This window comes from Micromonospora sp. SD19, assembly GCF_054462275.1.
This window is the reverse complement of record NZ_JBTLMN010000007.1, coordinates 171,757-228,083: the sequence shown is the minus strand read 5'-3', so window position 1 is coordinate 228,083 and position 56,327 is coordinate 171,757. Positions and strand designations below refer to the sequence as shown.

The window sequence follows — 56,327 nt, the reverse complement described above, 5'->3', positions numbered from 1 at the left end:
TGGTGACCAGCGTCAGGTACAGCGCCTCCAACGGGGAGACGTCCTCGGCCCGGGAGATCAGCGCCCCCAGCACCGCCATCAGCGCGAGCACCGCCATCACCGCGACGCCGATCTTGCGGGTGGCGAAGCCGCGAACCGCTCCCATCACCACAGCGACCGGACGACGCCGCCGGCGCGCGCGAACCAGCCGACGGGCGGCGACCTCGGTGCCCGGGGGCTGCCCGGTCGCCTCGGCGAGCACCAGGTCCGCGCCGGCCTGCTCGGCGGGCAGCAACTCCACGCCCTGCGCCTCGGTGAGGTGGGCCAACGCGCAGACCACGTCCTGCGGTCGGACGTCGGCTCGCCGCGCCACCCGCAGCGTCTTGTCCCGATGCTGGAAGGAGCTGGGGTCGACCTCGTTGAGCGCGGCGGCCACGAAGGCCGGCGCGGCCATCTCGGCGTCGGAGAGCACCTCGACCGGCGCCTTCAGCAGTTTGCGTACGCCGTCGGCGAGGGTGCCGTTGAACATCCGCAGCACCTGGCGGACCCGCTGGTCGACGGCCTGCGCGCAGAGCGCCGCGTGCAGGTTGCCGACGTCGTCCTGGTTCAGCAGGGCCAACCCGGCAGCCCCGGCCAGACCGGCGGCCTCGAAGGTGTCCACGTCCAGCCGGTCCGAGCGGACCACCCGGACCCCACGCAGCCCGGCCACGTCCGGCCCGTTGCTGCGGTAGCGCTCCGGCACCACGACGGTGACCCGGGCCCCACCGGCCGGCAGGTCGGATTCGAGCATCGCCCGAGCCACGTAGTAGGCGAGGGCGTCCTTCCCGCAGATCACGTAGTGCGGGCGCGGATCACCGACGGATCGCAGCCGCCAGTTCCACTCGACCGCCCGTCGCGCCCGGTCCCGCCACGGCTCCGCCATGCCCGGATCGTAATCAGCACGGCCATGCTGGGCGACCCTGTCCGGATCATCCCCGGGCCAGGCATGCCCACTCCGACGGCGGGTAGAGCAGCGCCATGCAGACGTTCCTCCCGTACCCGGGCTTTCTGGCCAGCGCCCGCACGCTGGACCAGAAGCGGCTGGGCAAGCAGCGGGTGGAGGCCATCCAGGTGCTGCGCGGGCTCACCCGACCCGGGTACGGCTGGCGCAACCACCCGGCCGTGAAGATGTGGGCCGGGTACGAGGAGGCGCTCGTCCGCTACGGGTTGGACATGTGTGCGGTCTGGACCGAGCCGGGGCGGGCCGACACCTGTGCCACCACGATGACCGTCGACCTCACGGCCGCCTGCGGGCCGGGTGTCATCCGGACCCAGGACGAGCTGGCCGAGGCCGGTGAGCTGCCACCCTGGCTGGGCCGCGACGACCTGCACCTGAGTCACCGTTCGTCGCTGCTGCGCAAGGACCCGGCGCACTACCGCCCACTGTTCGGCGACGACGTGCCAGACGATCTGGAGTACGTCTGGCCCGCCTCCGACCGCCCCCGCCGATGCCTGCCGACCGACTAGGGCTCTGAACAGGCCGTTGGGCCGCAGGTGGGGCAGACTGGGCCCATGGCGCTGTCGCAAGTGGTAGGTCGGCTGATCGGCGTACGGCAGCACCTGGTGGACCCGGGCGGCGGTGGCGCCGACCGGGTGCCGCGACCGACCACGGCGCTGGTGGTGGGTGGCGGCATCGCCGGCATGTCGGCGGCGGTGGTGCTCGCCGAACGGGGTGTGGCGGTCACCGTGCTGGAGGCGGCGCCCACGCTGGGCGGTCGACTGGGTGCCTGGCCGGAGGCGCTCCCCGACGGCAGCCAGCAGAACGAGCACGGCTTCCACGCGTTCTTCCGGCAGTACTACAACTGGCGGTCCATCCTCCGCCGGGTCGACGGTGACCTGGGCTTCCTCAAGGCCATTCCGGGCTACCCGATTCTCAGCGAGCAGTGGCCCACCGAGGAGTTCGGCAAGCTGCCCCCGGCACCTCCGGCGAACCTGCTCGCGTTGCTGTTGCGCAGCCCCAGCCTGCGTCTGGCCGACCTGCGGGTGATGGATCGGGACGCCGCGCTGCCGCTGCTCAGCTACGACCCGGTGCGCACCTACGCCGACCTGGACGACACCACCGCCGACGAGCTGCTGGCGTCGTTGCGACTGCCGGACCGGGCGCGGGCGATGCTGTTCGAGGTCTTCTCGCACTCGTTCTTCAACCACGAGGCGGAGATGTCGGCGGCCGAGATGGTCGCCCAGTTCCACTTCTACCTGCTCGGCAACCCGGAGGGGTTGGCCTTCGACTGCCCTGACGAGGACTACGCCACGGCGATCTGGCAGCCGCTGACCCGGTACGTGGAGAAGCACGGCGGTCGGATCCTCACCGACTGCGCCGCCACCGGGGTGCACCACGACGGCGAGGGCTGGCGGGTGACCACCACCGACGGCGGCAGCCACCCGGCCGGCCACGTGGTGCTCGCCGTCGACCCACCGGCGCTCGCCGCACTGGTCGCGGCCTCGCCGGACCTGGCCGAGCGGGCACCCGAGCTGGCGGCACGGATGCCCACCTTCGGCACCCCCGGCCCGCCGTACGCGGTGGCCCGGTACTGGTGTGACGGGGACGTCGCCGCCGAACGCGCGGTGTTCAGCGGGGTGTCCCGGCAGCCCACTCTGGACTCGGTGACGCTCTACCACCGGTTGGAGAACGAGTCGCGCCGCTGGGCGCGGCAGACCGGCGGGTCGGTCATCGAGCTGCACGCGTACGCCTGCGAACCCGGCGTGCCGGCCGAGGAGTTGGCCGAGCGGATGCGCCGCGAGCTGGTCGCGCTCTGGCCGGAGGCCGGCGACCTGCGGGTCCGCGAGCTGCGCGCGCGGGTGGAGGCGCAGGCGCCGGCTTTCACGCCGGGCAGCCACTCCTGGCGGCCGGGGGTACGCACCGACGCGACCGGCGTCTACCTGGCCGGGGACGGCATCGCCACGGACTTCCCGAGCGCGCTGATGGAACGCTCTGCCGCGACCGGGATCATCGCCGCGAACCACATCCTGCGGGCCGAGGGCGCCGCCGCGGAGCCGGTGCGCTCGATCCGGCCGCGTGGGCTGCTGGCCGGCAGGCTGAATCGACAAAACACCACATAAGCCCCGGCACGCTGCCGTACGCTCGAATGATCAACCGTCGATCGGCCGGGCGGGAGGGCAGCGGGAGATGTCACCACTGCACCGCGCCGGCGCGGACCACGGCTCGTCGATCGACGAGATCGGCCGCGACGACACGTACCCGCTGATCCGCGACGAGCGCGCCTGCATCGTCACCGCGCTGCGGCTCGGTTGGTGGATGGCGGACGCCTACCACCACGGGCAGCAGGCGCAGCCCCGCGCCTTCGCGGAGACCCGCCCCGCCGTACCGCCGGCCAAGCTCTCCAACCTCACCGAGATGTCCGCGCACCGACGGATGCGGATGTACCTCGACGGGGTGGACGTCGCGGTGGCCCAGATCGTCGAACTCACCCGGCACACCGGGCCGGTGCCCGACACCTCGGCCGCCCGGACCCTGCTACCCGACCCGGGCCAGCCGGACCCCGCCGACCCGGTGCCGCTGCTGCTCGCCCTCGACGACCTCAACGTGGAGGTGCTGCGCTGGGCGATGGCCGCCAACCACCGGGTCGGGCTGGCCTACCGGTTGGGCCGATCAGTGGCCGACACCGTCCGGGCCGGTGATGTCACGCAGCTGCTGCGGCAGTTCGGCGGCCGGCACGTCCAGATCAGCCGGTGGCTGGACGAGCTGGCCAGCGTGCTGCCGCCATACTCGGCCGCGGTGGTGCGCCGGTCGCTGGCCGACTGGGCGAGCGCCGTCGACCGCGCCGGCCACGGCGACCCGACCGAGCCGACGCCGGCCGCGCTGAGCCGGGCCCTACGCGGCCAGGGTGACCTCTGGCGGGACGTGCTGACCGGCGGCCTGCACCCGCGCGACCTGCTCGACGAGGAGGACTACGCGGTGATCGCCAGAAACCTGATCATCCGGGACCGGCGGCTGGTGGCGCAGGCCGCCCGGGGCATCTTCTGGCCGGTGCTCGTACCCCTGCTGTTGGTGCTCTTCGCGGTCGTCGGGGTGAGCGCCGCCGCGGCCGCTGGCTCACCGACCACCCGGGCCACCGTCGCCCTGGTGGGCCTCGGCGCCGGGCTGGCCGCGATCTGGCGCTCGGTCTCCGGGCCCGCCCTGGCCGTCGCCGGTGAGGTCAACCGGCCGCTGCTGGACAGCGAACTCACCACCAGGATGGCCCTGCGGCTGAACCGGCCGCTGACCACCGCCCGGGTCGCTGTGAAAGCGGCACCCCGCACCCGCCGCCAGCGGCGACCCGAAGACACCGGCCGATCGAAATACGTTGCCCGGGTCTCCCGCGTCGACCTACCGTGAGCGCGCACTGTCAACCACCGCCGCGGGAGCAGCACATGACGATGTCGCACGTCACCACCGTGCCGTCGACGCTGCCCGGTGACGGTTGCCGAGCGGAAGGTCCCCGGGCGGGCCGGCCCGACTGACGCGTACCCGTACGCGCGGAGCCGCCCCGTCCGACCACTGGACCGGGCGGCTTCTTGCTGTCCGCCACCAACCGGAAAGGAGTCCCGGTGGACGCCGTCCTCGTCATCAACGCCGACCTCGGCCCGCTGCACCGGGTCACCGTCCAACACGCCGTCCGAATGCTCTGCCGTCGGGTTGCCGAGATCCACGAGGCCGAGCCGGACCGGGTGATCGGGGTCTTCCCGATGCCCCGGGTGGTGCGGCTGGTCCGCTACGTGGTCACCCGGTGGAGGTTCAACTCCGGGCCGGCCTGGTCGCGCGCCGGTGTGCTGCGCCGCGACGACCGGTGCTGCGCGTACTGCGGTGGGCCGGCATCCACCATCGACCACGTCCTGCCCCGCTCACGCGGCGGCCGGAACACCTGGCGGAACACCACGGCCGCCTGCTACGCCTGCAACCAGCGCAAGGGGGACCGGACGCCAGCGGAGGCGGGCATGCCGCTGCGCCGGGAGCCCGTGAACCCGGGCTGGGGGGTGCTGGCCGGGCGGTGATGGACCGGCCGGCGGGAACGGGGGGCCGCGGCCCGGGTACGTCCTGGGCGCGGCACCCGCCGGCCCCCCATTCAGACGTCGCGTTCCTTGACCGTCGACCTCAGGTGACCACCGGGGCACTGCACCCGGATCTCGCTGCGGTGCTCGGTGGAGGTCAACCCGACAACGATCTGCTTCGCCGGCCCCGGGTCGTACGCCTCGGCCCGGAAGCCAGGCGCGAGCGTCACCGCGAGCACCTCGACCGTCTTCCCCACGCAGCGGACGGTGACCGTCCCGCCGCGTCCGGCGACGGGTACGCCAGCGCCGGGGGTGGGAGTCGGCGCGACCGTGGTCGGGGTCGGGGTCGGGACTCCAGTGGTGGCGGTCGGGCCGGGGGCCACTGTCCCGCCCGGACCGGTCGGGGGGCCGGTCCGGGCGGCGGTGGCGGTGCTCCTGGTCCGCGGTACGGCGGACGGCCCGACGTCGACCGGGTCGGTCGGCTCCTCGGTGCTGGGCATCCCCACCGTGGTGGTGCCCGGGCCGCTGCCGGCCGGCGCGGCGCCCTGTCCGGGCCGACGGTTGCTGGAGTCGCCGAGCGACCCGGCCAGCGCCACCGCGGCGATAACGGCCCCGCCGACGGTCAGGATGGCGCGGCCCCGACGCCACGGAGGACGCCGCACCGGCACCGCCGAGCCGCTGCTCGGCCTGGCGCTGCTCGGCTTGGCGCTGCCCGTCCCGGCGCTGGCCCTCTCGGCGTTGCTCGACGTCGCGGTCGCCGGATCGGCGCTGGTCGGATCGGCGCTGGTCGGACTGGCGCTGGTCGGACTGGCGCTGGTCGCCGTTGGTTCGACGGCGGCCACTGCGGGTGCGGCCGCGCTGGCGGCGGCGAGCAGGATGCGGGCCGCGTCGGCTGCCGACGGCCGGTCGGCGGGGTCGCGAGCCAGGCACCAGCGGTAGAGCCGGTGCACCTCGGGCGGCACGCCGTCGATCGGGGGCAGCGGGTCCGGCTCGACGTGGGTGTGCGCGCGGAGCATCCCGGTCTGCGCGTCGGCGGGCCAGGGCAGTCGGCCGGTGAGCACCCGGTGCAGCAGCAGGCCGAGGGCGTACACGTCGCTGGCCGGCAGCACCTCGCCGGCCAGCAACCGCTCCGGTGCCAGGTACGCCGGTGTGCCCAGCAGCCGCCCCTCGAAGTCGATCTCCGGCGCGCCGGCGGCTGCCGCGATGCCGAAGTCGAGCACCTTCGCCCCGGTCGGCGTGAGCATCACGTTGCTCGGCTTGATGTCGCGGTGCACCAACCCCTGCTCGTGCGCGGCGGCGAGCGCCGAGCCCACCTCGGCGCACACCCGCAACCCGGCGCGCGGCGGCAACGGACCGACCACCAACCGGTGTTCGAGGGTGTGACCGCCGAGCAACTCCATCACCACGAACGGGACCGCGACGCCCTCCAGCGTCGACTCGCCGTAGTCGTAGACGCTGGTGACATGCGGATGCGACAGCCGGGCCGCCGCCTTGGCCTCGCCCCGGATCCGCTGTCCGGCGTTGCTGTCCGAGGCGACCAGCACCTTCACCGCCACGTCCCGTTCGAGCACCTCGTCGTACGCCCGGTGCACCGCCGACATGCCGCCACTGCCGAGACGCTCCAGGAGCCGGTAGCGGCCCGCAAGCAACTGATCACGCTGCACGACGGACAGCCTGCCGTACCGGCCCGGCGTGGGGCCACCCGGGATCGAGGTATCGCGATGATTGGACGCGGGCTTCGGCTATCGCCCGCCGAGATCCGGGTGGGCCCGCAGGAACGCCTCCCCCTGGCGGGCAGCCCGAAGGACCAGCACGATCAGGACGGCCCAGATCACCACCAGCAGCCCACCGATCACCACGTGGAACGGCGCGAACCCCAGGAACGCCTGACCGGCACCTGTCATCGCCAACCCGGCGATGACCAGCACGAACCAACGTTGGGCGATGGCCTGACGGGCCGTCTCCACGAGGAGGGCCGGGTCCTCGCCGGGCTCGGGTGTGCCGCGCCGAACCTGCCGCCCCAACCGTCGGCGGCGCGACCAACTGAGCGTCGTCAGCGGTGACTGTCGACGGTTGGCGCGATACCGGCCGGTGCGTACGGCCCACACGATTGCCACGATCTCGACGCCCAGGCCGAGCAGACACAGGGCCGCGCCGAAGGTGCTCGCCCAGCGCGGCGGGTCGCCGTCGAAGATGCCGGTGTCCGCACCGCCCACCGCGCTGCCGATCACCAGCCCGCCGACCACCACGACCAGCAGCACGACGGCGAGAACCGGACCAGTTCGACGTCTTCCCCGTCCGGTGCGCTCCGGTGGCGTCGCCGGTGTGTCCATAGTGGCCCCCCGATCACCGTGTGGAGCGGGGACTACCCATCGACGCGGGAAGCTGAAACGCGGTCAGTCGCCGGTCGGTGGTCGCCAGGCGAAGCGGGGCGTACGGCGTTCGGCGACGGCCGCGACACCCTCCCTGGCCTCGCCCGTGGTCGTCACCTTCCGGTGCCACCAGGCGATCCGCGCGGGTTCGGCCCGATCGTCGATGATCTCCTTGGCGGCGGCGATGCTCACCGGTGAACGCTGGGCGATGGTGGCGGTCAGCTCGTCCACCCGCGCGGCGAGTCGGTCGGCCGGCAGCACCTCGTCGACCAGGCCGATCCGCAGCGCCCGCTCGGCGTCGATCAGCTCGGCGGTGAACAGCAGATGCTTGGCGGCGGACGGACCGATCAGCCGGGCCAGCCGGCGCGTCGTCGGCGCCGGATAGACCAGCCCGAGCCGGGCCGGCGGTACGCCGAACCGGGCGTCGTCAGCGGCGATCCGCAGGTCGCAGGCGACCGCCAGCTGTGCCCCACCCCCGACGCAGGCGCCCCGGACGGCCGCGACCGTCGGCTTGGCGAATCGGGCCAGCCGTTCCTCGGCGGCCACCGCGATGCTGGTGTCACCGGCGTCCAACAGTTCGGCCAGATCACCGAGGTCGGCACCGGCGCAGAAGGCGTCACCGGCACCGGTGAGCACCAACGCCCGTACGTCGGGGTCGGGCTCCAGCCGGTCGAGCAGTTCGGGGAGCTGACGCCACATGGCCGCGGTCATCGCGTTGCGCCGAGCCGGGTTGTGGATCACCACTGTCGCGACCGGTCCGGTCACCTCGACTGTCAACTCCGCATCCGACACGCCCACCTCCTCATCCGCGCCACAGTGCGCGACGACGCCGACCGACCCGCGACGCCGACCTGGCCGCGACGCCGCAGGCCCGGTCGCCCCGACGCCGCACGCCCGGTCGCCCGGTCGCCGCGACGCCCGACGCCGCACGCCGAAGCACCCCGACGCCGCACACCAACCCCGGCGACCATAATCGCGCCGACCCGCGACCGATCGGCCAGGCTGGCCCGCCGCACGCGTGGTGCTGGGCAATCTTGGACAGTTTCCGTTGGCGCGTAACGGAAACTGTCCAAGATTGCCGGAAACCGAGCGAGGCACGGGCCGAGGACCACCGTGCGGCTCGGATATCGACGGCGCCCGTTCGGGGGAGGCCCGTGACATGGGAACCGACGCTGCGGGCCGCGCGTCCGACGGGGATGAGAGCCACCTCGACAACCGGCGTCACAGTCGCGCTACTGGTCACCCTGCTGGCCGGGTGCACCAGCACCGACCGGGCCGGCACCGCCGGAAATCCTCCTCCGAACACCCCCGCCCCGACGGCCACCGTCCCGACCGCCGGCACCCCAACGCCCGGCTCCACCCCCACGGCCGCCAGTGCCGCAGCCGCCCAGGTGACGCTGCGGAGTTCGGGCGGCTTCGCGGGCCGCGGCGACGTCGTGACCGTCGAGCCGGACGGTCGGTGGACCGCTGTGGACCGGGCCGGCAGCCGGCGCACCGGTCGGCTCAGCCCCGCCGACCTGGGCAGCCTGACGGCTCTGGCCGCCGACCCCCGGCTCGCCGTCGAGGCGGGGCAACCGACCACCGCTACCAATTGCGCGGACGTGATGCACTACCGCCTCACCGTGGGCAGCACCGAAACCGGGTACGCCGACTGCCCTGCCGAGGGGCCCCCGCCGCCGGCTACGCAGGCCCTGGTCAAGCTGCTGCTGCGGGCCACCGGCACCTAGACCAGGTAGTCCGGGGGCAGGCCGGTGCCCCGCAACTCCGCCGGAAGGTGGGCGACGTCGTTGACGGCGATCAGGTTCGGCGGGCCGGAGGGGCTGTACCGGATGACGGTCAAACCCGCGTTGTGCGAGTTCAAGCCCAGCCACCGCTGCTCCGGCGCGTCGAGGGCGTGCCGCACCAGCCAGCCGATCAGAAAGGTGTGCGTCACGACCAGCTCGCGGACCGGCTCGTCACCGGCTGTCGCCCCGGTGGCCGGACCGGCGAACCGACGCACGGCCGCCGCCGTCACCTGCGGCCCGTCGACCCGCTGGGCCGCCGAGAACTGGGCCAGGAATGTCGCGTACGCGGGCGGCAGGTCGGTCGGGTCCGTGTCGTGTGGAAGGTGGTCACCGGCCAGCTCCGTCTCGTACACCGGAACATCGGGCAGTGACGTGGCGATCAGCGCGGCGGTCTGCGCGGCCCGGCGCAGCGGCCCGTGGTGGACGGCGGCGAACCGGCGGCCGCGCAGGCGTTCGCCGAGCAGGGTGGCCTGCTGCCGACCGCGCTCGGACAGGCCGGTGTCGGGCTCCTCGGCGGTTGAGCCGTTCAGCTCGGACAGGTCCTGCTCGGCGTGTCTGGTCAGGTACAGCAGTCGCGTCGCCATGGCTGACACCTCAACACACCGGGAGGCACGGTCGCGACCCCGTGCCTCCCGGCCCCGCACACGTCGGCTCAGTCGGTCCGACCGGATGCCGCTCGCGCGAAGGTGACCGACACCCACAGCCAACCGGCCGACACCGCCAAGCCGAACGCCACCATTACTGCCGGTGCCGGCCGGACGATCAGCGTCACCCAGGCCACCGCGAAGAACACCCCGGTCACCAGGCTGTACGCGGCCCGACCGCGCGCCCCGTGCCGTGCGGCCCGACGGGCCGCCAGCACCGTCGCCGCGATCAGCGACCCGAAGGCGACCGCCGCCACCAGGAAGTGCAGACCCCCGTGCCAACTGATCTCACCGGCACCCCGAGGCGTGCCGACCGGGAACCCGTCGGCCGGATCGGCGCTGAAGATCGCCGCCCCGACCAGGCCCAGGCCGTACAGCGCGAGCAGTCGGGGCAGCCAGACCGACCGGTCACCGTCGCCGGCACGGCGGCGCAGCGCCCCGGCGGCCAGCACGCAGAGCACTCCGCTGACCAGGAACGTGACGATCTGGATCCAGCCCAGCTCGCCGGTGCTCAGCACGCTGACCGGGTGCCGGCGAAAGTCGAAGCCGTCCCGGGTCGACGCCTGCGCGATCGCCGAGCCGGCGAAGATCGGGCCGGCGAGCACCCCGCCGATCAGCAGTGCGCGGTCCCGGCCGACAGCCGCCGGCCGGACCAGTGGAAGAGACGCGGCCTGACTCATCGTCCGCCCCCTACGCCCGCGGGAACATCTGGCCGATGCGGATCTTGTTTCCGAACGGGTCCCGGATGCCGAAGTCGATCCCGTACGGGCGCTCGGTCGGCTCGTCGGTGATCTCGACGCCCTTCGCCACCAGATCCTCGTACGTCTTGCGGGCGTCGTCGGTGGTCATGAAGAGGTACCCGCCGAGGGCACCTTTGGTGAGCAGCTCGCGGACCTGCTCGGCGGTGGCCGGGTCCAGCGCGGGCGGCCCCGGCTTCTCCAGCAGGATCTCCCGCTCCGGGTCGCCGGGCAGGTTGACGGTCAACCACCGCATGAAACCGAGGTCCTGGTCGGTGTTGACCTCCATGCCGAGCTTGTTGACGTAGAAGTCAAGCGCGGCGTCCTGGTCGAGGACGTAGATCTGGGAGCGGCTGATCGCGTTCATCGTCATGCCCATGACGCTAGAGGTTGGGCGTGACCTGCGGCTTATCCAAAACTGCTGGGTCGGGTCCAGGCTTTGGTGAAGCACGACGGCACGTTGGCCGACGCGACGCGCTGACGCCGGAAATCCGAGGGCGACTCGCCGACGATCTGCCGGAACGTCCGGCTGAACGTGCCCAGGCTGCCGAAGCCGACGGCGTAACAAATGTCCGTCACGTCCCGGTCGGTCTCCACCAACAACGCCATCGCCCGCTCCACCCGGCGGCGTTGCAGGTAGCGGTGCGGAGTCTCGCCGAAGGTGGCCCGGAAGGTACGGATGAAGTGCGCCTCGGAGACGAGCGCGATCCGGGCCAACGCCGGGATGTCCAGAGGCTCGGCGTACGCCCGGTCCATCGCGTCCCGGGCGCGCAGCATCGCCCGGTTCGACTCCTCCACCGCGCGACTCATGGACCCCCGCCTCGCTCGCCCGTTGCCGGGCCCAGGCTACCGCCGACCCGGTGAGCCGGCGTTCAAACCCGTCTCCGTTGTGACATCGGCCTATGGCCGGGACGGACCGGCCACGCCAGCATGGAGGGCATGACTCGTGCACTCATCGCCCTGACCAGTCACTCCGAGCTGGGCCGCACCGGCCGTTCGACCGGCTACTACGTCGGCGAGGCCGCCGAGCCGTGGGAAGTGTTCCGGGCCGCCGGCTACGACGTCGACCTGGTGTCCGTGGCCGGCGGCGAGCCGCCGGTAGACGGCCGGGACGAGAACGACAGCACCCAGAACGACTTCCTCGCCACCGCCGGCGTCGCGGACACCCCGAGGGCCGCCGACGTCGACCCGGCGGGGTACGACGTGATCCTCTTCGCCGGCGGTCACGGCACCATGTGGGACTTCCCCGACGACCCCGACCTGGCCCGCATCGCCCGCTCGGTCTACGAGCGCGGCGGCGTGGTGGCGGCCGTCTGCCACGGTCCGGCGGCGCTGGTGAACCTGACCCTCACCGACGGCTCCCGGCTGCTCGCCGGCAAGCGGGTGGCCGGCTTCACCAACAGCGAGGAGGCCTCCGTCGGCCTCACCGACGAGGTGCCTTTCCTTCTCGCCGACAAGCTCACCGAGGCTGGCGCGCAGCACGTACCGGCACCGGACTTCACTGAGCACGCGGTGGTCGACGGCCGCCTGGTGACCGGTCAGAACCCACAGTCCGCCCGCGCCGTGGCCGCGGCCGTGGTGAAGCTGCTCGCCTGAGCGCCGGTCGGATCCGGTAGTCGTCTGGCGGGCCGGTGGCACGCAGCTCGGGCGGCAGCGGGAAGGCCCGCGGCAAGCTCGACGGGAAACTGTCGTGAGTGCCGCTGCTGTCAACTGGTCGACTCGTGGCAGTGCCCATCGGGAAATGCCTGATGGAATTGGAGCCCCCGGCCGGGATCGAACCGGCGACATCTCGCTTACAAGGCGAGTGCTCTGGCCAGCTGAGCTACAGGGGCGCGTGCGTCGAGGTCAGCATAGCGACTGACGTCCGGATATCCCGATCGCGAGGCCTCCCGACGACGGGAATCGTCAACAACCCGACGCACACCGGTTCGCCGTGGCGTCGATTGATGTCTGACCGTGCCCGAGTGACCGGAATGCGTAGCCCGCCTGGTGGGCTCGGCGGCCCCCCGCCTTGGCAGCACGGGTAAACGCGTTTACGGTTCACTCACACGGACGACGACCGGGCGCCCCCGCGACCGGGCCGCCGTCCGTTGACCGGCACGGACACGTGCCGGTTGCTCCTTCACTCGGATCGTCCGGCACGTTCCTGCCGGTGAAAGGAAGCGCTTCACCATGGCTACGGTCACCTATTCCAAGGCGTCCCGGATCTACCCGGGCCAAGAGCGTCCCGCCGTCAACGAGCTGAACCTCGAGATCGGCGACGGGGAGTTCCTCGTCCTGGTCGGTCCCTCCGGTTGCGGTAAGTCCACCAGCCTGCGGATGCTCGCCGGCCTGGAGGACGTGGACGCCGGTTCGATCTACATCGACCAGCGTGACGTCACCCACCTCCCCCCGAAGGCCCGCGACATCGCGATGGTCTTCCAGAACTACGCCCTCTACCCGCACATGACGGTGTACGAGAACATGGCGTTCGCGCTGAAGCTGCGCAAGACCTCCAAGTCGGAGATCGACCGGCGGGTCAAGGAGGCGGCCGGGCTGCTCCAGTTGGAGGAGTACCTCAGCCGTAAGCCGAAGGCGCTCTCCGGTGGTCAGCGCCAGCGTGTCGCGATGGGCCGGGCGATCGTCCGCGAGCCGCAGGTCTTCCTCATGGACGAGCCGCTGTCGAACCTCGACGCCAAGCTCCGGGTGCAGACCCGTACCCAGATCGCGTCCCTGCAGGCCAAGCTGGGCGTCACCACCGTCTACGTCACGCACGACCAGGTCGAGGCCATGACCATGGGTCACCGGGTCGCGGTGCTGCTCGACGGTGTCCTGCAGCAGGTGGACACCCCGCGGGCGCTCTACGACACCCCGGCCAACGTGTTCGTCGCCGGCTTCATGGGCTCTCCCGCCATGAACATCAAGACCGTTCCGCTGAACGAGCGGGGCGCCGAGTTCGCCGAGCTGAACATCCCGCTGACCCGGGAGCAGGTTGAGGCGGCCCGCGCCGAGGGTGGCGACGGCAAGGTCACCGTGGGCTTCCGCCCGGAGGACTGCGAGCTGGTCAGCCCGACCGAGGGCGGCATGCCGGTCGTGGTCGAGCTGGTCGAGGACCTCGGTTCGGACGCCAACGTCTACGGCCACGCCGCGCTGGGTGGCAACTCGGAGCGCTTCGTCGTCCGCACCGACCGGCGCAACATGCCGAACATGGGTGACACCGTGTTCGTCAAGCCGGTCGCCGGTCGCAGCCACGTCTTCCACGCCGCCACCGGCAGCCGGATCTGACGTAACGCCGTACCGAAAGGGGCGGTCCGCTTCGGCGGGCCGCCCCTTTCGTCGTACCGGCGGTGGCGCCTCACCCCCGGGAGCCAGCGCGCAGGTGGCTCTTCGGGGTGACTCGGCACGGCTGGCCGTTCCCCTACCGTCACGGCAACCCCGAACCGGAGGACGTGCCGTGCCGACCGATCTCGCCCGACCCGCTGCCCACCAGCCGACCGCCCGTTCCCGGCCGTACCAGGTGGTTCGCCTGGCCGGCCGGAGCCTCGCCTACTGCGCGACGCTGATCCCGGTCGCCGTCCTCACGTTGGTGACCGCCCCGCTGGGCGGAGCCGACGCCGCCGTCACACGCTGGCGAGCCCTGCGTACCGGACTGCTCGGGATGCCACCGACGGCCGTGCCCGGCCGGCGGCCCGGCACCGTCGCGGTGCTCGGCCACGCGCTGCTCAGCCTGCTGGTGGGTGCCGTTGCCCTGCTGCCACTCGGCGTGCAGCTGCTGATGGTGCTGCGGGGTGTGCTGTACGGCCTGGTGGACCCGGGGCCGTACGACAACTCCTGGGGTGGTCCGACCCGGGCCGGCGCCTGGTTGGCGCACTTCCTGGTCGGCCTGCCGATGGCCGCCGCCGGGCTGGCCGCCCTGATCGGCATCGCCGCCGTGCACCAGCGGCTGACCCGACGCCTGGAGGGCGAGCGCGGCCCGCTCTGGTTGCTCCCGACAGTGCTGCTGATGGCGTTTGCCGGGGCGCTGCTCTTCGTCGCGTGGACCCGGCAGATCTGAGCACGAAGGCCCCTCCCGCGCGCGGCGGAAAGGGGCCTTCGTGGACGTGCGCTACAGCTCGACGGAGCGCCGACGGGCGACCTCGGCCAGGGCGACCGCCGCCGCCACGCTGGCGTTGAGCGACTCGACCTCGGAGATCATCGGGATGCTGACGGTCAGGTCGCAGGTCTCCCCGACCAGGCGGGACAGGCCGCGCCCCTCGGAACCGACAACCACCACCAGCGGGCCGACAGCGGCTTCCAGGTTGTAGAGGTCGGTGTCGCCGTCGGCGTCCAGGCCGACGACCATGAAGCCGGCGTCGCGGCACGCCTTCAGCGACCGGGTCAGGTTGGTCACCTGCGCCACGGGAACCCGCGCGGCCGCGCCGGCACTGGTCCGCCAGGCGGTCGCGGTGATCCCGGCGGCACGACGCTCCGGTACGAAGACACCCTGCGCGCCGAACGCGGCAGCCGACCGGATCACGGCGCCCAGGTTGCGCGGGTCGGTGACACCGTCCAGCGCGACCAGCAGCGGAGCCTGCTGCTCAAGGGCGGCGGCGACCATGTCCTCGAACGGCTGGTACGCGAAGGGCGGCACCTGCAGACCGACGCCCTGGTGCAGCACCCCGCCGGTCATCCGGTCCAGCTCGGCGCGGCTGATCTCCAGGTTGGCGATGCCCCGGTCGGCGGCGGTCCGGATGATCTCGTTGACCCGGTCGTCCATGTCGATGCCCTGGGCGGTGTAGAGCGCCGTCGCCGGCACGTTGGCGCGCAGCGCCTCCAGCACCGGGTTACGCCCGACCAGCAGCTCAGGGGTGTCCTTGGACGGGTTGGACTTGCGCCCCGGCGTCACCCGGGGGCCGGACCGCCCGGTGGGCTTGCCGCCCCGCCCGCCGGTGGCACCCCGACCGGCCGGCACCCCCCGGCCGCCGCCCCGGCCCCAGGTGGTGTCCTTGCTTCCGGGCTGCCCGATCTTGGGGGCTCGCCCCTCCTCGGCTGCCGCGCGGCGCTCCTTGTCCTGCTTCCAGGCGGTGCGCTGGGGCAGCTTCTCGGTGCCCGAGTAGCCCTTGTGCCACGGTCGCTCGTCAGCGGGCAGGGTGCGACCCCGGCCGGCCAACGAGTCCTTGTTCTTGCCACCAGAGCCCTTGGGGGCGGTCGCCTTCGACGTCAGTCGCCGGCCACGGCGCTGCGAGTTGCCGGCCATCAGTCCTGCTCTCCAATAGTCCAACGGGGGCCCTGGGGGGTGTCCTCGACCACCACGCCGGCCAGCTTGAGCTGGTCACGCACCGCGTCCGCGGCGGCCCAGTCCTTGCGGCCCCGCGCCTGCGCACGCTGCTCCAGGGCCAGCGCGATCAGGGAGTCCACCACCGCACGAAGATCGTCCGATGGGCCGCCGCCGGTCCAGGCCGGGTCGAGAGGGTCGATCCCGAGGATATCCAGCATTGCCCGCACCACGGCCAGCGTGGTGCGGACGGTCACATCGTCGCCGGCGCTCAGGGCGGTGTTGCCGTCCCGAATGTGCTGTTGCAGCACGGCCAGCGCGGCGGACGTGTTGAGGTCGTCGTTCATCGCCGCGACGAAGCCCGCCGGCAGCTCACCGAGCTGCCCGGCACCGACCCGCTCGGCGGCCCGCTGCACGAAACCCTCGATCCGTCGGTACGCGGTGGCCGCGTCCCGCAGCGAATCCTCCGAGTAGTCGATCACCGAGCGGTAGTGCGCGGCGGCGTAGTAGTAGCGCAGCTCCACCGGCCGCACCCCGAGCGAGTCCACGTACGCCAGGCCCAACGCGTTACCAGCGGACTTGCCCATCTTGGCCCCGCCGATGCTCAACAGCCCGTGGTGCACCCAGTACCGGGCGAACGGCAACCCGGCCGCCTTGGACTGGGCGATCTCGTTCTCGTGGTGCGGGAACGTCAGATCCAGGCCACCGCCGTGAATGTCGAACTCCGGGCCGAGATAGCGCCAGCACATCGCCGAGCACTCGATGTGCCAACCCGGACGGCCCAACCCCCACGGCGACGGCCAGTAGGCGTCCGCCGGCTCGTCCGGTTTGGCGCCCTTCCACAGCGCGAAGTCGCGCGGATCCCGCTTGCCCCGATCCGGGGCGTCCCCGGCGGACTGCATGGCGTCCGGAGACTGACCCGACAGCGACCCGTACGCCGGCCAGGACGCCACGTCGAAGTAGACGTCGCCCGAGCCGTCACTCGCCGGGTACGCATGCCCGTCGGCGATCAACTTCGTGATCAGCTCGTGCATCTCGGGGATGTGCCCGGTGGCGCGCGGCTCATAGGTGGGCGGCAGCACGTTCAACGACCGGTACGACTGGGCGAGCAGCAACTCGTTGGCGTACGCGATCGACCAGAACGGACGCCCCTGCTCGCCCGCCTTGACCAGAATCTTGTCGTCGATGTCGGTCAGATTGCGAATGAAGGTGACCTCGTAGCCGGCGGCCATCAACCAACGACGCAGCACGTCATAGTTGACCCCGGAACGAAGGTGACCGATGTGCGGCGGAGCCTGAAGGGTGAGACCACACAGGTAAACCCCCACCTTGCCGGCTTCCCGCGGGACGAAGTCCCGCACCGATCGGGTGGCAGTGTCATACAGGCGTAGCGTCACCGTACAAGGGTAGCTGTCCGCGCCTGTCCGAGTCGGCCGGTGCCGGGTCGTACGCTGCCAGGCGTGGATGCGACCGCACGCTCCGGTGGCTCCGGTGACCTGCCAGCCAACCCCACCGCCCCCGCCCCCGATTCGGCTGACGCCGACGCGAGGCGACCCGACGCGGCTGCGGGGCCGCCCCCGACCGGCGCAAGGCGGGCCGACGCGGGCCCGGGGCGGGCCGACGCGGGCGCGGGACCGGCTCCCACCGGCGCTGGGCGGGCCGATGCGGGCGCGGGGCGGGCCGATGCGGGCGCGGGGCGGGCCGATGCGGGCGCGGGGCGGGCCGACGCTGTTGCCCCGCCGTCCGGCGCGGGCCTGGGGCGGGCCGACGGGGTTGCCGGGCGGGGCGGGGAGACGTCGCAGACGCTGGACCGGGGGTTGCGGCTGCTGCACCTGGTCGCCGAGGCGCCTGGGGGTCTGACCGTCACCGAGGCCGCGAATCGGCTCGGCATCGGCCGGGCAGCCGTCTACCGGCTGGTCAGTGCGTTGACCGGGCACGGCATGCTGCGCCGCGACGATGAGGGTCGGCTGCGCCTGGGGGCCGGGTTGTTGCACCTGGCCCGGCGGGCCCAGCCGCTGCTCGCCGAGGGTGCGCTGCCCGCGCTGCGTCGCCTCGCCGAGCAGGCCGGCGCCACCGCCCACCTGACCGTCGTCGAAGGTGGAGAGGGTGTCGCCCTGGCCGTGGTGGAGCCGAGCTGGACGTCGTTCCACGTCGCGTACCGGGCCGGGGCGCGGCATCCACTGGACCGGGGAGCGGCGGGCCGGGCGATCCTGGCCGGGCGAGCCGGGGTGGCAGAGGCGGTCAGCAGCAGCGGAGAGTTGCAGGCCGGGGCGTACGGGGTGGCCGCACCGGTGCTCGACGTACCCGGGCTGGAGGCCAGCGTCGGCGTGGTCGCGCTCGCCCCGCTGGACGTCGACACGATCGGCCCCCAGGTGCTGGCCGCCGCCCGAGCCATCACCACCGCCCTCAGCTGACCCCGGCTCGCCGGCCAGGATCGCCCGGCCTCGGGCGTGATCGACTCGGGTTCACGGAAGTCGCGGTATCCCATGGCCAACGACCGCCCGACTTTCAGGAACGCGAGTGGATCGTCGCCCATCAGCGGCCCCGGGTGCCTCATCGGTCGGTGGGATCCGGTCGGTGACTCCTCAGTCGATGGACATGGCCGGTGACTCCTCGGTCGGCGGACATGGCCGGTGACTCCTCGGTCGGCGGATATGGCCGGTTCTCATAGCACGATCGGCAGGCGGAGTCGCCGTTGTCCACAGGTCCGGCGGCAGGTGCAGGCCGGGTTGTCCACAGGGGTTTCGAGGGCCGCTCGGTGGTCGGCAGTCTGCTCGGTATGCCACCACGTCCGCATCGCCCCGATGCCCTGACCTGGCAGGTCTTCCGCGGCTCCGACGCTGTCCGGGAAGGCCTGCTCACCGAACATCAGCTGCGCAACTCCGCCTGGGTGCGGTTGCGCCACGACATCTACGCCGACGCACGGCTGGACCGCGACCACGCCCTGGCGTGTCGCGCCGCCCTCCTCCGCCTACCGCAGGCAGTGGTGGTCGGCGGTCCGTCGGCCGCCTACCTGCACGGCGTCCACCACGCCGCGAGCTTCACCGACGACGTGCACGTCCTCGTGCCCCGATCGCTGCGGGTCGGTCCACAGCGTGGTCTAAGCGTGCACGTCAACACCATCACCCCGCTCGTGGCACCGCCCGACCCGAGACGACCGTCAGGCGTGGGGCCAACGCCCGACCCGGGACGACCGTCAGGCGCGGGGCCAACGCCCGACCCGGGGCGACCGTCAGGCGCGGGGCAACCGCCAGATGCGGGGCGTCCGTCGGGCGCTGGACGTCCACGTGATGCGACGCGACCGACGGGAGCAGGGCGACCACCTGTCGGCCGAATGTCGCCACGGCCAGCACCGCTGCTGTCCCGCCAGGCCGCAGTGTCCGCCCGCGCAGGGGGTGTCATGACGGCGAGCGCGGGCGATGGGTGGTCGGCGGCCAGCCCGCTCAGGTCCAGCGAGCGCGATCTGCCGATCCGCCGGTCCGACCCCGGGCGGGCCGCCTGGGAGACGGCTGTCTGGCTCGACCCCGTCCGGGCGGTCGCCATCGTCGACTCGTTGCTCGGGCAGGGTCTGACCGGGCGCGACACCTTGGACGCCATCGCTGCCCGCAATGCCGATCGGCCCGGTGGACGACGGGCACGCTGGGTCTTCGACCTGGCCGACGGTGGAGCCGAGTCTCCGCCGGAGTCGCACCTTCGCGTGCGGCTGGTGCTGGGCGGGCTACCGCGTCCGGCGGTTCAACATCCGATACGTCTGCCCGTCGGGGTTGTCCTGCACCCCGATCTGGCCTGGCCGCAGTATCGGGTGGCGGTCGAGTACGACGGGACGTGGCATTCCGACGCGGAGCAGTTGCACCGCGACCGCCGCCGACTCAATCAGCTGGTCGCCGCGGGTTGGCTGGTCCTGCACGTGACCAGTCGACGGCTGTACGGCGATTTTCCGGCGGTCCTCCGAGAGGTGCGCGACGCGCTGGTCAGCCGCGGATGGCGACCGGCATCATCCAGATGACCAGGATCATCTCGGGTTTCCGGAAACCGCGCCCTCCCTCAGGCTCCGACACCGCGCCTTCAAGAATCCCGAGTCGATCATGACCGAGGCCAGGTAGGCGCGCCCCGGCAGGCGAGCCCGGGACGACGCCCCACGCCGAGACGACAGACCAGCCCCGGGACGACGGCCCGAGCCCGAGACGACAGACCAGCCCCGAGACGACAGACCAGGCCCGGGACGACAGACCAGCCCCGGGACGACAGACCAGCCCCGAGACGACAGACCAGGCCCGGGACGACGGACCAGGCCCGGACACCACAGGGCCCGGTCGACAGGCGTCGGCCGGGCCCCGGGGCGTGGTGGCGGTTGGGCCACCTGGCAGTGCGATGTGCGCTACGGGCGCGCGTTCGGCTTGAGCGGGGTCTTCACCGCCGCGTAGGCATCGACGATCCCGTAGCCGTAGAAGCCGTTGAAGTTGACCCCGCCGGCGCAGTACGCGTCGTAGGTCTCGTCCCGGCCTTCGTTGCGGTACTGCTGCAGGCGCGGCTCCGGGCAGGCGTGCTCGGCGGCCGTGCGGTAGAGGTGCTGTTCGACCTGGTCCGGCGACATCCCGAAGCCGGTCCGACCCTGCGCCTTGCCGTGCCGGCTGACGATCAGCGCGGCGACGCCGGCGGCGTGCGGGGACGCCATCGAGGTGCCCTGGAGGTACGTGTAGTAGCCGCACTCACCGTTGGCCTTGCACTGCTTGAAGACCGAGTTTTCGAATCCGGCGACGATGTTGCCGTCGGCGTCGACCGACCCCTCCTCCTGAAGCACGTGCTTCGGGTACGTCGACAGAATCATGTTGGCGTCGGTACGGAAGGTGTCGGTGCCGAAGCCGTCCCGGAACCAACCGCCCGGCGCGGCGACGGAGATCTGCTCGGTGCCGTAGTTGGAGAAGTCCGACTTCTTGCCGGACGGGCCAACCGACGACACACCGATCACGTGCGGGCCTTCGGTGGGCAGGTCCCAGCAGCTCTCGTTGTCGATCGGCCGAGGGTACGGGTCAGCGCCGTAGTCGGGGCTCGTGACGTCGGTACGCGGTACGCCCAGGTCCTCGTTGTTGTTGCCGAGCGCGCCGACGAGGGTGACGCCCTTGTTGTGCGCGAAGATCAGCGCCCGCTTCATCGCCTTGATGATGGCCCGCTGCTCCGCCTGGTCCTCGGGCGAGTCGGCCGGGTTGGCGGTGCAGTTGTAGAGCCACGGGTCGACGTAGAACGACATGTTGACCACGTCGATCCCGGACCGGCCGGCGTGGATCAGCGCGTTGACCACCGGGTCGAGGAAGAAGTAGCCGGAGTCCTGGCCGCCCTTGAGCTCGACCAGCGAGACGTTCGGGGCGACGCCGGAGAGGCCGAAGCCGTTGGCGGCGGCGCCGATGGTGCCGGCCACGTGGGTGCCGTGCCCGCCGTCGTCGGTGCCGACCGGGTCGAGGCAGCTCGGCACCTCGCAGGGGCCGTCCACATCGGTCAGGTCGGGCGCGAAGTTGCGCGACAGCGACCAGTTGAAGTTCGGCGCGATGTCCGGGTTGCTGGCGTCGACGCCGGTGTCCAGTACGCCGACGGTCACCCGACGGTCGCCCGGCTCGATCTTGCGGGCCTTGTCGGCCCGGATCATCTCCAGGCCCCACAGCTTGTCGTCGAGCGGATCGAGCTTGGTGCCCTTCTTGGCACCAGCACCGGCGCGAGCACCGGCACCGGCCAGCAGGTGCTCCTGCTCGACGCGGTCCAGCTTCGGCTTGCGGCCGATGGCCTTCTGCTCGGCGGCACCGATCAGCGTCGGCGCGGCGGTCGCCCTGGCCGCGAAGTCGGCCCGGTCGCTGCTGACCTGGAACATGCCGACCTCGTCGGACCGCGACACCACAGTGCCGCCAGCCGCCTTGATAGCGGCGATGGCGGTGTCGGCGGCGACGCCATCCTCGGCGACGACGGTGAAGGTGCGGGAGTCGCTCGGCGCGGCGTTGGCCGGCACACCCAACCCCGTAGCCGTAAGTGCCAGTACTGCCGCTGTCGCGACCGTACGGGCGGTGAAGCGCTTGCTCACCACATCGGATCCTCTCGTTGAGGGACGTGGCAGCCATCACACAACACCGGGTCGGATTACGCCAGCTGAACGCCCGTTATGGTCGTGAATTTCTCCGCCTACGCACGCCCACCAAGAGCATCGACACCGGCCACGTCGACACGCGCAGCCGGGAGAGTGTCGGCGCTGTCCGACTCGACGGCCAGACCTGCGAGTGCGGCCGGCAGGTCAGCGATCGTCGACACCTCGGCGTCCGGCGGTCCACCGGGTGGGCGGGGCAGACCAAGCCGGTTCAGCCACACCGATCGCAGGCCGAACCGCCGGGGCCCCACCACGTCGTGCTCCCAGGAGTCACCGACGTACACGATCTGCCCGGCGGGCACACCGGCCGCCGCGACCACCGCTGCGTAGAACTCCGGGGCCGGCTTCTTGGGCAGGCCGTTCTCGTGCGCGTACAGCTCGAAGGCGAACTCGCCGGTGAGCCCACATCGTTCGGCGCGGCTGTTGCCGTTGGTGGCGAAGCCCAGTGTGTAGCGGCGGCGCAGCGTGGCCAGCGCCGGTGTCACGTCCGGGAACGGTCGGGTGAGGGCGAACCGGCGGGCGAAGAAGAGATCCGCGAACTCGTCCAGGTGGTCGGCCAGCGCGGCGCGGGTCAGCGACCGGGCCAGCGCGGCACGCCGGATCTCCATCACCGGGGCGGCCGTCAGTTCGCCGAAGACCGCACCCCAGTCGGACTCCAGCTCGGCGAGCGTCACGCCGGCCGCCGCCGGGGTGCGCCGCCGCATCTCGTCGAGGACGGCCACCAGCCCGCCGGTCACGGCGGGGCGCAAATCCAGCAGCGTCTCGTCAGCGTCGAACACCACAGTCGTCAGCACGACGCCACTCTCTCACCGACCGTCGAGCGCCAGCTCGGGTTCGCTCGTGACCGGTGCGGGTGCGGCAGTCGGGGGCGACCGCAGCTCGTCGAGGCGGACCAGGGCGACGCCGGCGACGATCAGCGCACCGCCGAACAGCTGCCACCCCGTGGGCAGCTCGTTCAGGAAGAGCCAGGCGATCAGCACCGCGAAGAGCACCTCGGTCAGCCCGACGAACGACGACAGTCGCGGGCCGAGGATCCGGGTGCCGGCGATGCCGGCGAGGTACGCGATGACGGCGGCGACCAGCGAGAGCCCGGCGATCGGCACCAACCAGCTGGTGGCTTGCCCGGCGAAGGTGACCTCGCCGAAGGTGGCGTGCAGCGGCAGCAGGCCGGTCAGCCCGATGAGGAGCAGCATGGCGGCGCCGACGGCCATTCCTCCGCTGGCCAGGGCGACCGAGGGCAGCCGGGGGTCGACCCGGCCGGCGAGCACGAAGTAGCCCGCCAGGCCGAATGCCGCGCCGAGGCCCCAGATCACGCCCACCGGGTGGAAGTCCGCGGTGCCGGCGAGGTCGAGCACGAATGCCAGCCCGGCCAGGGCGGCCATCGACCCGGCGATGGTGAGCCGGCGGGGTGGCTGCCCGTGTCGCAGCCACATCCAGACCACCACGAGGATGATGCCGAGGTATTCCAGCAGCAGCGCGACACCGACCGGGAGGTACCGCACGGCGTTGAAGAAGCACACCTGGGCCAGTGCCACCCCGAGGAGCCCGAACAACCCGATGGCCGCGGCGTTGCTCCGCAGCACGTGCCACCTGCCGCGCAGCGACAGCAGGGCGGGGATCGCCAGCACCAGGGCGGCCACGCCGACCCGGGCGATCACCGCGGACTCGGCTGACCAGCCGGCCTCGATGAGCGACCGCGCGAAGGTGCCGGAGGTGGCGAAGGTGACAGCGGAGAGCAGCGCCAACCCGACGCCGGCAGCAGGTCGTGAGTGCATGTCGCGCTCCTCGCAATCGGCGTGGTGTCATGAGCAAACTATCCTTGTGCTGATGACGCTAAGCGGAAGCCGTGACAGGAGTCAAGATGCTATTCGCTCATGACACCGAGTGTTCGTTGATCGCCGCCTCGGCGCTGGTCAACACCGCAGGTCGAGACGGTGAGTTGCTGCCGGACGTCGCGGCCCTGGACGCGTTCTTCGTCCGCTACTCCTACAGCGGCCGGCACGAACGCACCGACGCCGAGTTGCGGGCCGTCCGGGATCTGCGGCCCCAACTGCGCCGCATCTGGCACGCCGAGCCAGCCGAGATCGTCGCGGTGGTCAACGGCCTGCTGCTGGAACACAAGGCGCTACCGCAGCTCATCGAGCACGACGACGAGCCGTACCACCTGCACGCGGTGCCCCGCGACGCGCCGCTGGCCACCCGGATCGCGGTGGAGGCCGCCATGGCGATGGCCGACCTGGTCCGTAGCGGCGAGCTGAGCCGGCTGCGGATCTGCGAGTACCCGGACTGCGACAACGTGGTCGTCGACCTGTCCCGCAACCGGTCCCGGCGGTTCTGCGAGGCCGGCTGCGGCAACCGCGCCGCGGTGACCGCCTACCGAGCCCGACGGGCCGCCGGCCGTTCCTGACCGGCTGTCGCCCATTCCTCGGCCCGCACCTCGTACTCCACCTCGCCCTGCTCGGTGCCCGGAATCGGGTCGTCCCACTGGAGGTGGAAGGTCCGCACGTAGTGCAGCCCGGCCTTCACCATCACCCGCCGGGAGCGTTCGTTGACAGTCATCGTCTCGGCCCAGACCCGACGCACCCCGACAGTGTCGAAGGCGTGCCGCACCAGCGCCCGCGACCCTTCGGTGGCCAGCCCTCGCCCCCACGTCGCGCGGCGCAACCGGTAGCCCAACTCGGCCTCGGTGCCGTCCTCCGACGGGTCCAACGCGAACCAACCGAGAAACTCCCCGGACTCCCGATCGTGCGCCGCCCACCGACCCAGCCCAGGATGTCTGTCGTACTGGGCCAGCAACCTCGGCAACTGCTCGTCCCGCACGGTGGCCAGCGGAGTCGCGACGCCACCGGTGAGGAACCGCATCACCTCGGGGTCGCTGTCCAACTCGACCAGCAGGCCCACGTCATCCATGGTCAGCCGCCGCAACCGCAGCCGCTCGGTCCCCACCGGCGCGGCCACCTGATCGTCACCCATGGCCCGGATCATCCCGCCACCCCGTGGACACCGTCGAGCCGTTTACCCGGCCACCCCAGGTCCGCGCCCCTTCGCCCGCCGTCGCGGGCGAGCCGGTCGCGTCAGCGCGGGGGCGCGGCCACGAAGAGCCGCCAGGAGTACGCGTCGACAACGAGCACGGGTCCGCCCGAGTCCTTACTGTCCCGCACCCCGACCACGTCCCCCAGATTCGTAGCCACCTCGACGCACTGGTCGTTGGAACCACTCCGGCTGCTCTTACGCCACCGAGCCCGGCTCAACTCCACGACTCCGCCACTTCCCTCAGCAACTCGATCGACTCCTGCGGTGGCAACGCCTGCCCGAGGGTAGCTTCCCAGGTCCGTTGTAGACGCAACAGATCCGCAGGCCGGTCGAGTTCTTGGCCGCCGATCTGGCCGCCGAGATAGGCAAGATCGCTGTGGTCGGCCACGGTCGCGAGGATGAAGGGCCCGTTCAGACCGGGATACTCCTCGGCCGAGCGGGGCACCACATGGAGTTGAACCCGTGGATGTTCGGTCGACAAGCGCGCCAGGTGCAGAGCTTGCTCGCACATCACCTTCCGACCGCCGACCCGTCGCCTCAGCACCGACTCGTCAAGCACCGCGACCACATGCGGCGGGCGATCCCCGTAGAGGACCCGCTGGCTGTCCATCCGGTCCGCCAGCCGACGCTCGACCTCGTCGGCATCGAGCAGTCGGTCCGACTCGAAGATGGCGCGTGCATAGCCTTCGGTTTGCAGCAGCCCGGGGACGTGCAGCGGGTCGAACCATCGCAGGGCTCGCGCCTGCGCAAGGATCGCCTGCCAGCCCCGCAGCCAGGGCTGCGCCCGGTCCAGGCTCACCAGCTCGGTGGACATGCGGCCGAACAGGCCGCCGGTCTCCAGTGCCCGGTCGACGAGTTCCAGGTACTTGGCGGTGGGCACCTGCTGACCCAACTCGACGGCGCTGACCATCGACGCCGAGTAGTTGACCGCCTTCGCCAGCTCATCCTGACTCCAGCCGCGCCGCACCCGCGCCCGGCGCAGCTCCGCGACCAGGAACGCCGCCGCCGTCATCTGTCCATCGGCCATGCCCAGCCACTCTCCAACCCGCCGACGATCAACTCCAGCCGACCAACAGAGCCGGCGCGGCCCGGGAACAGGGCAGCTACGACAGGCGGGCCGAACCCTTCCGACCGTAGTCGTCCGATCACCAGACTGTGAAGCGCGGCACCGCTCCCCGTCCCCCGGGGCCCGGCGGCGCCGCACGGGACCGCCCGCTCCCCCGTGCCGGGCGGTCCCACCCCCACCCAAGCCGACCAACCGCCCAAGATCGTGCTCGATCCTGGATGTAGTGGGGTCCCAACGTGCGGAAAGCACTACATCCAGGATCAAGCACGATCTTCACGCGCCGCCGCCCTCGGGAGCGCCGGGGGCGCGGGCGCAGGCGGCCCGCGAGCCCGGCGCACCGAGCGAGCAGCGAGCCTGGGACGGAGCGCGGGCACGGGGCGGAGCGCGGGCACGGGGCGGAGCGCGGGCACGGGGCGGAGCGCGGGCACGGGGCGGAGCGCGGGCACGGGGCGGAGCGCGGGCACGGGGCGGAGCGCGGGCACGGGGCGGAGCGCGGGCACGGGGCGGAGCGCGGGCACGGGGCGCGGGGTGCGGAGGCCAGCGCGAGGGCGGGGGCGCCGGGTCGGGGGGTGATGCCACAAACGAGTCAGCTCGAAAGGACCGCAACACCATGCCCCGGACCAACCCGGACGACCGCGCGACCACGCCTCGACGACCGCACCTGCCGCTGCGTCCGCTCTGGCTCTGCCGCGTCTGCGCCGCGCCCTGGCCGTGCGCGGTCGCCCGGCTCACCCTCCGCCGGGAGTACGCGCACGACTGCGTCGGGTTGAGCGTCTACCTGTGCGCGGTCCTGCACGAGGCGGTCGCCGACCTGTACCGGCTCAACCCGCACGATGGGCCGGACCCCGCGGCGCTCTTCACCCGCTTCGTCGGCTGGGCGAGGCCACAAAACCTGCGCTGAGCGGGCCGGCTCAGGGGTGGGTGAGGGGTGGGTCAGGGGTGGGTCATCCGAAGCAGGTCCAACGTCTCGTCGAGCTGGGTGTCGGTGAGCTTGCCGGAGTCGACGTGCCCCCGGGAGATCACCACCTCGCGGATCGAGATCTGCTTCGCCAACGCCTCCTTGGCGATCGACGCGGCCTCGTCGTACCCCAGGTAGCGGTTGAGCGGGGTCACGATCGACGGTGAGCCCTCGGCGTACGCCAGGCAGACCTCGGCGTCCGCGACCAGGCCGGCCACCAACCGGTCGGCGAAGAGCCGGCTCACCGCGGAGAGCAGCCGGATCGACTCCAACAGGTTGCGGCCCATCACCGGGAGCATCACGTTCAGCTCGAAGTCGCCCTGCGAACCGGCGAACCCGACCGTCGCGTCGTTGCCGATCACCTGGGCGCAGACCTGCCGCATCGCCTCGGCGACCACCGGGTTGACCTTGCCCGGCATGATCGACGAACCGGGCTGGAGGTCGGGGATGCGCAGCTCACGCAGACCGGCGCGAGGGCCGGAACCCATCCAGCGGATGTCGTTGGCGATCTTGTAGAGGCCCACGGCGATGGTCCGCAGTTGCCCCGAGGTCTCCACCAGCGCGTCGCGCGCGCCCTGCGCCTCGAAGTGGTTACGCGCCTCGGACAGCGGCAACCCGGTCGACTCACGCAGTTTGTCGATCACGGCGGCGGCGAAGCCGAGCGGGGTGTTGATTCCGGTGCCCACGGCGGTGCCACCAAGCGGCAGCTCGGCGAGCCGGGGCAGGGCGCCCTCCAGCCGTTCCATCCCGTAGCGGACCTGCGCGGCGTACCCGCCGAACTCCTGGCCGAGGGTCACCGGCGTGGCGTCCATCAGGTGCGTACGCCCCGCCTTGACCACCGTCTCGAACTCCGCCGCCTTGGTTTCCAAGGTGGCCGCCAGATGCCCCAGCGACGGCAGCAGGTCCTCCACGATGAACTGGGTGGCCGCCAGGTGGATGGAGGACGGGAAGACGTCGTTGCTCGACTGGGAGGCGTTGACGTGGTCGTTCGGGTGCACCGGCGAGCCCAGCTCACGACTCGCCAGGGTGGCGATCACCTCGTTGGTGTTCATGTTCGACGACGTGCCCGAGCCGGTCTGGAACACGTCCACCGGGAACTGGTCGTCGTAACCACCGTCGGCCACGTGCGCCGCGGCGGCGGCGATGGCGGCGGCCACGTTGGCGTCGATCACACCCAGCTCGCCGTTGACCTCGGCCGCCGCGCCCTTGATCTGGGCGAGGGCCTTGATCTGGGCCGGCTCGATTCCCCGGCCGGAGATCGGGAAGTTTTGCACCGCCCGCTGGGTCTGCGCACGCCACAGTGCCTCGGCGGGCACCTCCACCTCGCCCATCGAGTCACGTTCGATGCGGTAACCGGTCGCCTCTGGAGTCGTCACGCGTACCATCCTGCCGCGCCCGTGGCCGACTCGCAGATGATCCGTCAGCCCAACTCGGTGAGCAGCCGTTCCACCTCGTGCCGGTCCGGCGACTCGACCTCCCGGAACAACACCAGCGCCTGCTCCAGATGCGCGCGGGCCGCCGTCGGATCCGTGGCCAGCACGCACCGGGCGATGCCCTCCAACGCCCGGGCCTTCTCGTAGCGGGCAGCGAGCCGGCTGGCGTCGGCGAGCACCCGGCGGTGCAGGTCGAGCGCGCTGACCGCGTCACCCTGCTCCAACATCGCCCGGGCCAGCAGGTTCCGGGAAGCACACTGACCGATTCGGTCGCCGGCGTCCACCATCGCCACCAGCGCCTCCCGGTGCAGGGCTGCGGCACGCTCCGGATCGCCGGCGACACGTTCCATCACACCGATCTCGTTGAGCACCTCCCCCTCACCGAATCGGTTGCTGGCCCGGCGCTTGAGGTACAACGCCGTCCGCAGCAGGCGACGGGCGGGGCCCAGGTCACCCATCCGGTGCCGGATCATGGCGAGGTGCCCCAACGCGTTGTAGGTCTGCCGGCGGTCCTTCGCCTGCCGGGCCGCCAGGAGGTGCAGCCGGGCCAGGCGTAGCGACTCGTCGTACCGGCCCCAGGCGATAAACGCGTAGGACACGTTGTTCAACAGATTGGTCAGCGCATGGACGTCGACCAAGCCGCGGATCATGTCGAGCGCCTCGTCGAACTTCGCCTTACCCAGCCGGTGGTCACCGTTCGCGGCGTAGGAGACGCCGAGGTTCCACAGCGTGCTGAGCGTGTCGTCACGGAGCCCGAGCCGGCGGCGCACTGTCAGTGCCACCTCCATCGCGCTGATCGCCTCCGGGAAGCGGGCCAACCGGAAGTACGCCGACGAGAGGTAGTTCAGCATGGTGGCGTAGGCCGCCTCGTCGCCCAGCCGCTCGGTCACCCGAAGCCCGATAGTGTGGGTCTCGATCAGCTCGTCGAGATGCCCGCCGTCGAAGTTGAGCCGCCAGCAGGCCCGGGCCAGCTGCCAGCACTGAACCGGGAAGTTCTCCTCCTCCGCCTTCCGGACCAGGGCGGTGAGCGCGACATGGTTCTCCTCGAACCACGCCCGCCCCTCGGCCACCGGGACAGCCAACAGGTCAGGCCGACCGGGCGTGCGCTCGGGAATGTTGCGACGACTGCCCGCCGCCTCGACCGTCCGGGCGATCGCCAAGGTGACCGACAGATGATGATCCAACAGCCGCTCCACGGCGGCGCGGCGTTCGGTCTGCCGCTCCGGGCCGACGAGCAGCAGCCGAGCGTACTCGCGGAGCAGATCGTGCAACCGGTACCGACCCGGCTGCACCTCCTCCACCAGATGCGCGTCGACCAACTCGTCCAACTGCTCCTGGGTGTCGGCCAGGGGCAGGTCGACGAGGGCGGCGGCAACCCGACTGTCGAAGCGCCCCGTCGGGTACAGGCCGAGCAGCGGAAACAGCCGCTGCGCCGACGGTGAGACCTGCGCGTACGACAGTGCGAACGCCTGCCCCACCGAGCGCTGCCCGGCGGTCAGCTCGGCCAACGGGCCCGCCCCGGCGACCAGCCGCTCGGCGAGGTCGGCGACCCGCCAGCGCGGCCGGTGCGCCAACCGCGCGCCAGCCAGCCGGATAGCGAGCGGCAGGTGGCCGCAGCGACGCGCCACCTCGGCCGCCGCCTCCGGCTCGGCGGCGATCCGCTCCATCCCGGCCACCCGACCGAGCAGCTCGATCGCCTCGTCGGCGTCAAGGACCGGCAACGACGACGGCCGGCCCTCGTCGACCCCGATGAGCCGGCGGCGACTGGTGATGAGGACCAGGCTCTGCGCGCCGTTGGGCAGCAACGGTGCCACCTGGTCGGCACTGGCCGCGTTGTCCAGGACCACCAACGCACGGCGGCCGGCCAGCTCGATCCGCCAGAGCGCCAATCGGTCGTCCAGGTTCTCCGGCACCCGCTCCACCGGCACACCGAGCTGCCGCAGGAGGGCCGCCACGGCCGTTGCCGTTGTCAACGGTCGGCGTTCGCTGTGCCCGTGCAGATCGATGAAGAGCTGGGCGTCGGGATAGCGGTCCGCGAGCGCGGTAGCGACGTGTACGGCAAGCGTGGTCTTGCCGCTGCCCGGCATCCCGTCGACCACCTGGATCCGGATGCCGTCCTCCTCGATCTCCTTGACCAGGCGGGCCACCGTCTCCTGCCGACCGATGAAGTCCCCGATCGCCCGGGGCAGGGAACGAACCGGGCCGACGGGTGGGGCCGGCCGACCGGCCAGGGCCAGGTCGCCGGCGAGCACCCGTTGGTGCAGCTCCTGCAGCTCGGCACCCGGTTCGATGCCCAACTCCTCGGCGTACGTCCGCCGGCCCTCGCGGTAGACGGCGAGTGCGTCGGCCTGCCGCCCGACCGAGGACAACGCCAGCATCAGCTGACCTCGCAGCCGCTCCCGCAACGGATTCCGGTCGACGCTCTCCGCCAACTCCTCGATCAGCTCAGCTGCCTGACCGAGGCGCAGTTCGACGTCGACGCACTCCTCCAACGTGGTGAGGCGTTGCTCGTCGAGCGTCTGGGCGCGACGGCGGACGCTCCGGCTCGCGATGCCACCGAGTGTCGGCCCCCGCCACAGGGCCAGCGCGGCGCGGAACTCCATACGCGCCTCAGCCAGCCGGCCGGCGACGACCTGGGCACGGGCCACCTCCACGCGCCGGTTGAAGACCTCGGCGTCCAGGTCGTTCGGTGCGGTACGCAGTCCGTACCCCGCCGGGTCGGTGACGATCAGCTCAGGCGCCAGCCCGAGTTCGGTGAACCGGCGGCGCAGCCGCGACACGCAGGTCTGCAACTGCGCGCGGGCGGTGGCCGGCGGGTGGTCCTCCCACACCGCGTCGACGAGTTCGTCGACCGGCACGAGCCGGCCGGCCCGCAACAGCAGCATGGCGAGGACGGTCCGGTCGCGTCCCGCGGTGACAGTGGCTTCGCCACCGCCCACCCGCAGAGGCCCCAGGATCCCGAACCGCATCTACTCTCCCGCGTCAGTGGTGCAACTTCCAGCAGAGTAGTCCGGTGGTGACAGATCGCCCCGGCCAGGCAAGAGTGATCTGAGAGCGGATCGACAGTGATGCGCAGCAAACTCACTTCGGGTTGTCGGTGACGGCATCCGACGGGGGCGGTGCGCCCGTCCCACCCCAGCGGGGCGGGCGTACCGATTGTCGGTAGAACACGGGCGACAGACGGGTGCCGGGCGGATTCGCCCGGCACCCGTTCGCGTTGCGGTCGGGTCAGCGGCGGCCGACGGTGAGCACCGGCTTGGTGACCTCGGCGAAGAAGTCGTTGCCCTTGTCGTCGACCACGATGAAGGCGGGGAAGTCCTCGACCTCGATCTTCCAGACCGCCTCCATGCCCAGCTCCGCGTACTCGAGCACCTCGACGTGCTTGATGCAGTCCTGGGCGAGGCGGGCCGCGGGGCCGCCGATCGAGCCGAGGTAGAAGCCGCCGTGCTGCTGGCAGGAACGGGTCACCTGACCCGACCGGTTGCCCTTGGCCAGCATCACCTGCGAGCCACCGGCCGCCTGGAACTTCTCCACGTAGGCGTCCATCCGCCCGGCGGTGGTCGGGCCGAACGAGCCGGACGCGTACCCCTCGGGGGTCTTCGCGGGGCCGGCGTAGTAGACCGCGTGGTCCCGCAGGTACTGCGGCATCGGCTCACCGGCGTCCAACCGCTCGGCGATCTTGGCGTGCGCGATGTCCCGGGCGACGACAAGCGGGCCGGACAGGGACAGCCGGGTCTTGACCGGGTACTTCGACAGCTCGGCGCGGATCTCGTCCATCGGCCGGTTCAGGTCGACCCGGACGACCATCTCACCGTCGAGGGAGTCGTCGGTGACGTCGGGCAGGAACCGCGCCGGGTCGGTTTCGAGGCGCTCCAGCCACACGCCCGACGGGGTGATCTTGGCGACGGCCTGGCGGTCCGCCGAGCAGGAGACCGCGATCGCCACCGGGCAGGACGCGCCGTGCCGGGGCAACCGGACCACCCGCACGTCGTGGCAGAAGTACCGCCCACCGAACTGCGCGCCGATGCCGAAGTTGCGGGTCAGCTCCAGCACCTGCGCCTCCAGCTCCAGGTCGCGGAAGCCGTGCGCGCTCATCGAACCCGAGGTCGGCAGCGCGTCGAGGTACTTGGCGCTGGCGTACTTCGCGGTCTTCAGCGCGTACTCGGCGGAGGTGCCACCAATGACGATGGCCAGGTGGTACGGCGGGCAGGCGGCGGTGCCGATCAGCCGCAGCTTCTCCTCCAGGAACTGCATCATCCGCACCGGGTTGAGCAGCGCCTTCGTCTCCTGGTAGAGGTACGACTTGTTGGCCGAGCCACCGCCCTTGGCCATGAACAGGAACTTGTACGCGTCGGGGTGCCCGTCCGGGTCCTCGGCGTACAGGTCCACCTGGGCGGGCAGGTTGCTGCCGGTGTTCCGCTCGTCCCACATGGTCAGCGGGGCGAGCTGCGAGTAGCGCAGGTTGAGCTTGGTGTACGCCTGGTAGACGCCCCGGGAGATGGCCTCGGCGTCGGCACCGTCGGTCAGCACGTGCCGGCCGCGTTTGCCCATCACGATGGCGGTGCCGGTGTCCTGGCACATGGGCAGGACACCGCCGGCGGCGATGTTGGCGTTGCGCAGCAGATCCAGCGCGACGAACCGGTCGTTCGGCGAGGCGGCCGGGTCGTCGATGATCGCCCGGAGCTGCGCCAGGTGCGCGGGGCGCAGGAAGTGCGCGATGTCGTGCATCGCCTCGGCGGTCAACGCGGTGAGCGCGGCCGGCTCCACAGTGAGGAACCGGCGGCCTCCCGGGCCGTGTACGACGTCCACGCCCTCGTCGGTGACCAGGCGATAGTCCGTCTGGTCCGGGCCGGTCGGCAGCAGAGGGGCGTACGAGAATGCGGCGGCACTGCTCATGAGCGGCAAGCCTAGGGCAGACCGGTCGATCACTCCCACCCGCCGGGCGGGTCCTGGGACGCCGCTCTCATCCAGCAGGCGCGCCGGGCCCGGCCGCCGTGCGCATCGTCGGGCGAACGGCCCGCTCAGCCGTCCTTACCGCCGCCCGGGTCGGGGCAGAGTTCCCCCTTCGGCCCGCAGTCGTCGTTGTCCGGCCCGCCGGGGTCGGTGCCGCCCGGCCGGGGATTCCCACCGTCGCCGGGCGGCCGGGTGGACGAGCCGCCGGCCGCGCCGACGAAGCGGACGTACCCGATCTCCCGCCCCTCGCCAATGATCATGCCCTGTGATCCGACGGCGAGAGCGTTCGCCGAGGTGCGCAGGGCGGCCAGCTCCCGGCCGGTGCGCGGGTCCAGGGCGGCCAGCCGGGACGGCTTCTCGTCGGCCACCACCACCGCGTACGGGGTGAGCGCCGCGCCGGCCTTGCCGCTGGCCTGCCGCGTCCAGAGCACCTTGTCGGTGCCCAGCTCACGGGCGATCACGGAGCGTTTGTCGGCGGCCCGGAACACCGCGGAGCGATCGTCCACAGCAATCAACTTGGTGCCCGACTCACCGACCCAGAGCAGCCGTCCGTCGTACCCGTCGATGACCGCCTCACGGCCGTCGGGAGCGACGCCGATCAGCACGTTCCGCGCGCCCTGCGGGTCCTCGCGTTGCACGCAGCCGGCCGAGTCGGCGGTGCGCAGGTTGACGCCGGCCCGCTGCCAGGCCTCCTGCCCGGTGGCCGAGTCCCGGGCGGAGATGGCGAAGTAACAGGTGCCGTCCTGGGAGCGGGCGGCGATCCGCAGCAGCCGACCGCCCACCACGGAGAGCCGCTCGTCCCGGGCCGGCTCGACGTTCTGCAACACCCGGCCGGTGGCGGTGTCGACCACGTGGACCCGACCGTCGACCGGGAAACCGAGCAGTGGCGGCGCGGCCTCGGCCCCGGCCACCCCGTCGTCGATCCGGTTGGCGGTGAGCCGGCGGGTGCCGCGCAGACCCGGGTTGTCGGCGAGCAGGCCGCTGTGCACCCCGGGCAGGAAAGCCGTCCACAGCGGCGCGGTGCCACGCGGGTCCCAGGCGCTCAGGGTGCAGTCGGTGGCGTCGGTGCAGCGGGCGTCGAGGAGCAGATTGCGGTACGTCCAGACGGCAACCGCGTCGTCATCACGTCGCCGGGTCACCCCGGTCGTCGGGTCGAGCAGCTCGTACCCCTTGACCAGGAGCTTGCCCACGGCCACGACCGGGTCACGGTCACCGCCGGCGACCGCCGCCCAGTCGGCCTTGCGCTCCCAGAGCTGGGCGCCGGTGGCCAGGCTGCGGGCCTCGACCCGGGTGCGCTGCTCGACAACGACGGCGTCGCCGGCGATGGTCACGCTGCGCGGAGTGCCGCCGACGCGTTGCTGCCAGACCACGTCGGGCTCGGAGATGGGTTCGCTGCGGTCCACCCAGTCCCACAGGCCGGGGAACGGGTTCCACACGCCGGTCGCGGCGAGGGCGACGACCACGGCGAGGCCGAGCAGCAGCCCACCGCGCACGCTCCCCTTCGCCACACCGCACACCGTAGCCACGATCACGGATCTTCCGTACGCCCGCGTCGCCGTGTCGCCGCGCTTTCTGGGCGGGGAGGTGTTACAGCGCCCTTCCGTCGGCCCGCACGGCGCTGCGCACCAGCGGAAGCGTGCGGTAGGGAATCTGCTCGGCCAGCGCGATGATCGTGGAGGCGCGGGTGATCCCGGCGGACGAGACGATCTGGTCGATGACCCGTTGCAGATCCGTGTTGGAGCGGGCCACGATTCGGCAGAGCAGGTCGCTGGAGCCGGTGATGGTGTGCGCCTCCAGCACCTCGGGGATGGCGGCGAGGTGGGCGGTGACCGGGTCGTGGCCGTGTCGCTGACTGATCTCCAGGGTGACGAAGCTGGTCACCGCGAACCCGATCGCGGCCGGTGCGATCTCGGGGCCGAAGCCCTGGATGACCCGCCGCTCGATGAGCTTGTCCAGCCGGGCCTGGACGGTGCCCCGGGCCACCCCGAGCCGCCGGGAGCACTCCAGCACCCCGATCCGGGGCTCCTCGGCGAGCAGTTCGATCAAGCGCACGTCGAGCGCGTCGAGCTGTACATTCTGCTCACCATTCATGGGCTCAGACCATACCGAATGTGCAACCTGACCAGCATTTCTGTCAACAGTTGCCCACCCCACACCGGGCCAGCGATCCTCGCCACAAGAACCGACCACGGCGGCCCACAAGGCCGGCCGGTACGCGAGGGAGCCCATCATGACCCAGGCGATCGACCGACCCCAGTCGACCGAGGACGTCGACATCGACCGGCTCGTGGGAGCTGTCGACCACGACATCAGCCACGACCCGTTCCCGGTCCGGGGCCTCGACCACGTGCACTTCCTGGTCGGCAACGCCAAGCAGGCCGCCCACTACTACTCCACCGCGTTCGGCATGACCTGCGTGGCGTACCGCGGTCCCGAGCAGGGCTACCGGGACCACGCCCAGTACGTGCTGACCAGCGGCTCGGCCCGGTTCGTGCTGACCGGTGCGGTACGCCCGGACGCCGACGGCTCCGAGCACGTGGCCCGGCACAGCGACGGGGTCAGCGACATCGCGCTGGAGGTGCCGGACGTGGACGCCGCGTACGCGCACGCCATCGCCCAGGGCGCCGCGAGCGTCGTCGAGCCGCACGAGGTGAGCGACGAGCACGGCACCGTGCGGATGGCCGCCATCGCCGCGTACGGCGACACCCGGCACACGCTTGTCGACCGGTCCCGCTACACCGGCCCGTTCCTGCCCGGCTTCGTGGCCCGCGGCCCGATCGTGGACCGGCAGCCGATGATCGACGCCGGCATCCAGCCGAAGCGCTTCTTCCAGGCCGTCGACCACGTGGTCGGCAACGTGGAGCTGGGCCGGATGGACGAGTGGGTCGAGTTCTACAAGCGGGTGATGGGCTTCTCCAACATGGCGGAGTTCATCGGCGACGACATCGCCACCGACTACTCGGCGCTGATGAGCAAGGTCGTGGCGAACGGCACCCGCAAGGTGAAGTTCCCGCTCAACGAGCCGGCGATCGCCCGCAAGAAGTCCCAGATCGACGAGTACCTGGAGTTCTACCAGGGCCCGGGCGCGCAGCACATCGCCGTCGCCACCAACGACATCCTGGCCAGCGTCGACGCGATGCGCGCCGCCGGTGTGGAGTTCCTGGACACCCCGGACTCGTACTACGACGACCCCGAGCTGCGCGAGCGGATCGGCAACGTGCGGGTGCCGATCGAGGAGCTGAAGGCCCGCAAGATCCTGGTCGACCGGGACGAGGACGGCTACCTGCTGCAGATCTTCACCAAGCCGGTGCAGGACCGTCCCACCGTCTTCTTCGAGCTGATCGAGCGGCACGGCTCGCTCGGCTTCGGCAAGGGCAACTTCAAGGCGCTGTTCCAGGCGATCGAGCGGGAGCAGGAAGCCCGCGGCAACCTGTAACACTTGCGAGCGTGACGCAACCTCCGTCGTGCCCGACGCCGCCGGTCGGTGGGCCCCGACCCACCACCGGCGGCGTCGCGCCGCTGCCCGGACCACACCCTTCGGGGTACGCCCCGCGACACGTCCATGACGAGTTCGCCGGGACGGTCGTCGTTAAGGTGTCCTCGTGAGTGAGCGAAGCGGAACGGCCGCGTGAGCGTTCAACCTGGTTGGTACGTCGACCCCGCCGACACCGAGACCCGGCGTTACTGGGACGGCGAGGGTTGGCTCGGCGCGCCCATCCCCGTCGACGCGACCCCGCCGGACGGCCCGCCGCCACCCGAGCCACCACCCGCGCCGGTCGCCCCGGCCGAGCCCGCGACGTCGGCAACCCGCGACGCGGCGACCGCCGCGCCGGGCTGGCCGCCGCAGCAGGGCCCACCCCCCGGGTACGGCCCGCAGCAGGGCCCACCCCCCGGGTACGGCCCGCAGCCGGGGCACGGCCCGGGTTGGGGACCCCAGGCCGGCCCACCCGGTTGGGGACCGCAGGCCGGGCCACCCGGATGGGGACCGCAGGCCGGCCCACCCGGATGGGGACCACAGGCCGGTCATCCTGGCTGGCCCGGACGGCCGCCCGAGCCACGACCGCACGGCCACCGGCTGGCCGGCTACGGCCGTCGGCTCGCCGCCCGGGTGATCGACTTCGGCCTCGTCTTCGCCCTGAACGTGGTCGTCAACGGCTGGTTCGTCTGGCGCTGGGCGCAGGAGTGGGCACCGTACTGGCAGGAGGTCTTCCGGCGCGCGGCGCGCGGCGACACCTCCGCCGAGGGCCTTCCGCTCCCCAGTGAGCAGTCCAACTCCCTCCTGGTGGCGATCCTGCTGATCGCCACCGCGCTCTGGCTGGCGTACGAGGTGCCCGCCATGGCCGCCGGTGGGCAGACCGTCGGCAAGCGGATGATGCGGATCCGGGCGGTGCCGATCGCCGCCGACCAGCCGCTGGGCTTCCGCCGGGCGTTGAGCCGGTGGAGCACGCTGGGCCTGCCGACGCTGCTCTGGTACTGCGCCGGGCTCGGCCTGGTGCTGCAGCTGGTCGACGCCCTCTCCCCCCTCTTCGACCACCCGCTGCGCATGGCGCTGCACGACAAGCGCGCGCAGACGGTGGTCGTCGAAGTCCCCAACCGGCCCGATTCCGCCCCCTCGAACGACCGCAACCAGCCCCCGGGAGACACCCCATGACCGACTCCGGACGTCACCAGCCGGCACTGCGGCTGACCCGCGCCGACCTGGACGCGCTGCCCAACTACGTGCCGGGGCGCAGTCCTGCCGACCTGGCCCGCGAGTTGGGCCTGCCGGAGGCCATCAAGCTGGCCAGCAACGAGGTGCCGTACGGCCCGCTGCCCGGCGTGGTGGAGGCGGTCACCGAGGCGATCACCACGTCGCACCGCTACCCGGACATGGGCGTTGTCGCGCTGCGGGACGCGTTGGCCGAGCGGTACGGCGTCGACGCCGACCGGATCGCCACCGGCTGCGGCTCGGTGGCGCTCGCCGAGCACCTGGTGCGGGCCACCTGCCTGCCGGGTGACGAGGTGCTCTACTCGTGGCGGTCCTTCGAGGCGTACCCGATCATCGTGGCGACCAGCGGCGCGACCAGCGTGCGGGTGCCCAACGACGCCGGGCACGGGCACGACCTGGCGGCGATGGCCGCGGCGGTGACCGACCGAACCAGGGTGATCTTCGTCTGCAACCCGAACAACCCCACGGGTACGGCGGTGCGCCGGGCCGAGTTGGACCGGTTCCTCAACGGGGTGCCGGACGACGTGCTGGTGGTGATCGACGAGGCGTACCGGGAGTTCGTCACCGACCCGGAGGTGCCGGACGGTCTCGACTACCTGGACCGCCCCAACGTGGCGGTGCTGCGCACCCTGTCGAAGGCGTGGGGGCTCGCCGGGCTGCGAATGGGCTGGCTGGTGGCCCAGCCGGTGGTGGCCGCCGCCATCCGCAAGGTGGCGACCCCGTTCTCCAGCAGCACCGCGGCCCAGGCCGGGGCGCTGGCCGCGCTGGCCCAGGCGACGGAGATGGAGCGCCGCTGCGCCCTGGTCGTCGCGGAGCGGGACCGGGTCACCGAGGCGCTGCGCAAGTTCGTGCCCGAGGCGCCGACGAGCCAGGCCAACTTCGTCTGGCTGCCGTTGGGCGAGCGGGCCGTGGCGTTCGGCAAGGCGTGCGAGTCGCGCGGGGTGATCGTGCGGCCGTTCGCCGGGGACGGCGTCCGGGTCACCATCGGCACCCCGGCGGAGAACGACGCGTTCCTGGCCGCTGCGGAGACGGCGCTGACCTGAGGACCGACCGGCCATCTGTGACCAATTAATGACTGATGGACGTTTTGTCCGGTTTGCTCCATTTTTTGCCCTATCTTCCGAAGTAGTCGACCCGCCGAGGATCGCGTCGACTCACTTCGAGAACGGGGTAAAACACGTGCGTACTGCCAAGATCTGTCTGGCCGGCGCGGCCGCCGCGGCGATGGTCGGCTTCCTCGCCGCTCCGGCCGCCGCCGCGCCCGACGACACCACCGCCACCACGTTCGAGGTGCTCGCCGGCACCCTCGACATCGTCGCGCCGACCACCGCCGACCTTGGTACTGGTGCCCCCGGTGGCACCATCACCGGGCAGCTCGGCACCGTGACCGTCGACGACTCCCGAGGCTCCGCCGACGCCTCCTGGGTCGCCTCGGTGACCTCGACGGTCTTCCAGACCGGCGGCGGCTCGCCGCCCGAGACGGTCCTGCCGGCCGAGATCGACTACTGGTCCGGTCCGGCGACGGCGACCACCGGTGACGGCACCTTCACCCCCGGGCAGACCACCGCCGGCGACGCCGCACCGCTGGACAGCGTCACCCTGCTCACCGCGTTCACCCACAGCGGCGGCACCGGCGGCAACACCGCCAGCTGGAACCCCACCCTGGTGGTCAACGTCCCGCTGGACAGCATCGCGGGCGTCTACACGGGCACGGTGACACATTCCGTGGCGTAGCCGCCGGGGGCGGTCGACCATCGCGGTCGCGCTCGCCCTGTTCTGCCTCGCCGGTCCGGGTCTGTCGACCCGGGCCGGCGCGGTCGAACCGGATGCGGGTTCGGACGACGGCACCATCGGGATCCGGTTGCTGGAAGCCCCGACCGAGCGCCGCGCCGACCCCCGGGCTCTGCGCTACATCGTCGACCACCTACCGCCGGGGACCACCATCAAGCGGCAACTGCTGATCGTCAACCGCACCGACCAGACCCGTCGGGTCGACGTGTACCCGGCGGCCGCGACAGTGGAGGGTGCGGCGTTCCGCTTCGGCGAGGGCCGCGCCGAGAACGAGCTGACCTCCTGGGTCACCCTCGACGAGCGCTCCGTCCAGCTGGGACCGCGGGGCGAGACCCGGGTCCGCGCGACCGTCACGGTGCCGCCGGCTGCCTCCCGGGGCGAGCGGTACGGGGTGATCTGGGCGTCCACCACCTCGACCCCCCGAGCCGGCGGCGAGATCAGTCAGGTCCACCGGGTCGGCGTCCGGATGTACCTCGACGTCGGGCCCGGCGGCGAACCCGCCTCCGACTTCTCGATCGGCGAGGTGCGCCCGGCCCGCAGCCCCGCCGGCGAACCATCGTTGACCGTCCAGGTCACCAACACCGGAGGCCGTGCCATCGACCTGACCGGCGCGGTCGCCCTGGCCGACGGCCCGGCGGGCAGCCGGGCCGGCCCGTTTCCGGTCGGGCAGGGCGTCACGCTGGCGCCGGGCGCGTCCGGGCAGGTCATCGCCCGGTTCCCGGCCGCGCTGCCGAACGGCCCCTGGAAGGCGGAGGTGAACCTGGAGAGCGGTCTGGTGAAGCGCGGCGTCACCGCGCAGATCACCTTCCCCGACCCCGGTCAGGTCGGAAAGCAGGGCAGCGTCGTCTCCCGGATCGTTTCCGGGTGGACGGTGGCGGCGGCCGTCGCGGGGCTGCTGCTGGTTGTCGGCCTCGCAGTGCTGGTCCGCCGCTCGCGCCGGTCCGATCGGCCAGCCAGCAGCGAGCCGAGGGAGCGCGTCCCGGCCGGTCGTTGACCCCGCACCACAGCCCGCCCTTCGCCGAAACCCGCCCCTCGCCGAGGCCGTCAGCCCGGCCGCCGCCGGCCAGGCCCGTCAGCCCGGCCGGTCAGCTCGGTCGGCGGCGGCGGGCGGCGAACCAACCGATGACGATCAGGGCCGCGCCCAGCACGGCGAGCGGCAGCGCCGACCCGCCCGATCCCGTGACCGGCAGCTCGCCGTGACTGGGCGAGGGTTGCGGTGGTGCCGTCGGCGTGGACGTGGGTGGCGGCTGCGGGGTCGGCGACGCCGGCAGGATCTCGAAGGTGACGCCGGTACCTCCGGACGGCTCGGGCCGCGCGACGCTGAACCCGGGTACCGAGGCGGGTTCCGCAGCCAGCACCGGCGACACCGCCAGCGTCAGGCTCGCGGCGGCGGCGAGCGCGCCGCCCACGAGGTAGTTGGCTGCTGTTCTGGCCATGCGCCGACCCCTTCCACCGGAAATCTGAACCGTGAAAAACATACCCTTTTCGGACAAAGAGGTAGAACGGTTCACGATTCCGTGGTCGAAGACGCCACCATCAGGTGGCGGCCAGGATCACCGCCTCGCCGGTGTAGTAGTAACGCCGGTCGTCGCCGTCGGGGTCGACCGGGTTACGGAGCCGCTCGACCGCGACGAACCCGTCCTCGGCCGTCACCGCACCGGGCGCCCAGCCGGTGCCGTCCGAGCCGACGTTGAGCACGAAGCGCGACAACTGCCTACCGGTCACCGGGTCCACAGTCACCAACTCGCTCGCCTCGGTCAGCAGGTGCACCCGGCCCGGCTGCGCGGCCAACACCCGGGCCACCCCCAGGCCCGCGGACCGCCACAGCTCGCTGCCCGTACGCGCCGATCGACCCACCACCACCCCGTCGAGTACGGCGACCGACTGCTCACCGACCAGCACCGCACCGGCCGGGTCCAGCGCGGGGGCGGCGACCGGCTGGCCGGCGTCCACCAGCCAACCCCGACCACCCTCGTCACCCGGCCCGGCGGTCCGCAGCCCCAGACAGTCCGACCAGCCGGTACGGCAACCGAGCGGCGTCACCACCAACGCGTCCGGGCCGTTCGGCGGTCGCCAACGCTCCCGTACCGCGCCCGTCGCCGCGTCCCGGAACTCGACAGTCGCCGCCCCGGCGCAGGTGTCCAGACCGATCAGCTGCCCGGCGGCGGTGGTGCCGACGTCGCTGCGGCAACTGCCGGGCAGCTCGACCCGCCACAGCTCCCGACCGCCGCTCAGCTCGACCCCGCGCGCCTGGGCGTCCCCGGTCACCACCAGCACGGTCCGCCCGTCGGGGAGGTCGGTGAGCTGGAGCCCTGGCGCATCCCAGACGGTCGCCGCCCCGGTACGCCGCACCAGCGCCGCGCTCTCGGCGGGCTCCGGGCCGTCGGCTCGCCAGAGCACCCCGCCGGTGCGGGCGTCGAGTGCGACGAGTTGCCCGTCGGACCAGCGGCTGACCACCGTGCTGCCGCTGGCCACCACCCCGCTCAGCTCTGCCGGCCACCGCCGGTACGACCAGTAGGGGCTGGTCCGGTATCGCCCGTCGACCGGTCGGTCGGCGTAGACCTGGCGGTGTGCGGCGTACACCCGCAGCCTCCCGTCGACGATCAACGGGGCGACCGGCAACCGACCGATCACTCCGGCAGCCGGTCGGGCCGGGGCCGGGTAGTCGCCCCGCGCCACGGTGCTCACCTCTGCCGGCGCGAGGACCCGGTGGACGATGACCGCGACCGCCGCCGTCGCGAGCAGCGCCGCGACCGCGATCACGAGCCGTCGCCGGCCTCTCGGGAACCTCATGCCGCACCTCCGCCCGGCACCCTACCCAGCGGAGGCGGCCGGACCCCGGTCAGGTCGTGGCGGGGCTGCTGGTTGGCGTTCAGGCGGCTTCGACAGTGCCGGTGGCACCGGCCGCGACGGCCAGATCGGCGAGATCACGCCAGAGTGCCGCCTCCACCGCCCGGGCGGCCAGGCCGCCGAGCAGTAGCGCCACCACCCGACCGTACGGAGCGGTCGGCACCGCCTCCTGGGTGACGGTGATCGCTGTGCAGCCCCGGCTGCGGCGACGGACCGGCCGCAGGCCCCAGGTGATGCGATAGTCGGCGCCGGCACCGGAGGAGCAGAGCACCAGTCGTTGCGGCGCGAGTGCCTCCACCACCAGGAACTCCTCGGTGAGCGTGCCGCCGCCCGGCTGGACGCGCTCCTCACGCCAGGAGGTGCCCGGACCGAACGGGCCGGGGGTGAGCACCTCGATCGGGCCGGCGGCGGTCAGCCGCGCGGCGCGGCCGGGCAGGTCGGTCAGCAGACGCCAGACGTCGACAGTGTCGGCCTCGATGATCCCGGTAATCGCCACCGTCGACATGCCACCCTCCCGTGTCCCCGACGGTACGCGGAGTGAGGGCCGGACGGGGCCCCCGGGACGGAATTTCCACCTCCCGGGGGCGATGCTGTCCGATTGGGCGGTCGCTTCGGCACCGGTCGTCGTCGACCGGTGCCGAAGCGCCGGTCAGCGCTCGAAGCGACCGGCCCGAATCGCGCCGATGAACGCTGTCCACCCCGGCGGGCTGACCGCGAGTGTGGGGCCGGCCTGATCCTTGGAGTCGCGGACCCCGACCAGACCATGGACATCGACCAGGTTGTCCGCCACTTCCACGCAGAGCCCCTGGTCGTTTGAGCGGCTACTGGTACGCCAGACCGCGCCCGCAAGATCGTGCATTGTCGTTACCTCCGTGTGCGTCGGGATGCCCACCGCTGGCGGCCGGGTGGAGCCCGGCTTGGATTGCGCGGTGTGGCAACGGAATCCGGACGATCAACGGGTCAACAAGGGCCGGTGATCGCACAGCCGGTGCGATCACGGGTCCCGTGCACGAGACGGATGGCGGGTGCCCGCTCAGCGGGCCGGACGAACCGTGCCGGATACCTCACCGAGGGCGATGGTGGTGCCGTCCGGGCCGGGGGCGGTGGCCGTGATGGTCACCGTGTCACCGTCGTCGAGGAAGGTGCGGCTCTCGCCGCCCACAGTGACCGGCTCGGCCCCACCCCAGGTCAGTTCCAGGAAGGACCCGACCTGTCCCCGCTCGGGCCCGGAGACGGTGCCGGAGGCGTACAGGTCACCGGTGCGCAGCGAAGCCCCGTTGACGGTGAGGTGCGCCAACTGCTGTGCGGGGGTCCAGTACATGGTGGCGAGCGGTGGCTCGCTGACCCGCTCGCCGTTCCACTCGACAGCCAGTCGGAGGTCCAGGCCCAGGTGCGGCACGTCCCGCAGGTAGTCGACGACCGGCGGGTCCTGGTCGGGAGCGGGCACGAAGGCGTCGCCGAGCGCGTCCAACGGCGTCACCCAGGCCGAGACCGAGGTGGCGAACGACTTGCCGAGGAACGGGCCGAGGGGTTGGTACTCCCAGGCCTGGATGTCCCGGGCGGACCAGTCGTTGACCAGCACCACCCCGAAGACGTGCTCGGCGAAGTCGTCCACGGAAACCCGATCGCCCAACGCGCTGGGTACGCCCACCACGAAGCCAACCTCGGCCTCGATGTCGAGGCGTACCGACGGGCCGGTGACCGGGCCGTCGGCGGAGGCCCGCTGCCCGGTCGGCCGGGTCACCGGCGTGCCGGAGACGACAACGGTGCCGGCCCGACCGTGGTAGCCGATCGGCAGGTGCTTCCAGTTCGGCAGCAGCGGCGGCTGGCCGGGGCGGAAGATCTGCCCGACGTTCGCGGCGTGGTGCTCGGAGGAGTAGAAATCGACGTAGTCGGCCACCTCGATGGGGAGCAGCAGCTCCACGTCGTCGAGGGGCACCAGCAGCGGCTCCACGGCGGCCCGGTGCGCCGGGTCGGTCAGCAGCTCGGTGATCCGCTGGCGTACCGCCGTCCACTGCGGACGTCCGAGCGCCATGAAGTCGTTGAGCACGGGCCGGCACAGCGCGCCGGCGGCCAGCACCAGCTCGGCGGCCTCCGCAGCGGCGAGGTCGAGGACCCAGGACCCGATCCGTACGCCGATCCGCGCCGGACCGCCGTTCTGTCGGAACACCCCGTACGGCAGGTTCGTCACCCCGTACGGCGAACCGTCGGCGCCGGTCACCCAGGTCATGCGTCGTAGCCCCCGTTCACCAGCCCCAGCCGGATCAGATCGGTCAGTGGTTCCAGGATGCTGCACGAGCCGAAGCCCACCCACAGCGGGCGGGGCGCGTCCAGCCGTGCCGTCGCGCGCTCCACCAGGGGCCGCGGGTCGACAACGGTCAACAGCTCGGCGACCGAGCGCACCCCGTCACCGTCGGCGGCGGCCAGTGTCGCGGCCAGCACGTTGGCGTAGCCGTGGTGGGTGAACCCGGTCTCCGGGTCCAGGTGCCGGATCGCCTGGTGCAGGCCGGCGGTGAGCTTGAACGGCAGGTCCCGGTCCCGGCAGGCGCAGATCACCGTGGCCAGCTCGGTCGGCGTCGGGAAGAGTTCGGCGGCCAGGCCACCGGTGCGGAACTTGGCCGCGACGGGCACCCCGTCGGCCCGCGCGGCGACGAGCGCGTCCAGCGCACCCATCAGACCGAAGGTCAGCGGCAGTTCGGCGTAGATGGCTTCCACACCGGCCAGCTCGCCGGTCAGCCGCAGCAGCTCGGCGATGCCGGGCAGGGGGTCCTCGCCGCGCTTGGCGACCGCCACCTCGACCTGACGCGCGGTGACGCCGTCCGGGGCGAGGAACGACAGCGCGAACGGCAGGTTCCCGATCCCGGTGTCACCGATGACGCCGACCACCAGGCCCTCGCCCGGGTCGACGAGCCCGCTCAGCTCGCCGGCCGCCACCGTCGAGGCGGGGACCAGCAGCGGTCCGACCAGGTCGGCGTACCAGGCGGCGCGGTGCTGGCGGTGGGCGGCCAGGGCGTCGGGCAGCGTGGCGCTGCCCGGAGGGAAGACGGCGGCGTCGTCCACCAGGCCGGTCAGGAGTGCGGGCACCTGCGTTGACACGGAACAAGAATGTACGGGACGCTACGAGGAACGGACAACAGCGTCCGATTATCGGACGCCTTCGGCCGGTGGACGGAACCCCTCGGGAGGCGAGATGCCGTATTACCGCAGCGTCGGCGAGGTGCCGCGCAAGCGCCACACCCAGTTCCGGCAGCCCGACGGCAGCCTCTACGCCGAGGAGCTGATGGGCCAGGAGGGCTTCTCCTCCGACTCGTCGCTGCTCTACCACCGGCACGCGCCCACCGCGATCCTGGCCGCCGACGAGTTCACCCCGCCCACGTTCACCCGGGCACCGAACCTGCCGCTCAAACCCCGCCACCTGCGCACCCACAAACTGGACACCGGCGGCTCCGACCCCATCCTCGGCCGGCAGTACCTGCTCGCCAACGACGACGTCCGGATCGGGTACGTCCTCGCCGACCGGCCCTCACCGCTGTTCCGCGACGCCACCGGCGACCACTGCCTCTACGTCGAGGCCGGCACGCTGCGGGTCGAGTCCCCGTTCGGGGTGCTGGACGCGGTCGCCGGCGACTACGTCGTCATCCCCACCTCGACCATCCACCGGCTGGTGCCCACCGGCGACCAGCCCGTCCGGCTGCTCGCCGTCGAGGCGTCCGGGCACATCGGCCCGCCCAAGCGCTACCTCTCCGTACGCGGCCAGTTCCTGGAGCACTCGCCGTACTGCGAGCGGGACGTCCGGGGCCCCGACGCCCCGCTGCTCGTCGACGGCGAAGAGGTCGAGGTGCTCGTCCGGCACCGGCGCGGTTGGACCCGCTACGTCTACGCCAACCACCCGTTCGACGTGGTCGGCTGGGACGGGCACCTCTACCCGTGGGCGTTCTCCATCCACGACTTCGAGCCGATCACCGGCCGCATCCACCAGCCCCCACCGGTGCACCAGACCTTCCAGGGGCCCAACTTCGTCATCTGCTCGTTCGTGCCCCGCAAGGTCGACTACCACCCACAGTCGATCCCGGTGCCGTACAACCACCACAACGTCGACTCCGACGAGATGCTCTTCTACACCGGGGGCAACTACGAGGCACGGCGCGGCTCCGGCATCGAGCAGGGCTCGATCTCGCTGCACCCGTCCGGTTTCACCCACGGCCCCCAGCCGGGTGCCGCCGAGCGTTCCATCGGCGCGGACTACTTCGACGAGTTGGCCGTCATGGTCGACACCTTCCGCCCGCTGGATCTCTGCGACGCCGCCAGCGCCTGTGAGGACGAGGGGTACGCCTGGACGTGGGCGCGTCGCGCCTAGCGGACGGCGGTTCGGGTGAAGACGGCGAACTCGGCAACCGCGGTGACGGCGATGGCCAGCACCAGGGGCCACGGTGAGCCGACCATGGCGTACACCAGCAGCAGCAGCGGCGCGGCGGCCACGGCGTAGATCGCCAGGGCCATCGTGCGGTCCGCGCGCAGCAGAGCGGGCAGGACGCTCCGGGTCAGCCCCGGCAGCCGGGCACCGAGCTGCCAGACGACGATGCCCCCGGTGAGCGCGGCGAGCACCGCCAGGATGCGGGAGAACCCGTCGCCCGCCGACGCCGCGAACGCGACGAGCACCGCCGCGACCAGCGACCAGCCCGCGCCGTAGAGCACCAGGCGGTGCAGCCCGTACGCGAGGGTCCGTGGCGAGTCGATCCGGCTCGGGCTGACCGTCACCGCCTCGGCGATGTGCGCCAACGCCTCCGACCAGCGGCGCTGCTCCAGCCGCATGACCCCCACGTCGTGGCCGGCCTCGGCGATCCGCGGGTCGAGCCGCAGCGCCTCCCGGTAGGCCCGCTCCGCCAGGTCGAACAGGTTCAACCGGGCGGCGACCAGGCTGAGCACCAGGTGCGCCTGCGGCTCCTGCGGGGCCAGCTCGACACCACGCCAGGCCGCGTTCAGCGCCGGCTGACCGTTGCGGGCGCCGGCCAGGATCGCCGCCGCGCTCCGCTGGGCGTACGCGTCGGTCGGGCCGAGGGCGAGGATCCGGTCGGCGGTGGCCGCCGCCTCCGCGTAGCGCTCCAGATCGGCCAGCGCCATCCCCCTGGCGACCAGTGGTGGCACCGCCTCCGCCGCGACGGCCACTGCCGTGTCGGCGGCGGTGAGCGCCTCGGCCGGGCGGTCGGCGGCCAGGTGCACCCGGGCCAGCATGGTGAGCGCGTCCACGTCATCCGGCTGGAGGGCCAACCCGTAGGCCAACTCCCCCGCCGCCTCGTCGTAGCGGCCCAGCTCGGCGAGGAGTTGGGCCCGCTGGACGTAGCCGTCGGCGGCGGACTGGTCGGGGGCGGGGTCGCTGGACATCGCGGCGAGCCTAGGCGGCCGGAGCGTCGTACACCAGGGCCACCGCGATCCCGGCCAGCCCTTCCTCACGACCGGCGAAGCCGAGCCCGTCGGTGGTCGCCGCCGAGACGGTGACCGGGGCGCCGACCGCGGCGGAGAGGACCTCCTGCGCCTCCGCGCGGCGCCGGCCGATCTTGGGACGGTTGCCGATGACCTGCACCGACACGTTGCCGATCTCCAGGCCGACGGCCCGCACCCGGCGGGCCGTCTCGGTCAGCAGCGCCACCCCGGACGCGCCGGCCCACTCCGGCTGGTCAACCCCGAAGGCGGAACCGAGATCACCGAGACCGGCGGCGGAGAGCAGCGCGTTGCAGGCGGCGTGCGCGACCACGTCGGCGTCCGAGTGCCCGGCGAGGCCGTCCTGGTCGGGCCAGAGCAGCCCGGCCACCCAGCACGGCCGGCCCGGCTCGAACGCGTGCACGTCGGTCCCGATGGCCACCCGAGGAACGATCATGATCAGAGGGTACGCGTCAACCGGTCGTGGCAAGCAGATGCTCCGCCAGGGCCAGGTCGAACGGTCGGGTGATTTTCACTGCGTACTCCGAGCCGGGCACGCAGCTCACCTCGACACCCTGCTTCTCGACCAGCCCGGCGTCGTCGGTGAGGGAGTCACCGGCAGCGGCGTGCGCGGCGCTGAGCACGGCCCGGCGGAAACCCTGCGGGGTCTGCACCGCCCGCAGGGCGGACCTGTCGACGGTGCCGAGCACCACCTCGCCGGCGCCGACCTCCTTGATGGTGTCGACGACCGGCAGGACCGGGATCACCGCGTCACGCCCGCTCCGGACCGCCGCCGCGACGGATTCGACAAGCTCGGGCGGGGTGAGCGCCCTGGCGGCATCGTGCACCAGGACGATCGTCGGGCCGGCCGGCACGGCGGCCAGCGCGGCGGCGACCGACGCCTGCCGTTCCGCCCCTCCGGGCACCACGATCACCGGCGCGACCGGGGCCAACAGCTCGCGGACGGCCTGCACCTCGGCGGTCGGCGCGGCCACCACGATGGTGTGCACGGAGGGCGCGGCAGCCAGTCGACGTACGGCGTGCACCAACAGCGGCTCACCGGCGAGCAGGCGCAGCGCCTTGGGTCGGCCGGGGCCGAGCCGTACGCCGGCACCCGCCGCGGGCACGAGGACCGCGACGTCACCGCGCGGATTGAGCTGCGCGGTCACGTCGCGGTCCTCGGTGGTTTCTTCACTACGAAGTGGGTACGACGATGCTGTGCGGACTAGGCCTCGGTGAGGACCTTGTCGAGCAGCGTCTCCGCCTCATCCTTGGTGCTCTTCTCAGCCAGCGCGACCTCGCCGACGAGAATGTCGCGGGCCTTGGCGAGCATCCGCTTCTCGCCCGCAGAGAGGCCCCGCTCCCGCTCCCGGCGCCACAGGTCACGCACGACCTCGGCGACCTTCAGCGGGTTGCCGGAAGCCAGCTTTTCCAGATTGGCCTTGTAACGCCGCGACCAGTTGGTCGGCTCCTCGGTGTGCGGAGCCCGCAGAACGTCGAAGACCTTCCCGAGGCCCTCTTCGCCGACCACCTCACGGACGCCCACGATCTCGGCGTTCTCGGCCGGCACCCGGACCGTCAGGTCACCCTGCGCGACCCTCAGGACGAGGTATTGCTTAGGCTCGCCCTTGATGACCCGAGTCTCGATTGCCTCGATGAGTGCGGCCCCGTGGTGGGGGTAAACAACGGTCTCGCCGACACTGAAAACCATAGGTTCGAAACCCCTTTCGCTGTGTCTAGGGTAACACGCTCAGGCACCGATGTCTCACCGATGTCCTGACCGTTGGCGCAGCTCAGGGGCCCTGTGAGAGGTCTTGCTTCAGCTTGACAGGCGGTCAAACCGATGGTTCGAACACGCTCCGTAACGCGCAAATGACTGCCCGGTACGGGTGAACAGAACGTCGAGATCAAGGGCTATGCGCTCCTCCCATGGTAGCCCGGCCAGCCGGACCGCGCCCAGATGTAGCGGGAGGAGCCCCCGGTGCGCGACCCTGGAGACCGAGCCGCACTCAGCTCTCGAGACGCTTCCAGGAGGTCCGATGGGCAAGCCGGACGCAGAAGGTAACGGGCCAGCCGACGGCCTGCCCGGCCTGCCTCCCGAATGGGGCCGGGTGGTGGTCCCGGACGACGCCTCCGCGCTGGCCGCCGAGGCGGCCCAGGTCCGCCGTGAGCTCCGTCGGGCCAGCGGCCTCCCCGGCGGTCACCGGGCTCTGGGGCTGCCGCTGCTGGTCCTGCTGGTGGCGGTCGTCACCACGCTGGCCGGCCTGCTGGTGGTCACCTGGCCCCGGGCCAACCGCGGCACCGAGCGCCCGAGCCCGACCCCCTACTCACCACCGGCCAGCCTGACCGGGCAGGCGCTGCCCGCACTGGACCTGGTCGACGCCCAGGACGCACCAGTGCCACTGCGCGGCCTGCTACCCGCCATGATCATCCTGTTGGACGGCTGCCCCTGCCCGGACCGGGTCAGCGAGGCCCTGGCAGCAGCACCCGCCGACGTCTCCGTGGTCACCGTCACCGCAGGGCGCAGCGCCCCGGCCGGGCCGACCACCCAGCGGCAGGCGCACGTCCTGGCCGACCCGGCCGGCGGGCTGCGCTCGTTCCTGGGTCAACCGGCCCGGCCCGGCACCGCCACCGCCCTGCTTGTCAACAGGGCCGGCACAGTGACCCGGGTCCTGCCCGACCTGGGCACCGTCGAGTCCTACCGGAGCGACCTGAGCGCCCTCACCGCCTGAGCGCCGGATCTAGCGGGGCAGCGCGACGAGCCGCACCTCGATGTCTATGGGCCGGTCGACGGCCGACAGCGACACCAGGAACGACCCGTTTTCGGACAGCACCTCGGCAGTGGCGATCGTGCCGTCGCAGTCGATGCGCGACTCGCCGGCGATCCTGGCCCCGGCGCTCGTCACGACCATCGTGCCGAGCCGGGTGCACCGGTACTGGAGCAGGTAGCGGTCGGCGCCGTTGCCGGCCTGCCGGGTCACTTCCTGACCAGGAGCCAGCTCCCGCTCCTCCCGCCAGATCGTCTCGTGGAACTGTGGCAGTTCACCAGCAGGGGAGAGCACTGCGGGGCCGCCCTCGGTCTCGGTGGGCGAGCCCGTTGCCGGGTCGAGCACCGCCCACGCGCCGTTCCGCCCCCGGGTAATCTCGCCGCTGTCCGGGTCCAGCCGCACCGTCACCCGCTCGTCGGGCTCCGCCCCCGCCATGGCCCGCTCCAACGGGGTGCTGACGCTCTGCTCGGCCCTCGGCGCCGCCGAGGGAGTGGCAGCCGCCCCGGCCGTCGACGACGGTTCGGCAGCGTGCCACCACCAGCCACCGACGACCAGGACGGCCGCCGCGGCGCCGAACAGCACCACCGAACGCAGCCGATCGCCCAAGGTCGCATCCACGGCACGAGCGTACCGGTCGGAGGTTCAGTCCTGTCGATCGAGAAGGGCGGCGTACAGGGTGAGGCCGGGGCCGAAGGCCAGCATGACGATGCGCCGGGCCGCCGGTGTCGCCCGGCCCAACCGGTCCAGGATCAGCAGCACCGTCGGCGACGAGCAGTTGCCGTGCTCGTCGAGCGTCGCCCGGGACGCCGCCAGCCCCAGCGGGGGCAGCGCCAGCTCCCGCTCGACCACGTTGAGGATCCGCGGCCCGCCCGGGTGCACCGCCCAACCGTCCACCTCGGAGCTGGTGACGCCGTGCCGGGCCAACAGCTCGTCGACGAGCCCACGGACGTGCCTGGACAGCACCTGCGGCACCTTCGGCGACAGCCCCATCCGGAACCCCGCGTCGGTGACGTCCCAGGTCATGTGATCGGCGGTCGAGGTGTCGGTGACGGCGGTGACCTCGCGCACCGCGTACCCCGGGCCGCCCGGCACGACCACGGCGGCGACCGCGGCGTCCGAGAAGAGCGCGTGGGAGACGATCTGCTGGGTGTCCACCCGGGCGCTGGACGGCTGGATGTGCAGGCTGGTCAGCTCCGCGCAGAGCAGCAGCGCCGGACGCCCCCGGGCGGTGACGAAGTCACTCGCCGCGCCGAGACCCGGCAGTGCCGCGTAACAACCCATGTGGCCGATGACCATCCGCTGGGTGTCCGCGGCCATGCCCAGGTCCCGGGCGAGCAGGATGTCCAGCCCCGGAGTGGCGTACCCGGTGCAGGAGCAGACGATGAACAGCCCGATGTCGCCGGCGCTCAACCCGGCGGCTGTCAACGCGCGGCCCACCGCCTCCTTGCCCAACGGCAGCGCCTCCACCTGGTAGCGGCGCATCCGGCGCTCGGTCGGCCAGTCCGAAACGTCCTCCAGCAGCGGGTTCACCGCAGCCTGCCGCCGGGTCACCCCGGAGTTGGCGAAAATTCGCTGCGCCAACGACCGGGTGGTGCCGGAGAAGTGCCGGGAGAAGAAGCCCTCCCACAACTCGTCCTGCGAAGCGGACGGCGGCTGCGCTGTCCCGAGCCCCGCGATCACTGGTACGGACACGATCCCCACCTCTCGTCAGATGCTGTCCTCCCCCTGGCCGTCCCACCAGCCACCCCGGCTGGTCGTTCTCCCGTACGAGCCCGGTGGCGCGGGCTCACCAACGTGGTGCCGATCCGTCACGATCCGGGTCGCCACCCAGTGCGGCGATGCCGAGCCAGTCGGCGCAGACATCCGACGTGGCCGGGTGCAGTGACCCGCAGCGGGCATCGCGGTAGAGCCGCTCCAGCGGATGACCACGGCGGGTCGCCGAGGTGCCCGCCGCCTCCAACACCGACGCCGCCACCTCGGCGGCTGTGGTGCCGGCCAGCAGCTTCGCCCGCCACACCCACCGGTTGGTCTCCTCGTCACCGGGCGCCTCGTCCACCCGGCGGGCCGCCTCCGCCACCACCAGCTGCGCGGCGGCCGTCGCCGCGTCCGCCCGACCCAGCCGGGCCCGCACCGCCGGCAGACCGGCCAGATTGCGGGCGTTGAGGTGCTCGGCCGCCGCGTCGATCGCCGCGCGGGCCACCCCCACGTAGACCGCCGCGTAGCTGGCCACCAGCCAGTGCGGCATCAGTTGGGCGACCACCAGCGCCAGCCCTTCCACCCCACCGAGCAGCCGGTCGGCGGGCACGCTGACGTCCAGGTGCAGGTCGTGGGAGGAGGTGGCGCGCATGCCGAGCGAATCCCAGGTCGGCTCCACTGTCAGCCCGTCACCGGCCGGCACCAGGAACTGGGACACCACCGACTGGTCGGCAGAGCTGCGTGCCGCCACCAGGTAGCCGTCCGCGTGCCCGGCACCGGAGCAGAAGGTCTTGCTGCCCTTGAGCTGCCAGCCCCCGTCGACCGGCGTGTACGAGGTGCTCAGCTGGGACAACCGCGCGCCCGCGCCCCGCTCGCTCATCGCGACCGCGTACCAGGAGCCCTGCGCCGCCGCGCTGAGCAGCCGGTCGCGGGCGGCCAGCGCCTCGTCCGGTACGCCCAGCGCCTCGGCCAACTCCTCGGTGACCGCACCGAGCGCACCGGTCACCGAGGCGTGCATGTTGAACACCAGGGCTGTCGCACCGTTGCCTCGGGCAAGCTCAGTGGCCACCGCGGCGTACTCGGCGAAGGTGGCGCCCAGCCCGCCGAGCGCCCGGGGCACCATCAGCCCGAACAGGCCGGCCTCGCGCAGGTCGGCGAAGTCGTCCACAGGGAAGGAACCGTCCCGGTCGTGCTCGGCCGCGCGCGCGGCGAACCGTGGTGCCAACCGGCGAGCTGCCTCAAGCGCGTGCACCGTCATCTCGTCCCCTCCTTGGCGTTCCATACCCCCGCCACGGCCTGACTATCCTTTGCGGACCCCCCGGCCCTGGTAGAGCACGGCGGTGGAGCGGGTCGGCACGATGCGCGGCGCCCGACCGGCGGGCACCGCACCAGGCGTTCCGGTCGCGCGGGCGCGGCGCAACAGCCAGGCGAGCACCCCGCCGACCTGCGGCCGGATGCCGCGCAACCGCAGGTCGACACCGTGCCGGGCGCACTCGGCGACCAGCGCCCGGGCGTCCACGAACAACCGAGGATCGTGAATGCCACGCGGCACCGTCGGCAGCCGTTCGGCGATCCGGACCGCGACGAGCCGGGCCAGCGCCGTGTCGTTCAGGGTGTCCAGCACCAGCACGCCACCCGGGCGCAACAGCCGGCACGCCTCGGCCACCGCCCGTGGCCAATCCGGCACGTGCTCCAGCAACTCGCCGGCGGAGACCACGTCGGCACAGCCGTCGGGCAGCGGAACGGCGGTGGCGTCACCCTGGATCACGCTGACCCCGTGCTCGGCCGCCTGGACGAGTGCCGAGCGGGTCAGATCCACCCCGACGTGGCGGTAGCCCCTGCCGGCCAGGTGCGGCGCGAGCAGGCCGGCACCGCAACCCAGATCGACGAGCACCGCGCCCGCACGGGTGGCCGGCGGCACCAGCGCCGCACGCGCCTCCGCCAACCAGTGCAGCATCGCGAACGCGCCGTCGGGCCGCCACCACTCACCGGCCAGATCGTCGTACTGACGCGGATCGTTTCGCGGCAGCACCCTCGGCCCGGTGGACGCCCCGGCCGCAGCCACGTCTCGCATGGAACCGAGCGTGGCACGACTGCTCGGTAACGACCAGACTTCCCTTATGTCGTCGAGGGTGTTAGGGCTGGTCAGAGCGAGCCATCCGGAACCGGCCGCGGCGGTGACCACGGTGGCCGGTCTGCTGGCGTGGGGAGTGGGCCACCGGCCGGCCGGAATCGTCTCGGTGGTGCTCGCCGTGCTGGCGAGCCAGCTCGCTGTCGGCTGGACCAACGACGCGCTGGACGCCGAGCGGGACGCCACTGTGGGGCGTACCGACAAGCCGGTCGCCAGTGGCGCGGTCGGTCGGCGCGTCACGGCCTGGGCCGCCGTGGTGGCCGCAGTGGCCTGCCCTCTGCTGGCGCTGACCACGAACCCGGCGGCGGCGTTCTGGCTGACCCTCGCCCTGGTCTCCGCCCTGCTCTACGACTGGCCGCTCAAGGCCACCGCGTTCTCGGTGCTGCCCTACGCCGTGTCGTTCGGCGCGCTGCCCGCCTTCGTGGTGCTGGCACTGCCCGGTCAGCCGGCCCCGCCCGTCTGGCTGGTGGCGGCGGCGGCCTGTCTGGGCGCCGGCGCGCACTTCGCCAACGTGCTGCCCGACCTGGCCGACGACGCCCGCACCGGCGTGCGCGGCCTGCCCCACCGGTTGGGCGCCGCCGGCAGCCGGGTGGCCGCGGCGGGTCTCCTGCTCGCGGCGACCGCGGCCCTGGTCCTCGGACCACCAGGGCCGCCGTCGGCGATCGGCTGGGCGGCGGTCGGCACGGCCGCCGTGGTGCCGCCACTGAGCTGGTACGCCGGACGCTCGGCGAGCCGGGCCGGTCAGCGGCCGGTGGCGGCCTTCCGGGCGGTCATGCTGGTGGCCCTCATCGACGTGGTTCTGCTGGTGGCGAGCGGTCGGGTGGTCTGAACGCCACCCGGCCAGGTGGCATTGCCGGGTCCGCGTGCGGGCCTCGATCAGCCCCAACTACCCTGGAGCGCGGTCTGCGCGGGTATGGCCACCGTGCCCGGCGTACGGCCCGGGTGGGGATTGTGACGAGGAGGACCGACGTGACGCGCTCGATCAGGGGATCCCGGCGGGCGGCCCTGTTGCTGTCCGGGATTGCGGCGGCCAGCCTGCTGGCTTCGGGATGCGGCGCCGGTCAGATCGCCGAGACCGCGTTGAAGGAGCCGTCGGTCCAGGGCGTCAACCTCACGACCGACAACGGTTCCTTCTCGGTGCGGGGCCTGCTGGTGGACTACCCGGGCACCGAGGGTTACCGGGCCGGGCAGGACGCCGGCCTCGGCGCAGTGATCTACAACGACTCCAAGGAGACGGTGACGGTCACCGTCACCACCGAGAGCGCCCGCGAGGTGGTGATCAGCGGCGGCTCGGCGAGCCCGTCGCCATCCGCCTCGGAATCCGCCTCGGAGAGCCCGTCGCCGTCCGGTTCGGCCAGCCCGTCGAACTCCACCTCGGGTTCGCCGAGCCCGTCGGCGACGCCGTCCGCCCCGGAGTCGGCGCGGGCGTCCGGTTCGGCCAGTCCGGCCGCTCCGGGCCAGCCGGCCCGGATCGAGCTGGCGCCGTTGAGCTACATCCAGTTCAACTCCGAGGCCACCTCGCAGCTCCGGCTGATCGGCCTGACCGAGGCGCTGCGCTCCGGTCAGAACGTCGTGGTGACCTTCGACTTCGGCAACGGCAACACGGTCACCGGCCAGGC

Annotated in this window: 56 protein-coding genes and 1 tRNA gene (2 of these 57 only partly in view); 21 read left to right on the top strand and 36 right to left on the bottom strand. The window is 72.3% G+C overall.

The annotated features are described in order from the left end of the window. A protein-coding gene (locus ACX27O_RS23075; protein ID WP_051708115.1) for a potassium channel family protein crosses the window boundary here: on the bottom strand, positions 1-901 show its start. Its footprint begins 1,085 nt before the window's first position; only the first 901 of its 1,986 coding nucleotides appear in the window; the start codon lies at positions 899-901; its stop codon lies beyond the left edge, outside the window. Between the two features lie 95 nt (positions 902-996). On the opposite strand from ACX27O_RS23075, the gene ACX27O_RS23070 reads away from it, so the two are divergent. From ACX27O_RS23070 to ACX27O_RS23055, 4 genes are all read left to right on the top strand, one after another. After that, entirely contained in the window at positions 997-1,485 is a 489-nt protein-coding gene (locus tag ACX27O_RS23070; protein WP_030327842.1) for an MSMEG_6728 family protein, read from the top strand. Between the two features lie 45 nt (positions 1,486-1,530). Then, a complete protein-coding gene (locus ACX27O_RS23065) occupies positions 1,531-3,078 on the top strand; it encodes an FAD-dependent oxidoreductase (RefSeq protein WP_210861045.1) in 1,548 nt (515 codons plus the stop codon). 67 nt (positions 3,079-3,145) lie between these two features. Beyond that, complete coding sequence (locus ACX27O_RS23060) at positions 3,146-4,354, top strand: hypothetical protein (protein WP_051708116.1); 1,209 nt, start codon at positions 3,146-3,148, stop codon at positions 4,352-4,354. Between the two features lie 212 nt (positions 4,355-4,566). Continuing rightward, complete coding sequence (locus ACX27O_RS23055; protein WP_210863624.1) at positions 4,567-5,010, top strand: HNH endonuclease; 444 nt, start codon at positions 4,567-4,569, stop codon at positions 5,008-5,010. Between the two features lie 71 nt (positions 5,011-5,081). On the opposite strand, the gene ACX27O_RS23050 is transcribed toward ACX27O_RS23055, so the two are convergent. The 3 genes from ACX27O_RS23050 to ACX27O_RS23040 all read right to left on the bottom strand — a co-directional run bounded on the left by ACX27O_RS23050 (position 5,082) and on the right by ACX27O_RS23040 (position 8,177). Then, complete coding sequence (locus ACX27O_RS23050; RefSeq protein WP_458940057.1) at positions 5,082-6,671, bottom strand: serine/threonine-protein kinase; 1,590 nt, start codon at positions 6,669-6,671, stop codon at positions 5,082-5,084. Between the two features lie 78 nt (positions 6,672-6,749). Further along, positions 6,750-7,340 (bottom strand): hypothetical protein, encoded by a 591-nt coding sequence (locus ACX27O_RS23045; RefSeq protein WP_156057237.1) that lies wholly within the window; start codon positions 7,338-7,340, stop codon positions 6,750-6,752. A 63-nt stretch (positions 7,341-7,403) separates the two neighbouring features. After that, a complete protein-coding gene (locus ACX27O_RS23040; RefSeq protein ID WP_358124696.1) occupies positions 7,404-8,177 on the bottom strand; it encodes an enoyl-CoA hydratase/isomerase family protein in 774 nt (257 codons plus the stop codon). 356 nt (positions 8,178-8,533) lie between these two features. Between ACX27O_RS23040 and ACX27O_RS23035 the strand changes: the two genes are divergently transcribed. Next, positions 8,534-9,106 carry a hypothetical protein gene (locus ACX27O_RS23035; protein ID WP_458940056.1) on the top strand — a complete coding sequence of 191 codons (573 nt, stop codon included), beginning with the start codon at positions 8,534-8,536 and terminating at the stop codon, positions 9,104-9,106. On the opposite strand, the gene ACX27O_RS23030 is transcribed toward ACX27O_RS23035, so the two are convergent. The 4 genes from ACX27O_RS23030 to ACX27O_RS23015 form a co-directional block, all read right to left on the bottom strand. Further along, complete coding sequence (locus ACX27O_RS23030; RefSeq protein ID WP_030327850.1) at positions 9,103-9,747, bottom strand: histidine phosphatase family protein; 645 nt, start codon at positions 9,745-9,747, stop codon at positions 9,103-9,105. The two genes, ACX27O_RS23035 and ACX27O_RS23030, sit on opposite strands and share 4 nt — an antisense overlap. 68 nt (positions 9,748-9,815) lie before the next feature. Next, positions 9,816-10,487, bottom strand: coding sequence for a DUF998 domain-containing protein (locus tag ACX27O_RS23025; protein ID WP_051708119.1), 672 nt, complete (start codon positions 10,485-10,487; stop codon positions 9,816-9,818). 10 nt (positions 10,488-10,497) lie between these two features. Beyond that, complete coding sequence (locus ACX27O_RS23020; RefSeq protein ID WP_179781227.1) at positions 10,498-10,917, bottom strand: VOC family protein; 420 nt, start codon at positions 10,915-10,917, stop codon at positions 10,498-10,500. Positions 10,918-10,952: 35 nt separating this feature from the next. Further along, positions 10,953-11,354 (bottom strand): helix-turn-helix domain-containing protein, encoded by a 402-nt coding sequence (locus ACX27O_RS23015; protein WP_458940055.1) that lies wholly within the window; start codon positions 11,352-11,354, stop codon positions 10,953-10,955. A gap of 129 nt (positions 11,355-11,483) precedes the next feature. Here ACX27O_RS23015 and ACX27O_RS23010 point away from each other — a divergent pair, with 129 nt between their 5' ends. Further along, positions 11,484-12,140 (top strand): type 1 glutamine amidotransferase domain-containing protein, encoded by a 657-nt coding sequence (locus tag ACX27O_RS23010; RefSeq protein ID WP_245233487.1) that lies wholly within the window; start codon positions 11,484-11,486, stop codon positions 12,138-12,140. Positions 12,141-12,299: 159 nt separating this feature from the next. Here ACX27O_RS23010 and ACX27O_RS23005 read toward each other — a convergent pair. Beyond that, positions 12,300-12,376 (bottom strand) — tRNA-Thr (locus ACX27O_RS23005). Positions 12,377-12,716: 340 nt separating this feature from the next. Between ACX27O_RS23005 and ACX27O_RS23000 the strand changes: the two genes are divergently transcribed. Both ACX27O_RS23000 and ACX27O_RS22995 read left to right on the top strand, forming a co-directional pair. Continuing rightward, entirely contained in the window at positions 12,717-13,808 is a 1,092-nt protein-coding gene (locus ACX27O_RS23000; RefSeq protein WP_030327855.1) for an ABC transporter ATP-binding protein, read from the top strand. 169 nt (positions 13,809-13,977) lie between these two features. Further along, on the top strand, positions 13,978-14,577 hold the full coding sequence (locus ACX27O_RS22995) for a hypothetical protein (protein WP_210858033.1): 600 nt from the start codon (positions 13,978-13,980) through the stop codon (positions 14,575-14,577). A gap of 51 nt (positions 14,578-14,628) precedes the next feature. Here the strand turns inward: ACX27O_RS22995 and rlmB are convergent, their stop codons facing one another. Together rlmB and cysS are read right to left on the bottom strand one after the other, a co-directional pair. After that, the gene (gene rlmB, locus ACX27O_RS22990) at positions 14,629-15,759 is read right to left on the bottom strand and encodes a 23S rRNA (guanosine(2251)-2'-O)-methyltransferase RlmB (RefSeq protein WP_210858032.1); all 1,131 of its coding nucleotides are present in this window, start codon (positions 15,757-15,759) and stop codon (positions 14,629-14,631) included. Beyond that, complete coding sequence (gene cysS / locus ACX27O_RS22985) at positions 15,759-17,174, bottom strand: cysteine--tRNA ligase (RefSeq protein WP_210858031.1); 1,416 nt, start codon at positions 17,172-17,174, stop codon at positions 15,759-15,761. Before cysS ends, rlmB begins: the two co-directional genes overlap by 1 nt. A 357-nt stretch (positions 17,175-17,531) precedes the next feature. Between cysS and ACX27O_RS22980 the strand changes: the two genes are divergently transcribed. Both ACX27O_RS22980 and ACX27O_RS22975 read left to right on the top strand, forming a co-directional pair. Continuing rightward, positions 17,532-18,191, top strand: a complete 660-nt coding sequence (locus ACX27O_RS22980; RefSeq protein WP_210858038.1) for an IclR family transcriptional regulator — start codon at positions 17,532-17,534, stop codon at positions 18,189-18,191. Between the two features lie 986 nt (positions 18,192-19,177). Continuing rightward, complete coding sequence (locus ACX27O_RS22975; RefSeq protein WP_245233489.1) at positions 19,178-19,783, top strand: endonuclease domain-containing protein; 606 nt, start codon at positions 19,178-19,180, stop codon at positions 19,781-19,783. A 372-nt stretch (positions 19,784-20,155) separates the two neighbouring features. Here the strand turns inward: ACX27O_RS22975 and ACX27O_RS22970 are convergent, their stop codons facing one another. From ACX27O_RS22970 to ACX27O_RS22960, 3 genes are all read right to left on the bottom strand, one after another. After that, positions 20,156-21,844, bottom strand: coding sequence for a S8 family serine peptidase (locus ACX27O_RS22970; RefSeq protein WP_458940054.1), 1,689 nt, complete (start codon positions 21,842-21,844; stop codon positions 20,156-20,158). 98 nt (positions 21,845-21,942) lie between these two features. Then, positions 21,943-22,698 (bottom strand): HAD family hydrolase, encoded by a 756-nt coding sequence (locus tag ACX27O_RS22965; RefSeq protein ID WP_210859524.1) that lies wholly within the window; start codon positions 22,696-22,698, stop codon positions 21,943-21,945. A gap of 12 nt (positions 22,699-22,710) precedes the next feature. Continuing rightward, a complete protein-coding gene (locus ACX27O_RS22960; protein WP_358124673.1) occupies positions 22,711-23,679 on the bottom strand; it encodes an EamA family transporter in 969 nt (322 codons plus the stop codon). A gap of 86 nt (positions 23,680-23,765) precedes the next feature. Here ACX27O_RS22960 and ACX27O_RS22955 point away from each other — a divergent pair, with 86 nt between their 5' ends. Beyond that, on the top strand, positions 23,766-24,311 hold the full coding sequence (locus ACX27O_RS22955) for a CGNR zinc finger domain-containing protein (protein ID WP_210859520.1): 546 nt from the start codon (positions 23,766-23,768) through the stop codon (positions 24,309-24,311). Here the strand turns inward: ACX27O_RS22955 and ACX27O_RS22950 are convergent. The 3 genes from ACX27O_RS22950 to ACX27O_RS22940 all read right to left on the bottom strand — a co-directional run bounded on the left by ACX27O_RS22950 (position 24,278) and on the right by ACX27O_RS22940 (position 25,964). Beyond that, positions 24,278-24,877 (bottom strand): GNAT family N-acetyltransferase, encoded by a 600-nt coding sequence (locus ACX27O_RS22950; RefSeq protein WP_030327865.1) that lies wholly within the window; start codon positions 24,875-24,877, stop codon positions 24,278-24,280. The genes ACX27O_RS22955 and ACX27O_RS22950 overlap by 34 nt on opposite strands. A gap of 101 nt (positions 24,878-24,978) precedes the next feature. Then, positions 24,979-25,161 carry a DUF397 domain-containing protein gene (locus ACX27O_RS22945; protein WP_030327866.1) on the bottom strand — a complete coding sequence of 61 codons (183 nt, stop codon included), beginning with the start codon at positions 25,159-25,161 and terminating at the stop codon, positions 24,979-24,981. Continuing rightward, positions 25,152-25,964 carry a helix-turn-helix domain-containing protein gene (locus ACX27O_RS22940; protein ID WP_030327867.1) on the bottom strand — a complete coding sequence of 271 codons (813 nt, stop codon included), beginning with the start codon at positions 25,962-25,964 and terminating at the stop codon, positions 25,152-25,154. Before ACX27O_RS22940 ends, ACX27O_RS22945 begins: the two co-directional genes overlap by 10 nt. Positions 25,965-26,613: 649 nt before the next feature. Here ACX27O_RS22940 and ACX27O_RS22935 point away from each other — a divergent pair. After that, positions 26,614-26,904: a hypothetical protein gene (locus tag ACX27O_RS22935; protein WP_030327868.1), complete on the top strand. Its 291-nt coding sequence runs from the start codon at positions 26,614-26,616 to the stop codon at positions 26,902-26,904. 32 nt (positions 26,905-26,936) lie between these two features. Here the strand turns inward: ACX27O_RS22935 and ACX27O_RS22930 are convergent, their stop codons facing one another. The 5 genes from ACX27O_RS22930 to ACX27O_RS22910 form a co-directional block, all read right to left on the bottom strand. Then, a complete protein-coding gene (locus ACX27O_RS22930) occupies positions 26,937-28,346 on the bottom strand; it encodes a class II fumarate hydratase (protein ID WP_210859516.1) in 1,410 nt (469 codons plus the stop codon). A gap of 35 nt (positions 28,347-28,381) precedes the next feature. After that, positions 28,382-31,363, bottom strand: coding sequence for an AfsR/SARP family transcriptional regulator (locus ACX27O_RS22925; protein WP_458940053.1), 2,982 nt, complete (start codon positions 31,361-31,363; stop codon positions 28,382-28,384). A gap of 259 nt (positions 31,364-31,622) precedes the next feature. Beyond that, positions 31,623-33,290 (bottom strand): fumarate hydratase, encoded by a 1,668-nt coding sequence (locus ACX27O_RS22920; protein WP_030327871.1) that lies wholly within the window; start codon positions 33,288-33,290, stop codon positions 31,623-31,625. Positions 33,291-33,415: 125 nt separating this feature from the next. Further along, a complete protein-coding gene (locus ACX27O_RS22915) occupies positions 33,416-34,864 on the bottom strand; it encodes an outer membrane protein assembly factor BamB family protein (protein WP_387220349.1) in 1,449 nt (482 codons plus the stop codon). Positions 34,865-34,934: 70 nt separating this feature from the next. Further along, complete coding sequence (locus tag ACX27O_RS22910) at positions 34,935-35,438, bottom strand: Lrp/AsnC family transcriptional regulator (protein WP_358127886.1); 504 nt, start codon at positions 35,436-35,438, stop codon at positions 34,935-34,937. 139 nt (positions 35,439-35,577) lie between these two features. Between ACX27O_RS22910 and hppD the strand changes: the two genes are divergently transcribed. The 5 genes from hppD (at position 35,578) to ACX27O_RS22885 (ending at position 40,840) form a co-directional block, all read left to right on the top strand. After that, positions 35,578-36,783: a 4-hydroxyphenylpyruvate dioxygenase gene (gene hppD / locus ACX27O_RS22905; RefSeq protein WP_210864849.1), complete on the top strand. Its 1,206-nt coding sequence runs from the start codon at positions 35,578-35,580 to the stop codon at positions 36,781-36,783. 192 nt (positions 36,784-36,975) lie between these two features. Next, on the top strand, positions 36,976-37,998 hold the full coding sequence (locus ACX27O_RS22900; protein WP_458940052.1) for an RDD family protein: 1,023 nt from the start codon (positions 36,976-36,978) through the stop codon (positions 37,996-37,998). Beyond that, positions 37,995-39,098 carry a histidinol-phosphate transaminase gene (gene hisC, locus ACX27O_RS22895; protein WP_357635976.1) on the top strand — a complete coding sequence of 368 codons (1,104 nt, stop codon included), beginning with the start codon at positions 37,995-37,997 and terminating at the stop codon, positions 39,096-39,098. Before ACX27O_RS22900 ends, hisC begins: the two co-directional genes overlap by 4 nt. A gap of 136 nt (positions 39,099-39,234) precedes the next feature. Next, on the top strand, positions 39,235-39,789 hold the full coding sequence (locus ACX27O_RS22890) for a hypothetical protein (RefSeq protein ID WP_458940051.1): 555 nt from the start codon (positions 39,235-39,237) through the stop codon (positions 39,787-39,789). A gap of 127 nt (positions 39,790-39,916) precedes the next feature. Next, the gene (locus tag ACX27O_RS22885) at positions 39,917-40,840 is read left to right on the top strand and encodes a hypothetical protein (protein WP_458940050.1); all 924 of its coding nucleotides are present in this window, start codon (positions 39,917-39,919) and stop codon (positions 40,838-40,840) included. Positions 40,841-40,931: 91 nt separating this feature from the next. On the opposite strand, the gene ACX27O_RS22880 is transcribed toward ACX27O_RS22885, so the two are convergent. From ACX27O_RS22880 to ACX27O_RS22855, 6 genes are all read right to left on the bottom strand, one after another. Further along, on the bottom strand, positions 40,932-41,282 hold the full coding sequence (locus ACX27O_RS22880; RefSeq protein WP_357635983.1) for an LPXTG cell wall anchor domain-containing protein: 351 nt from the start codon (positions 41,280-41,282) through the stop codon (positions 40,932-40,934). Positions 41,283-41,382: 100 nt separating this feature from the next. Then, positions 41,383-42,639, bottom strand: coding sequence for an outer membrane protein assembly factor BamB family protein (locus ACX27O_RS22875; RefSeq protein ID WP_458940049.1), 1,257 nt, complete (start codon positions 42,637-42,639; stop codon positions 41,383-41,385). Positions 42,640-42,718: 79 nt separating this feature from the next. Then, entirely contained in the window at positions 42,719-43,201 is a 483-nt protein-coding gene (locus tag ACX27O_RS22870; RefSeq protein WP_357635986.1) for an SRPBCC family protein, read from the bottom strand. A gap of 144 nt (positions 43,202-43,345) precedes the next feature. After that, positions 43,346-43,555 (bottom strand): DUF397 domain-containing protein, encoded by a 210-nt coding sequence (locus ACX27O_RS22865; protein WP_030327888.1) that lies wholly within the window; start codon positions 43,553-43,555, stop codon positions 43,346-43,348. A 174-nt stretch (positions 43,556-43,729) separates the two neighbouring features. Further along, positions 43,730-44,926: a fumarylacetoacetase gene (gene fahA / locus ACX27O_RS22860; protein WP_458940048.1), complete on the bottom strand. Its 1,197-nt coding sequence runs from the start codon at positions 44,924-44,926 to the stop codon at positions 43,730-43,732. Further along, positions 44,923-45,792, bottom strand: coding sequence for a hypothetical protein (locus ACX27O_RS22855; RefSeq protein ID WP_210864853.1), 870 nt, complete (start codon positions 45,790-45,792; stop codon positions 44,923-44,925). Before ACX27O_RS22855 ends, fahA begins: the two co-directional genes overlap by 4 nt. A 94-nt stretch (positions 45,793-45,886) precedes the next feature. Between ACX27O_RS22855 and ACX27O_RS22850 the strand changes: the two genes are divergently transcribed. Then, positions 45,887-47,053, top strand: a complete 1,167-nt coding sequence (locus tag ACX27O_RS22850) for a homogentisate 1,2-dioxygenase (protein ID WP_210864854.1) — start codon at positions 45,887-45,889, stop codon at positions 47,051-47,053. On the opposite strand, the gene ACX27O_RS22845 is transcribed toward ACX27O_RS22850, so the two are convergent. From ACX27O_RS22845 to ACX27O_RS22830, 4 genes are read right to left on the bottom strand one after another with little or no spacing between them, the layout of a single operon-like run. Then, positions 47,050-48,078, bottom strand: a complete 1,029-nt coding sequence (locus ACX27O_RS22845; RefSeq protein WP_210864855.1) for a tetratricopeptide repeat protein — start codon at positions 48,076-48,078, stop codon at positions 47,050-47,052. The two genes, ACX27O_RS22850 and ACX27O_RS22845, sit on opposite strands and share 4 nt — an antisense overlap. 10 nt (positions 48,079-48,088) lie before the next feature. Then, a complete protein-coding gene (gene ispF, locus ACX27O_RS22840) occupies positions 48,089-48,574 on the bottom strand; it encodes a 2-C-methyl-D-erythritol 2,4-cyclodiphosphate synthase (protein WP_030327898.1) in 486 nt (161 codons plus the stop codon). Positions 48,575-48,587: 13 nt separating this feature from the next. After that, positions 48,588-49,283, bottom strand: a complete 696-nt coding sequence (gene ispD / locus ACX27O_RS22835) for a 2-C-methyl-D-erythritol 4-phosphate cytidylyltransferase (protein ID WP_357635997.1) — start codon at positions 49,281-49,283, stop codon at positions 48,588-48,590. A 56-nt stretch (positions 49,284-49,339) separates the two neighbouring features. Further along, entirely contained in the window at positions 49,340-49,825 is a 486-nt protein-coding gene (locus ACX27O_RS22830; RefSeq protein WP_007073334.1) for a CarD family transcriptional regulator, read from the bottom strand. A 328-nt stretch (positions 49,826-50,153) separates the two neighbouring features. On the opposite strand from ACX27O_RS22830, the gene ACX27O_RS22825 reads away from it, so the two are divergent. Continuing rightward, complete coding sequence (locus ACX27O_RS22825; RefSeq protein WP_400447987.1) at positions 50,154-50,846, top strand: hypothetical protein; 693 nt, start codon at positions 50,154-50,156, stop codon at positions 50,844-50,846. Positions 50,847-50,855: 9 nt separating this feature from the next. On the opposite strand, the gene ACX27O_RS22820 is transcribed toward ACX27O_RS22825, so the two are convergent. From ACX27O_RS22820 to ACX27O_RS22805, 4 genes are all read right to left on the bottom strand, one after another. Beyond that, positions 50,856-51,500, bottom strand: coding sequence for a hypothetical protein (locus ACX27O_RS22820; RefSeq protein ID WP_357636003.1), 645 nt, complete (start codon positions 51,498-51,500; stop codon positions 50,856-50,858). 24 nt (positions 51,501-51,524) lie between these two features. Next, the gene (locus ACX27O_RS22815) at positions 51,525-52,574 is read right to left on the bottom strand and encodes a type III polyketide synthase (protein ID WP_030327908.1); all 1,050 of its coding nucleotides are present in this window, start codon (positions 52,572-52,574) and stop codon (positions 51,525-51,527) included. Positions 52,575-52,668: 94 nt separating this feature from the next. Beyond that, the gene (locus ACX27O_RS22810; protein WP_358127905.1) at positions 52,669-53,835 is read right to left on the bottom strand and encodes an acyl-CoA dehydrogenase family protein; all 1,167 of its coding nucleotides are present in this window, start codon (positions 53,833-53,835) and stop codon (positions 52,669-52,671) included. Positions 53,836-53,877: 42 nt separating this feature from the next. After that, the gene (locus ACX27O_RS22805; protein WP_358127907.1) at positions 53,878-54,651 is read right to left on the bottom strand and encodes a methyltransferase domain-containing protein; all 774 of its coding nucleotides are present in this window, start codon (positions 54,649-54,651) and stop codon (positions 53,878-53,880) included. 46 nt (positions 54,652-54,697) lie between these two features. Here ACX27O_RS22805 and ACX27O_RS22800 point away from each other — a divergent pair, with 46 nt between their 5' ends. Next, the gene (locus tag ACX27O_RS22800) at positions 54,698-55,537 is read left to right on the top strand and encodes a UbiA family prenyltransferase (RefSeq protein ID WP_156057241.1); all 840 of its coding nucleotides are present in this window, start codon (positions 54,698-54,700) and stop codon (positions 55,535-55,537) included. Between the two features lie 140 nt (positions 55,538-55,677). Next, positions 55,678-56,327, top strand: partial view of a hypothetical protein gene (locus ACX27O_RS22795; RefSeq protein WP_458940047.1) — the 5' portion only. The gene runs 100 nt beyond the window's last position; 650 of the gene's 750 nt are visible here — the first part of the coding sequence; the start codon lies at positions 55,678-55,680; its stop codon lies off the right edge, out of view.

Bases quoted from the DNA above. Each gene is read 5' to 3' on its own strand.
- ACX27O_RS22800 (WP_156057241.1), top strand. From the start codon at position 54,698: ATGTCGTCGAGGGTGTTAGGGCTGGTCAGAGCGAGCCATCCGGAACCG.
- ACX27O_RS23015 (WP_458940055.1), bottom strand. From the start codon at position 11,354: ATGAGTCGCGCGGTGGAGGAGTCGAACCGGGCGATGCTGCGCGCCCGG.
- hppD (WP_210864849.1), top strand. From the start codon at position 35,578: ATGACCCAGGCGATCGACCGACCCCAGTCGACCGAGGACGTCGACATC.
- ACX27O_RS22880 (WP_357635983.1), bottom strand. From the start codon at position 41,282: ATGGCCAGAACAGCAGCCAACTACCTCGTGGGCGGCGCGCTCGCCGCC.
- ACX27O_RS22925 (WP_458940053.1), bottom strand. From the start codon at position 31,363: ATGCGGTTCGGGATCCTGGGGCCTCTGCGGGTGGGCGGTGGCGAAGCC.
- ACX27O_RS23010 (WP_245233487.1), top strand. From the start codon at position 11,484: ATGACTCGTGCACTCATCGCCCTGACCAGTCACTCCGAGCTGGGCCGC.
- ACX27O_RS22865 (WP_030327888.1), bottom strand. From the start codon at position 43,555: ATGCACGATCTTGCGGGCGCGGTCTGGCGTACCAGTAGCCGCTCAAAC.
- hisC (WP_357635976.1), top strand. From the start codon at position 37,995: ATGACCGACTCCGGACGTCACCAGCCGGCACTGCGGCTGACCCGCGCC.
- ACX27O_RS22805 (WP_358127907.1), bottom strand. From the start codon at position 54,651: ATGCGAGACGTGGCTGCGGCCGGGGCGTCCACCGGGCCGAGGGTGCTG.
- ACX27O_RS22870 (WP_357635986.1), bottom strand. From the start codon at position 43,201: ATGTCGACGGTGGCGATTACCGGGATCATCGAGGCCGACACTGTCGAC.
- ACX27O_RS22975 (WP_245233489.1), top strand. From the start codon at position 19,178: ATGACGGCGAGCGCGGGCGATGGGTGGTCGGCGGCCAGCCCGCTCAGG.
- ACX27O_RS22875 (WP_458940049.1), bottom strand. From the start codon at position 42,639: ATGAGGTTCCCGAGAGGCCGGCGACGGCTCGTGATCGCGGTCGCGGCG.
- ACX27O_RS22845 (WP_210864855.1), bottom strand. From the start codon at position 48,078: ATGTCCAGCGACCCCGCCCCCGACCAGTCCGCCGCCGACGGCTACGTC.
- ACX27O_RS23065 (WP_210861045.1), top strand. From the start codon at position 1,531: ATGGCGCTGTCGCAAGTGGTAGGTCGGCTGATCGGCGTACGGCAGCAC.
- ACX27O_RS22825 (WP_400447987.1), top strand. From the start codon at position 50,154: ATGGGCAAGCCGGACGCAGAAGGTAACGGGCCAGCCGACGGCCTGCCC.
- ACX27O_RS23070 (WP_030327842.1), top strand. From the start codon at position 997: ATGCAGACGTTCCTCCCGTACCCGGGCTTTCTGGCCAGCGCCCGCACG.
- ACX27O_RS22850 (WP_210864854.1), top strand. From the start codon at position 45,887: ATGCCGTATTACCGCAGCGTCGGCGAGGTGCCGCGCAAGCGCCACACC.
- ACX27O_RS23000 (WP_030327855.1), top strand. From the start codon at position 12,717: ATGGCTACGGTCACCTATTCCAAGGCGTCCCGGATCTACCCGGGCCAA.
- ACX27O_RS22950 (WP_030327865.1), bottom strand. From the start codon at position 24,877: ATGGGTGACGATCAGGTGGCCGCGCCGGTGGGGACCGAGCGGCTGCGG.
- ACX27O_RS22920 (WP_030327871.1), bottom strand. From the start codon at position 33,290: ATGAGCAGTGCCGCCGCATTCTCGTACGCCCCTCTGCTGCCGACCGGC.
- ACX27O_RS23020 (WP_179781227.1), bottom strand. From the start codon at position 10,917: ATGACGATGAACGCGATCAGCCGCTCCCAGATCTACGTCCTCGACCAG.
- ACX27O_RS22935 (WP_030327868.1), top strand. From the start codon at position 26,614: ATGCCCCGGACCAACCCGGACGACCGCGCGACCACGCCTCGACGACCG.
- ACX27O_RS23060 (WP_051708116.1), top strand. From the start codon at position 3,146: ATGTCACCACTGCACCGCGCCGGCGCGGACCACGGCTCGTCGATCGAC.
- ACX27O_RS22810 (WP_358127905.1), bottom strand. From the start codon at position 53,835: ATGACGGTGCACGCGCTTGAGGCAGCTCGCCGGTTGGCACCACGGTTC.
- rlmB (WP_210858032.1), bottom strand. From the start codon at position 15,759: ATGGCCGGCAACTCGCAGCGCCGTGGCCGGCGACTGACGTCGAAGGCG.
- ACX27O_RS23030 (WP_030327850.1), bottom strand. From the start codon at position 9,747: ATGGCGACGCGACTGCTGTACCTGACCAGACACGCCGAGCAGGACCTG.
- ACX27O_RS23025 (WP_051708119.1), bottom strand. From the start codon at position 10,487: ATGAGTCAGGCCGCGTCTCTTCCACTGGTCCGGCCGGCGGCTGTCGGC.
- ACX27O_RS22930 (WP_210859516.1), bottom strand. From the start codon at position 28,346: ATGGTACGCGTGACGACTCCAGAGGCGACCGGTTACCGCATCGAACGT.
- fahA (WP_458940048.1), bottom strand. From the start codon at position 44,926: ATGACCTGGGTGACCGGCGCCGACGGTTCGCCGTACGGGGTGACGAAC.
- ACX27O_RS22940 (WP_030327867.1), bottom strand. From the start codon at position 25,964: ATGGCCGATGGACAGATGACGGCGGCGGCGTTCCTGGTCGCGGAGCTG.
- ACX27O_RS22955 (WP_210859520.1), top strand. From the start codon at position 23,766: ATGCTATTCGCTCATGACACCGAGTGTTCGTTGATCGCCGCCTCGGCG.
- ACX27O_RS23045 (WP_156057237.1), bottom strand. From the start codon at position 7,340: ATGGACACACCGGCGACGCCACCGGAGCGCACCGGACGGGGAAGACGT.
- ACX27O_RS22960 (WP_358124673.1), bottom strand. From the start codon at position 23,679: ATGCACTCACGACCTGCTGCCGGCGTCGGGTTGGCGCTGCTCTCCGCT.
- ACX27O_RS22910 (WP_358127886.1), bottom strand. From the start codon at position 35,438: ATGAATGGTGAGCAGAATGTACAGCTCGACGCGCTCGACGTGCGCTTG.
- ACX27O_RS22830 (WP_007073334.1), bottom strand. From the start codon at position 49,825: ATGGTTTTCAGTGTCGGCGAGACCGTTGTTTACCCCCACCACGGGGCC.